Below are 57,671 nucleotides of genomic sequence, written 5' to 3' on the forward strand. Positions count from 1 at the left end.
GACGCGGGTCCATCTCATAGCGGATTACTCCTTTAATTGCTATACCATGCGGCACTACAATCTTATGCGGTATTAATCTTCCTTTCGAAAGGCTATTCCCCTCTATGAGGCAGGTTACCCACGTGTTACTCACCCGTCCGCCGCTAATCCGTTCCCGAAGGAACTTCATCGCTCGACTTGCATGTGTTAAGCACGCCGCCAGCGTTCGTCCTGAGCCAGGATCAAACTCTCAATAAAAAGTTTAATCTTAGCTTACTCAAATAAAAATTGCTGGTTTACTTAAATGTATTTATCATATTCTGTTCAATTTTCAAAGATCTCTCAGTCAATCTCGACTGCTTTATTATGATAACATCATTAGCTACTCTTGTCAATAATTTTTTTATTATTTTTTTATAATTATTTAAAGCATTTTAGCTAACTTTTCATCAGTTGCGCATGAATTACTCGTGACAACGAATATAATAATATCATGTTTTTTGCATAAAATCGCCACTATATTCCTTGTTATCAATAATTATCATCCATTATATACATTTTACTCATAAATGCTCTTTTTTTCACCAGAAGACACACGTGGTAGTGTTAATTACATTCTTTCAATTATTTTCTACAAACACCTATAAAAACATTTAGTAACGTCTTTACTGTTATAAGAATCTATTCTAATATTAATAGTATAGAACAAACTTAATTACTTATAATTAATAATTCTATTTATTAATTATTAATACTATTATATATGATTTTAGTTCAGGAGATTTTAATTATGAATAAAGGAATTTTATATTTGATTTTACCACTTGCTATGTTTTCTTTTATAGGCTGTTCAAGTAACACCGCTTCTCCATCGACTTCACAGACCTCCACCCCTACTAAGACATCGATACAAGTACAAAATGCTCAAGCAACTGAGGCAAGCGAACCAGCTTCATTTAATTTAACTGATAACTCATCATATTTTTGCCCATTCCTTTTTAATGGGAGCAATTTAATATTTCCAAACCCAGACGAGAATAATAGGATTTCAATTATTCCTGCCCCTTTGCCTAAGAATATTCTTGAAAGTAAAAACGTTACTGATTTCGCAAATTATTCTGCTGATAATATGGTTTTAATTAATCAAATGATTTATTTTTCAAATGGTTCAGATAACAATACTTTATCTTCCTTTAATATTTCTGATAAAACTTACACCAAATTAAATGATGATTCAATAAATAATTTAATAGTTTCTAATTCAGAATTATTCTACATAAATAAAAATAACGAGAATAAAGTTTATAAATACGATACATCAACCTCAGCGCATTCATTGGTATCTGCTGATAGTGTAGGTTCCTTTATAATTAACGGAGATTTTATTGTATATCAAAATTTAAGTGACAACTCAAAATTATATTCAATAAAAACAGATGGTACTAATAGACAAAAGCTTACTGATTATACAGCTAACAGCTTTATAGTTTTTGATGAACAGTTACTTTTTTTTAACTCCTCTGATAACAATAATCTATACTCACTAGATCCTTCTACATTAAGCTGTAAGAGACTGTCAATAATGAATGGATTTCAGTTAAAGATTATTGATAAATCTATGTATTTTATTAACGGAAATGACTCAAATAATTTGTACTCATTATCAGTAGACTTAAAAAATCCAACCGTAACCTCTAAACCGGAAATATCACAAGGCATAAATGAATATTATTTGACTACCTCAGGTATATTCTACAGTCCAAGTATAAATGTAAACAATGTATACTTCAAAGATTTTTCTTCTAAAAGTTAATACATAAATGGGAGATAAGTATTTATAATTAAACGCTTATCTCCCATTTATGTTATATATTTATAAACATTTCACTATCTCTTTGAACTTATTACCTCTTATCATAAAATTAGGATACATGTCAAATGATGCACATGCAGGTGATAGAGTAACAATATCACCCGAATTGGCTATGTCTTTAGCAAGTTTTACTGCCTCTTCCAAAGACTCAACCATATTTATATTAATCTTAATTCCTTTTTCCTTTTCTAATTCATCAAAAACATCTTTAATCTTGTATTTTGTTGCCCCAATAAGAATTAATTCTTTTATATATGGATATCCCTCATACGCCAGAGGTTCAAAAGGTATATGCTTATCGTACCCTCCTGCAATAACTATTACCTTTTCATCAAATGCTCTAAGTCCAGCTAGAGTTCGCGTAGGACTTGAAGCAATAGAATCATTATAATATCTAACTCCATCTACCTCTCTTACAAGCTCACACCTATGTTCAACTCCAGCAAAAGTTTCAGCAACTTTCTTCATTACTTCTATAGAAACATCATCCTTTGTTGCTAAAAATGCCGCAAGATAATTTTCAACATTATGAATTCCTTTAATTACTATGTCATCCTTTTTACAAACTTCCTTACCTTTAAGATAGAGTGCCCCATCCTTATAATATGCTCCATCTGCCATTTCTCTTTTTGAACTAAATTCTTTCACATTTCCTTTTGCTTCTTTTATAAATCCATGCGTAATTTCATTTTCTCTATTTACTACCAGAAGTCCATTTGAATTTTGATATATAAAGATATTCTTTTTCGCATCTATATATTCTTGCATACTTTTATGCATGTCTAGATGATTTGGTGATAAATTTGTGCATACTGCAACATCTATTTCTTGAGTCATTGTCATAAGCTGAAAACTAGATAACTCTAATACAACTTTATCTTCATCATGTATGTTTTCTATTTCCGAAAATAGTGGAGTTCCTATATTTCCTCCGACCCATGTTTTATACCCCTGGCCCTCTAGTAACTTAGAAATAATTGTTGTTGTTGTTGTCTTTCCATCGCTACCGGTTATTCCATATACTTTTCCCTTTGTGTATTTCACAAATTCCTCCATCTCAGAGGTAACATATGTTCCTTCTTCTCTAGCCTTTACTAATGATTCACTATCAATTCTCATTGATGGCGTTTTGAATATTACATCAAATCCTTTTAAGTTATCTAGATATTTCTCTCCAAGCTCTAGCTTAACTCCCTTTTTATTAAAATCATCTGCGACTTCTCCAAGTTCCTCCAAATCCTTCTTATCAAAAGCTGTAACACCAGCACCTAAATCTATTAAAAAATTGATTAATGGAATATTACTTACTCCAATTCCAACAACTCCAACTTTCTTACCTTCTATAAATTTTTTAAACTCATTAAAATCTTTCTTCATGATTATCCTCCAAATTCAAATCTCTATTTATCGTATAGATCATTGCCAAAATTTGTTCTTTATTATTTTAATTATAACACTTGCAACAAAAAAATAAACTGACCCAAGAAGAAATTATCTTGGGTCAGCTTTTATATAAGTGTATTTCTAAAATTCCAAGCTTGCTTGAATGTAATTTTCTATTTCGCTTATTTTAATTCTTTCTTGATCCATAGAATCTCTATTTCTAATTGTGACTGATTCGTCCTCTAATGTATCAAAATCAATTGTTATACAATAAGGCGTTCCAATTTCATCTTGTCTTCTGTATCTCTTACCTATACTTCCTGTTTCATCGAAATCAAGATTAAATTTCTTACTTAATTCTGCATAAATATCTAAAGCCTTTTCTGACAACTTTTTAGAAAGAGGTAATATCGCTGCCTTAAATGGAGCTAATGCTGGATGTAGATGCATTACAGTTCTGACATCTCCGCCTTCCAATTCCTCTTCATCATATGCCTCAATTAAAAATGCCAAAGCAACTCTATCTGCACCTAAAGATGGCTCTATAACATATGGCACATACTTCTCATTAGTAGTTTGATCTAAATAACTTAAATCTTGACCTGAATGTTCTTGATGCTTAGATAGATCATAATCAGTTCTATCTGCTATTCCCCAAAGTTCACCCCAGCCAAATGGGAATAAATATTCTATATCAGAAGTTGCATTCGAGTAGAAAGATAACTCTTCTTCTCCATGATCTCTCATTCTTAAATTTTCTGGCTTAACATTCAAATTTAATAAGAAGTTCCAGCAATAATCCTTCCAATACTTATGCCATTCCAAATCAGTTCCAGGCTTACAGAAGAATTCTAATTCCATTTGTTCAAATTCTCTTGTCCTGAAGGTAAAATTACCAGGTGTAATTTCATTTCTAAAGGATTTGCCTATTTGAGCTATACCAAATGGTACCTTTTTTCTTGATGTTCTTTGTACTGCTTTAAAATTAACAAAAATGCCTTGTGCTGTTTCTGGCCTTAAATACATTTCTGCTTTAGCATCCTCAGTAACTCCTTGGAAAGTTTTAAACATAAGATTAAATTTTCTTATATCTGTATAGTTCATCTTTCCACATTTAGGACAAATTATGTTATTTTTTTCAATATATTCTTTCAATTGTTCGTTAGTCCATCCATCAGCGGTAGCTACTTCTACTCCATTTTCTGTCATATGATCCTCGACTAACTTATCAGCTCTAAATCTTGCTTTACATTCCTTACAATCCATTAACGGATCTGAGAAACCTCCAACATGCCCTGATGCAACCCAAACTTCTCTATTCATTAAGATAGCAGAATCTAATCCAACATTATAAGGACTTTCTTGAACAAACTTTTTCCACCATGCTCTTTTTACATTATTTTTAAATTCCACTCCTAAAGGACCATAATCCCACGAATTAGCTAAGCCACCATATATATCTGATCCCGGAAATACAAATCCTCTATTTTTACAAAGAGCTACAATCTTATCCATTGTTTTTTCTACTGCCATTGTTTTATCCCTCCAAATATATTTTTATAAAATAAAAAAGGCTTTAAGCACAAAGGGACGAAATATAATTCCGCGGTTCCACCCTTCTTGGCTTAAGCCCATCTTTCTTCATCGATTTCCTCACACTCAAAAGCTCCATTCATTTATAACCAATAATGATTTCCACCAAACATCATCTCTCTTCAACTGACTTATAAATTACTTTTCTTTTTCAACATGTGTATTTAATTTATAAATTAATTTTAACAAAATCATTTTATATGTCAAGACTGAATATTTTCTAAAAAAATATAAAAAAATGGCTCCGCGAAGAGGACTCGAACCTCCAACCTATCGGTTAACAGCCGAGTGCTCCACCATTGAGCTATCGCGGAACGTCATTACTTAATCTATTATATCAGTTTTTTTAGATTATGCAACCCTTTTTTAATAAAATATCAATTTTATATTTCTACATTATCAAGTCATATTATTCTTTAGTGCTGACTCCTTTAAATACATTTATTTATCTTTATAAATTTTACAAAATAAAAAAGTTATAGCAACAATTTCAAAATATATGCTATAACTCATATTACTACTCTAAAAGATATAAAAAAATGGCTCCGCGAAGAGGACTCGAACCTCCAACCTATCGGTTAACAGCCGAGTGCTCCACCATTGAGCTATCGCGGAACGTCATTACTTAATCTATTATATCAGATTTCTAAAATTATGCAATCCCTTTTCCTAAAATACCACTTTTTATTTTCATATTATATAAACCATATTGGTCTTTAGATCTCATATACTTTAGATGTTTTCATTTATTTATATTTATAAATTTTACAAAATAAAAAAAGCTACAGCAATTCCTAAATCCCCGCTATAACTCACATTACTATGCTAAAAAATATAAAAAAATGGCTCCGCGAAGAGGACTCGAACCTCCAACCTATCGGTTAACAGCCGAGTGCTCCACCATTGAGCTATCGCGGAACGTCATTACTTAATCTATTATATCAGTTTTTTCTAATTATGCAAGCTTTTTTTGTATTTTATTTATCTTGGAATCTTCGAAAATCATCTATTATCTATCCTTATTCTATATAAGGTGGCAACAGCATATAAACATTACCTACGAAATAACAATTTTATTGCATCCATGCAGATAAAAAGGTTCATATATGCCTTGTATGCACATATGAACCTTTTTGTAACAATCAATAAAATATATTTATTTTAACTGTATTGAAATTATTTTTGTGGCCTCATTGTTGGGAATAATATAACATCTCTAATTGATGCTGAATCAGTTAAAAACATTATAAGTCTATCTATACCCATTCCCATTCCACCTGTTGGTGGCATACCTGTTTCAAGCGCACTCATAAATTGCTCATCTAACATATACGCTTCATCATCGCCAAGTTCTCTTTCCTTCGCTTGTTGTTCGAATCTTTGTCTTTGAACTATAGGATCGTTTAATTCTGAGTATGCATTACAAAGTTCTCTACCAAATACAAAACCTTCAAATCTTTCAGTGAATTCAGGATTTCCTCTCTTTTTCTTTGTAAGAGGTGAAATTTCTACTGGATAATCTGTAACAAATGTAGGCTGAATCATATTTACTTCTCCAAACTCTTCATATAAAGCATTTAAAACTTCGCCTTTTGTTACTGTATTTAATGGTTTAGCAAATTCTAAGTGTTTTTCCTTTGCTATAGTTTGAGCTTCGTCGTCAGATTTTATTTCATTGAAATCTACTCCAGCATATTCTTTTACAGCATCAACCATAGTGATTCTTCTCCATGGTGGCTTAAAGTCTATTTCTGTACCTTGATAAGCAACCTTAGTAGTTCCATTTACTTTTTCGCAAATATATGCAACCATATTTTCTGTAATTTCCATCATATCATTATAATCAGAATATGCTTCATATAATTCGATAGCTGTAAATTCAGGATTATGTCTTACTGACATACCTTCATTTCTAAAATTTCTTCCTATTTCATATACCTTTTCAAAACCAGCAACTATTAATCTCTTAAGATACAACTCTGTAGCTATTCTTAAATACATATCCATATCCAAAGTATTGTGATGCGTAATAAAAGGTTTTGCTGCTGCTCCACCAGCTATTGCTCCAAGAATTGGAGTTTCCACTTCTATAAAGCCTTTAGTATCTAGGAATTCTCTCATAGCTGAAATAATTTTACTTCTTTTAATAAAAGTATCCTTAACTTCTGTATTAGTAATTATATCAACTTCTCTTTGTCTATATCTTAAATCTGGATCTTTTAATCCATGCCACTTTTCTGGAAGCGGCTTTAAAGACTTACATGTTAATTCAAAATTATTTACGTTTACTGATACTTCACCTGTTTTAGTTGTAAACACTTCTCCAGTTGCGGCAATCCAATCACCCAAATCAAAAGTTTTATATTGTTTTAAGTTTTCTTCTCCAACCTTGTCAATCTTTAAGAATAGTTGTATCTTGCCATCTTTGTCATGTATATCTGAGAAAACAACTTTTCCTTGGCCTCTTTTAGACATTAACCTTCCTGCAACGGTTACTTCCTTACCTTCTAATGCATCGTAGTTTGCCTTAACTTCCTCTGATGTATGAGTTCTATTGACTTTATAAACATCAAAAGGATCCTTTCCAGCACCTTGTAGCTCTGCTAGTTTAGCTCTTCTCAATCCTTCCTGTTCATTATACTGAGACTCTAACTCTTGCATGCTCATTTCTTCTGTTGACATTATTGTACCTCCAATTAACTTCTACTTATTCCTAGTATTTCGAATTTATTAACTCCGTCTGGAACTGTTACCTCTACTACATCACCAACTTTTTTACCAACTAGTGCATTTCCAACCGGTGATTCGTTTGATATTTTAAAATTCATAGGATCTGCTTCAGCTGAACCTACTATTGAATACTCTACTTCTTCATCAAATTCATAATCCTTAACTTTTACCTTTGCCCCAACTGAAACAATATCACTTGGAATTTCTGATTCATCAACAACTACTGCATTCTTTAACATATTTTCTAACTGAATTATTCTTCCTTCTGTAAATGCTTGGTCGTTTTTAGCTTCATCATACTCAGAATTTTCACTCAAGTCACCGTATCCTAAAGCAATTTTTATCTTTTCAGTTATTTCTTTTCTTTTTACTGTTTTTAAATATTCTAGTTCGCTTTCTAATTTTTTAACACCTTCATAAGTCATAACATATTGTTTTGATTGGCTCATATACTTTAACTCCCCTTTAAAACCTTCTATATTATTTATTTTAGTTAGTGATTTTAATCTTTATTTTAATAAGTTATCCATTAAATAAATCATTCTAAGCAATCTCTTATTACATCGTTAACAGAGAACGCCTTTAAATTTATAATAATTTAAAATATATTTTAATCTGAAAATCATTTAACTTATTATAAATCAGCCTATTTCATATGTCAATGAATCCTAATTTGAAGCACCTTACCCTATTGAATGGTAATTTACTCAATACAACTTTACTGATAGCTATGCTTTCTGCATATCAAACATTAAATAAACTAAGTTGAAATATTAATATAAAAGTAAATTAGCAAAATATAAAATAAATTAAAATATAATATTCATCTAATGATTAATATTTATATATACTATATTTCTTATTCAGCTAAATTGCATTTTTCTAAATATTAATAATATGCTTAAAACACATAATTAATTCTAATTATTATTGCAAAGGTTATAATTCATCTTGATATTTTCTTAAAGCTTGAATAACTTTTCCACTCTCATCTATAGTATTAATCTGATTTTTAAGTTCTGTACATCTTGGAAGTCCTTTAATATACCAGGATGCGTGTTTTCTCATTTCCCTTATTGCTTTAAATTCTCCATCATATTTTATTGCTAATTCATAATGCCTAATGCACATTTCAATTTTTTCATTATTTGAAACTTCTTGAACTTCTTCGCCATTAAGTAAATTATTTATCTGTCTAAATATCCATGGATTTCCTTGACTTCCTCTTGCAATCATTATTCCATCACAGTCAGTCATTCTCTTCATTCTAATAGCATCTTCTGGAGAAAATACATCCCCATTTCCTATTACAGGAATCGAAACACTATCCTTAACTTTCTTTATTATATCCCAATCTGCTTTCCCTTGATACATTTGTCTCCTTGTTCGTCCATGAATAGCAATAGCATCCACTCCAGCTTGTTCCATACCTTTTGCAAATTCCACTGCATTAATATTATCCTCATCAAATCCCTTTCTAAATTTGACAGTAACAGGTTTTGTTGAAACTTTTTTTATAGCTCTAACGATATCGTATGCGAGTTCCGGTTCTTTCATCAATGCAGATCCTTCTCCATTTTTAACTATTTTGGGAGCTGGGCATCCCATATTAATATCAATAATACAAATATCTTCCCTGTTATTTAAATATTCTTCACAAATTCTAGCCATCACATCTGGTTCTCTACCAAATATTTGAGCTGCAACTGGTTTTTCTTCATCCGCTATTCTAAGTAAGGTTTGTGTATTCTCGCTCCCATAATATAATGCTTTAGCACTAACCATTTCGGTATAAACCAACCCGCATCCCATTTCCTTACATAATCCTCTAAATGATATGTCAGTTACTCCTGCCATAGGTGCTAGAAATATATTGTTTTCAAAGGTTAAATTCCCTATCTTCATTGTAGAATATACTCCTTACATTATTGTACAAATCTCAATTTCCATATAATTTATCTTTGGAAAATCTCCATGTCTTTATTTTTTTCATATAATATCTTTAATCCTTCTAGTGTTAAATCTGAATCAACTTTATCAATAACATCAGTCTCTTTAGCTATCAAATTTGCTAATCCACCTGTTGCTAATACAAAAGGCTCTTCTTTATACTTAGAATTTTTCATTTCTTGTTTCATTTTCTTCACTATATATTCAACTTGCCCAATATAACCAAATATAATACCAGATTGCATACTTGATACAGTATTTTTGCAAATCATATTTTTTGGCACTTCTAATTCTACTCTAGGAAGCTTAGCTGCTCTTTCAAATAAAGCATCTGCTGAAATTCTTATCCCTGGACATATGCATCCTCCAAGATAATCTCCATTCGCTCTTACTGCACAAAAAGTTGTAGCAGTTCCAAAGTCTATTATTATAACTGGTCTTTTGTAAATTTCATATGCAGCAACAGCATTTACTATTCTATCCGCTCCAACTTCTCTTGGATTATCATATTTAATATTTATTCCAGTTTTCACTCCTGGTCCAACTATTATAGGTTCGTGACAAAAACATTTTCTTAACATATTTTCTAAAGAATGCATTATATTAGGAACAACAGAAGAAACTATAACTCCAGTAATATTTTTAGGATCAATGTCACTTAAGTTAAATAGTTGCATAACTTGTATACCATACTCATCTGAAGTTTTATTTCCTTCACTTGAAATACGCCAACTAGCTATATACCTTTCTCCATTATGTACTCCCAAAACAATGTTAGTATTACCTGCATCAACAAGTAAAATCATAGAAAGCACCACCTTAATATAGTTAAATTAAAAGCAGCCCGAAGAGCTGCCTTAATTTAGAAATTGACTAAAAAATAACAATATAATTTTAACAATTATATTTAATTTGTCAAGAGTTTAAATGCGATTTTAGATTAATACCATTACTTTCTCGTTATTGTTGTTATTTCTAATATGTCCATATATGAAATCATTAGAACAATCCTATTATTTCTCCACTTTTTAATACATCCATCTTGTTTGCAGCTGGCACCTTTGGAAGTCCAGGCATAGTCATTATGTCACCCGTTTGAACTACTATGAATCCAGCACCGTTTGATACTCTAACCTCTTTAACTGTAATATCAAATCCTTCAGGTCTAGCTAAAAGACTAGGGTTATCTGACAAGGAATATTGTGTTTTTGCCATACATATAGGAAGTTTATCTAATTTAAACTTTTCTAATTCATCAATTTGTTTTTTTGCTGTTGGAGTATAATTAACTTTATCCGCACCATAAATTTCATTAGCAATTGTAAATATTTTATCCCTAATAGATTTTTCTTTGTCATAGATAGGTTCAAAATTTGATTCACTATTATGTAATGTATCTAAAACTATATTAGCAAGGTCAATTCCACCTTCACCACCTTTAGCCCATACATCGCATAAAGCTACCTTAACTCCAATTTTGTCGCAAAAATCTTTAATAAATTCTACTTCTTCAGAACTATCTGTAACAAATTTATTTATTGCAACAACTGGTGTAATTTTAAATTTCTTTATATTCTCTATCTGTTTCTCTAAATTAGCAATTCCACTTTTTAACGCTTCAACATTTGGGATATTTAATTCAGTTTTAGCTATTCCGCCATGATGTTTTAACGCTCTTATTGTTGCAACTATTACAACACATTCCGGTTCTAAATTTCCATATCTGCACTTAATATCAAAAAACTTTTCTGCACCTAAATCTGCTCCAAACCCAGCTTCTGTTACAACAACATCTCCTAACTTTAGGGCAAGTTTAGTTGCCATTATAGAATTACACCCATGAGCGATATTAGCAAATGGTCCTCCATGTATTAACGCTGGAGTATTTTCTAATGTCTGAACCAAATTAGGTTTAATAGCGTCTTTCATCAATAGTGCCATAGCGCCTTGTACTTCTAGTTCCTTAGCATAAACTGGATTTCCATCTAAATTATAAGCAACTACTATATTTCCCATTCTCTCCTTTAAGTCTTCTAGGTCGCTTGCTAAACATAATATAGCCATTATTTCAGACGCAACAGTTATATTGAATCCATCTTCTCTAACAAATCCGTTAACCTTTCCTCCCATTCCAACAACGATATGCCTTAATGCTCTATCATTCATATCAATTACTCTTTTAAATACAATCCTTCTAGAATCAATTCTTAAAACATTACCTTGGTGAATATGATTATCTATTGCTGCTGATAACAAATTATTAGCAGATGTAATAGCATGCATATCTCCAGTAAAATGAAGATTAATATCCTCCATTGGAACAACTTGAGCATATCCACCGCCAGCTGCTCCACCCTTGATGCCGAAAACCGGACCTAATGATGGCTCCCTCAACGCTATTACGGCTTTCCTACCAAGCCTGTTTAAAGCCTGACCAAGGCCTACTGTAACTGTTGACTTTCCTTCTCCCGCAGGAGTTGGATTTATAGCTGTTACTAAAACTAACTTTCCATCCTTATTATTTCTAACTTTATCATATACGTCTAAAGATATCTTGCACTTATATTTTCCATAGTACTCTATATCATCTTCACAAAGTCCTAATTTTTCAGCCACATTTTTTATTGGCTCCATCTTTGCCTCTTGAGCAATCTGAATATCACTTTTCATTTAAAATTCCTCCTAAATATAAACCCAAAATTATACTTAATATAACTTATTATATCATTTCACTATATATAATAAAAGTTTTTTCGAATAATAAGTATAAATGCAATCCGAACATTCGTATTCATATGAATAATATGCAATATTATTCATAAATATTAAAAGGCTATTTCAAACGCATTTTGTGTTTGAAATAGCCTGTATATTAATTATTTACAAAAATATCTTCAAATTCTTGTGCATCAAGTTTTTCTTTTTCAATCAAAGCTTTTGCAACAGCATGTAACTTATCTATATTTTCCTTTAAAAGTTTATTAGCTCTATCATAAGCCTCATCTATGAATTTCTTTATTTCTTTATCTATTTTAGAACCTATTTCTTCACTAAAGTTTCTTCCCTTACCTAAGTCTCTTCCAAGGAAAACTTCATCATGTCCTGAAGTATTAAATGATATAGTTCCAATCTCTTCACTCATACCATAATCCATAACCATGCTTCTAGCTATATGACTTGCTCTATCAATGTCATTTTTTGCGCCAGTACTAATATCTCCCATAATCAATTTTTCAGCAACTCTTCCGCCTAAAAGTCCAACCATCTCATCTTTTAACTTAGACTTAGATGTATATGAAGTATCTTCCTTTGGAAGATGCATAGTATATCCACCAGCTCTGCCTCTTGGGATTACACTTATTTCATGAACTGGATCACAATATGGGAGCAATCTCATAACAACTGCGTGGCCTGCTTCATGATAAGCCGTCAATTTTCTATCATGCTCAGTTATTACTCTACTCTTTTTTTCAGGCCCTGCAATTACTTTTGTTATTGCTTCTTCCATCTCAGACATAGAAATTTGTTTTTTCTCTTTCCTTACAGCAAGTAATGCTGCTTCATTTGTTAAGTTTTCCAAATCTGCTCCTGAAAAACCTGGTGTTCTTCTAGCAAGAACATCTAATTTTACATCCTCTTTTAATGGTTTCTTTCTAGTATGAACTTTAAGGATTTCCTCTCTTCCTTTTACATCTGGTGCTCCAACAATTATTTGTCTATCAAATCTTCCTGGTCTTAATAACGCCGGATCTAATATATCTGGTCTATTAGTCGCAGCTATCATAATTATACCTTCATTAGCTCCAAATCCGTCCATTTCAACAAGTAGTTGATTTAATGTCTGTTCTCTTTCGTCGTGTCCTCCACCTAAGCCTGCACCTCTTTGTCTTCCGACTGCATCAATTTCATCTATAAATACTATACAAGGTGAATTTTTCTTTGCCTCTTCAAATAGACTTCTAACTCTCGATGCACCAACACCAACAAACATTTCAACAAAATCTGATCCTGATATGCTAAAGAATGGCACTCCTGCCTCTCCTGCTATCGCTTTTGCAAGCAATGTCTTTCCAGTTCCAGGAGGTCCAACTAATAAGACTCCCTTAGGAATCCTCGCACCAATCTGTATATACTTTGATGGTAACTTTAAAAAGTCAACAATTTCTTCAAGTTCAGCTTTCTCTTCATCAGCACCTGCTATATCTTCAAATGTAACTGTTTGTGTATCTGGTGTTACCATTTTAGCCTTACTTTTGCCAAAATTCATAACCCCTCTTCCACCACTTCCACTTTGGGATTGTTGAGTAAATATAAACAAGAATATAAATATAAATACCGCCATTAATATGAATGGAAGTAATGTTGCTATCCATGTTGCGTTATTAGATGGCTTCTCAAAAACAACTTTAACATCTAATTTAGGCTGATTTACTATTAGTGAACTAACAAGTTCCCCTGGTGCAATAGTAACAAAACTTTTATTATCTGTAGTTTTCCCTTCTACAGTCATACTATCTTCCTTGACTAAGATGCTTTCTATTTCATTTGCATTCCACTTTTGTATAAATGCACTATAAGTTATCTCATTAGAACCTTTTCCTGTTTGCCACATAGTAACTGCTGCTAAAATCAGCATAACTGAGCATACAATCCATACAGCCGCACTTGAATATTTTTTCATTCAAGGCCCCCCTCTCTCATCATATTTAAAATTTTACCATAGGAATATTTTTATTACAATTAAAATTGAATTTTCTATTTTTCATATACTTCAGGCTTTAATATCCCTATAAAAGGTAAATTCCTGTATTTTTCAGCATAATCTATTCCATACCCTACTATGAATCCATCAGGAACCTCAAATCCAATATATTTAACATCTAGATTCGATTTACGCCTTGCTTGCTTATTTAGCAATGCAACTATTTCTATGCTATTTGCTTTTCTCGCTTTTAGGTATTTAAGTAAATATGTTAAGGTTACTCCTGTGTCAACAATATCTTCAACTACTAAAATATCTTTTCCTTCTATACTATTATCCAAATCCTTTAATATTCTTACAACACCAGATGTTTCTGTGGAACTTCCATAGCTTGACACTGCCATAAAATCTATTTCACATTTAATAGATATATTCTTTATTAGCTCAGCGGCAAATATTACTGATCCTTTTAAAATACCAACTACAAGTAATTCTCTTCCTTTGTAATCAGTACTTATTTCACTTGCAAGTTCTTTAATCCTTTTACTTAAGATTTCTTCTGAATATAGTATCTCTTGTATATCTTGTTTCATATTAATATTCCTTTCTTTTAACGACTACTTTTAATATATTTGTACTTTTGCTTGTAAGTTTATATTCTTCTGAAATTCTAATTCCAATAATCCATGCAATCCTTTCATCAAAACATAAAATAGGAATGCACTCTCTTTCCTCTTTAGGAATCTTCATATCAATAAAAATATCTTTTAATTTTTTACTCCCACTCATACCTAGCGGAACAATTTTATCTCCATTCTTTCTGTTTCTTATTGAAATATTATCATTAATTTTATCAAAATCAAAATACTTAACGAAATTGCCTTGCTTTAAGTTTATAGTATTTTCCTTATAATTATTAATTATCGAAAATTGAATAATATACTTATGAAACTCAACTGTATTTATATATATGTTATTTTTACTCAAAATTATTTCTTCTTTTTTACTATTTATATCAGATTTTTTTGTCTTTGTTTTTATGTATATATCCCCATAAACATTTTCAGCGCAAACTCCATTTGGGAGATGTACTAACTTTCCCGAGTACTTTTGAGCCAAACAAGATATTTCATATATATGTTTAACCTCAAAATCATAATTAGACTTTGAGTATCTTGTTAGTGCCTTCCTTAATACTCTATTAACCAAAGGTTCTTCCTCTTTAAATATTTCCTTTTTTATTATAAAATAATCATCACACTCTACACAATATTTATTGTATAGACCTACGGATAATTTTTCAAGAAATTCATTATCTTTTTGTAATAATGTGGACATCCTATTTAAAGTCTGTACTATATCCTCATTGAAATTTTCTTTCATATATGGCAATATATCTAATCTTATTTTATTTCTATTATAGATTTTTTCAAAGTTAGTTTTATCAATTCTAGGATTTAAATTTTTTAATTCTACGTAGTTCTCTACTTCCTCTCTACTTAAACATAAAATAGGCCTTATTATTTTATTATCTCTAGAGGCTCTGATCCCTCCCAGACCTTCAAGACCTGTTCCCCTCATAAGCCTAAATAAAATAGTCTCCGCTTGATCATTAGCATTATGTGCAGTGGCAATCTTATTAAAATCTTCTTTTTTCAAGATTTCGTCAAAAAAATCATATCTAGCACTTCTTCCAGCCATTTCGGAAGACAATTTATTTTCCTTAGAATAAGCATTAATATCTACACGTTTCACAAAGCATTTTATTCCCATCTCATTGCATGTACTAATAACATATTTCTCATCTTCAAATGCATCTTTACCTCTTAAAAGATGGTTTAGATGTGCAGCAGCTATACTTATATTTAACTTTTCTCTTAACTCAAATAAAACATTCAAAAGGCATATAGAATCTGGCCCTCCAGAAAGAGCAATTAAAATTTTATCATTAGGTTTAATAAGATTATTGTCTTTTATATAAGACAGTACTTTTTTATACAAAAATAACACTCCTATTTATTTATTATTGTGTCATATATCATTCCGCTTCTTATATTTTACGTATATATGTTTTAAATGTAAACATTATTGCTTTAATTTAGCATTGGAAAACTCATTTTATATAAATATAATATTACTTTTCTATAATAATCTCATTTATTTAACTAAATATTAAATAAACATAAATAGCTGTTTCAAAATTAGCTTATGACTTAAATTTTTGAAACAGCTATTTATAATATTTTAATAACTTATTGTACAATGATCTTAGCTATCTAAATAAACCTTTGAAACTACAACTGTCATATCATCTTTAATCGTTCCATTACTTAATTCTTTTGCTTTTTCTAGCACCTTTTCTGACAGTTCTCTAGGATCTGAATTAATCTTCTTTAAGTATTCCTCAATCCAAGTTGATTCTCCTGAGTTTGACTTATCTATATCTAAAATACCATCGCTAACATTAATTAAAATATCACCAGGTCTTAACACTTCTCTTATAACTTCCACGTCCACTTCATCTACAAGCCCAAAAGGCAAGTTCTTAGAATTAATAGGTATTACATCACGGCCTCTTTTAATAAAGCTAGGTGCCGCACCTATCTTAACAAATATTGCATTACCGTTATATAAGTCAATTCTATTTAAATCTAAAGTTGCATATTTTTCATCTTCAGAAAATCTCATTCCCATTATAGAATTGACTGTGTTGACTGTTATATCCTCATCGAATCCTGCTTCAATAAGCCTTTCTACCAAATCTACAGTCGCTTTGCTTTCCTCTCTAGCTTCCGGTCCAGAACCCATTCCATCACTTAGTATAGTCATATACGTTCCATTTCTCGTCCTTCCGAAACTATAACTATCACCTATTTGAGTTTCTCCGCCTTTCGGTTCCATTGCTCCATAAGATACCATATAGTACTTTGGTTTTTCTTCTATCGTTATAACGCATTCGTTTGTCTTCGGATTTAATTTACATCCATCATCTCCAATACATAATTTAATTCTCATAGCATTACTCAATAGAGAAACTATGGTTTTCTCATAATAATCAGCTCCTTCACAATTATTTACACTTAATCTAATTTTAACTCTACCATTCTTATCTATATAACAAAAAATATCATTATAATATATTGAATTTTTATTTAATATACGTTTAGTCAATCTCTCTAAATCAGTATCTATTCTAACTTCCTTTTTAAAATCATTAAGAAGGTTATCCAAAGTACATGATATATTAGATATATGAGATGATAATATATTTCTCCCTTCTGCTAATCTCTCCTTTATTGATTCATTTACATTATAATTAGTTACAATCCCCTCTGCATTTCTTAAAAGTGTAAAGTTCTTGATACATCTTTTTTGCAAATCCATAGGAATTGCTACCTTCCCTTGCTCTTGACTTTGAATTAACATCTGAAAAGAGTTAAAAGTTTGATGAAAGTCTCTTTCCCAGCATAAAGGTTTATTTTCACAGCTTGAGCAGCTTCTATCAGCTAAGTTTTCTACTAACGCACTTCCCTTCGATTTAATCAATAAATTTTCATTATCATTAGTCGTTAATAAACATTTCGATACATTTGTAAGTACACTTGTAAGTTCCTTTAATTTAAAAGTAAACTCCTCCTTTATTGCATTCAACTGAATTTCGCCTAAAGATGCTTTCTTTCTATATGGATTTATCTCAATTTCAATACTTGTAAATACAGGTTTTGGAACACATAAGAATAAAACAGAACTAGCAAGAACTTCCACTCCTAACTTCAACGTTACTGCATTAGAATATAAAGCTAATGCAGTATAAATTATTATACCTGATAGTATTGAAAATATTTTCCCTGTATCCTTAAATATGCCAACAATCAATCCTCCAACTCCAAAGAAGGCTACACTATACATCATATCATTCGATGCTACTCCAAGCATTATTCCCATAGAAACTCCAATCATAGTTCCGTATGTCGCCCCACCTACATATGCAATTGTCAGAACTAATGTCAATGCACATATATTCCTGATAGAATAGTTACTAATATTTATATTACCTATTCCTGCAACCAATAAGCACAAGAATATTCCAATGCTGACTATTTCCTCTGAAGAAAAGAAGTAATTAGTATTAATTTCTTCCAAAGAATTTAACGCATACTTTATAACATAATATATAGGCACTACAATCAATGTCTGTACTAAACATAAAGTTATATTTACACCAACCTCATATTTATTAACTATTAAACCATAACAAAAAAAACTGCTTAGAATTATTACAAAACCCACTAACTCCTTTTTTCTATTTTTAGCTTGTGCTATAAACACATAGTAAATTGTCACTAATGCTACAGCTATTAAATATACATAACCATCTGTCAATAAATTACTTATTGTCAGATATCCTATAGCAATTCCTATTGCCACAGTTAAACTATTTTTTCTATTTTCTTTTGTAACTACAGCTATCAAATACGCAATTCCAATTGGAGCTATTCCAAGACTATCTGATTGATTTAATAATAAATTTACCCTGCCGAGCAAAACTCCTGACATTAGAATAATTCCCAACTTAACTATAGATGTTTTCATCCATAACTTTTTTCTTAAGTTTTCCACTCTAGTTATTCCCTCATATTTGTTCAACCCTAACCCATACTGCACATCAGCTCGCCTCATTTCCAAATAATGTAATTTGATTATAGCATCATAACCTCACGATAAATGTCATAAGGTGTTTCGCATAGAAAACTTTCGTAGGACAACTTCATCTAAATTTCTCTAATATCTAATGATTTAATAGATTATTTTCTTTATTGGATATTATCTAATATTACACTTAGTTAAGGCAACTCAAGCTATTTAGCTAATTATTGAGTTTAAACTATTATAATTAATTTGTCGTTAATCTTATTTTATTAGAAATTTATATATAAAATATTTTTCATAAAATCATAAACCCTGAATACATTTTTTGATTACTCCTTAAAATAATATTTTTTACGATTATTCTTTAATTTTCTTAATTTTAGTGACCAAAATTTGCATTTAATAATCAATCTTATGACAAGTAACTTATAACACTCAAAATATTAAATACTAAAAAAAGTCTAACATAAATGTAATTATCTACATTCATATTAGACTTCTATCTATAACTAATTACCCCCCTGTTAGAAAAGTAATCTTTAAATACCTCATTCATAGCATTATAAATTAATACTAAAGCATTCTTCTCAATGGCTAGGTATTTATCTAGAAAAGTATATTATACTTTTACTTTATGCCTCACATAATAAATATCTTTGAAACAAAAAAAGGCTTAAGCAATTGCTTAAGTCTTTTGGTTGCGGGGACAGGACTTGAACCTATGACCTTCGGGTTATGAGCCCGACGAGCTACCAACTGCTCCACCCCGCGATATTATTTTTTTCATATATATGGTGCCGAAGACCGGAATCGAACCGGTACGGTGTTTAACTACCGCAGGATTTTAAGTCCTGTGCGTCTGCCAGTTCCGCCACTTCGGCACATATTGGTAGCGGAAATAGGACTTGAACCTACGACACCTCGGGTATGAACCGAGTGCTCTAGCCAGCTGAGCTATTCCGCCATATCAATGGTTGCGGGGACAGGACTTGAACCTATGACCTTCGGGTTATGAGCCCGACGAGCTACCAACTGCTCCACCCCGCGATATTATCTTTTTCATATATATGGTGCCGAAGACCGGAATCGAACCGGTACGGTGTTTAACCACCGCAGGATTTTAAGTCCTGTGCGTCTGCCAGTTCCGCCACTTCGGCATATCTTATAACTAAGTGCCAACGACAAAGCTAATTATAATACATATTCATTGCTGTGTCAACAACATTTTTTTATTAATATTATATATTAATATTTTAATTGTAATAATCAGTGAATTACAAGTTTTAATCACTGTAAATATCTATTTATAATCTTAATAATGCAGAACAAACTGTAAACAAATATAAAAATTTCTCTACAAATCTATTCTGCATTTGAAATTTATCAAGCAAATTTTATATTTATTTTCCCATAAAGATTAAAAGAACTCTTAGCAGCCTTTTTTTCCACCTTTACTTTTAAATTCTTGATGCTTCTTTACATCTTGCATTCTTTCTTCGCTATCCTTTAGAAACTTAGACATAATATCTTCGAAATTTCCTGAATTAGTAGTTTTCTTCTTATCAGGTGCCTTCCAGTCAATCTCTGCTGGTTTAACCGATTTTCTTTGAACATTTGCTTGCTTTATTGAAAGACTGATTTTACCATTATCATCAATTGAGATAACTTTCACTTTCACTTTATCTTGCTCACTAAGATGTTCTCTAATATCTTTTACGTAAGAATCTGCCACTTCTGAAATATGAACTAATCCAGTTTTGCCTTCAACTTCAATAAAAGCTCCAAAGTTTGTGATGTTTATCACTGTGCCCTCTACTATGTTTCCTGCCATTAAGGTCATGTTTAAAAGACTCCTCCTTAAATTTAAAAATATATAAATTTATAAGAACAAATCTGCTATGCAGATGTTCTTTAATTTAGAATACAAATTTAATTATTCAGCTACTATAATATTACCAGAGTTTTATAAGTTTTTCTATAAATTGAAAATTAATTTTGATTTGTTATCTCTCCATTAACAACTTTTTCACCAGGCTTAATCATTCCAAGTCTTTCTCTTGCTAATTTTTCAAGATAATCTGATGAATTTGAATTAATTTTATCAACTTCATCCTGAAGTCTTTCATTTTTTTGTTTAATTTCATTTAACTGAACTTGCTTACTATCAATTTCCTTTTGAATTCTATTCATTGTTATAGTTTGCCTAATGTAACTAAAGGTAAAGAAAATAATAAATCCAGTAATTATTGTCCGCTTTAATATTAACTTCGTTTTCATCTATAAGAACCTCTATTTTGCAAATTCTCTTAAGTCTATTGTAAACACTATATTAGTATTATTCAAGTAATTTTTTATCATTTCCTTTTATCTGTAATTTTATATGCAATTATTTTTAATGGATACAATAAATTCTTTAATAAAATTCTAATCAACTTATAAGATGATTTTGCGATTAACATCTCACTATTATAAAAATACTTACTGATAAATTTAAAGTATAACATAATAGCTGCAATTATAAAAATATATACGTAGGGAGTTAAAAATGCATAATTAGTATATAATAAAAAAGTAAACACAATTAAAGCAATAAGTACACAAAATAGCATATCTTCTATTATTGTCAATATTTTTATAGAGTTTAATCCTCTTATTCCTCTATATATATCAAATAATATTCCCGTTATAACACCTCCAATTAAGCTGCATACAACAAGATTAATCTGCATATTCAATCCTAAAGGCATACTATATTCCTACTTAAACAATCTACTTATTATACTTTCATTGCTCTTTTTAGATACTTTTCCATTATACACCATAGAGGCAATGCTTCCGGCAATTATAACATCACCATTTTGCACATCTAATTTATTCATTTTTAACTCTTCTCCCTTAATAGTTAAGTTCCCCAGACTAGTTGTTAAATCTATTTTTTGCTCATCAAAACTTATAACCTCTATAACACCGCTTAAAGTTAATTTTTTTCTATTCTCTAGAGATAAACTTGATTTATTATCTTCTACTTTATTTTCCACTCTCTTCTCCATTAAAAATTCCTCCATTCATTTTTCTTATACAATATATGCTTATATTTTGTATTTTAGAATTTAGAACCTTTAATAAGTTAAGTATAGTAGAATTTATTTTTTAACCATAACATGTTCTTATCCACTACGGCTTCACTTAACATAAAGTTTTTCCTAACAATACCCTATATATAGATAAAGAGTAGATAAACTATGTAGTTTCTACTCCTTATCTTCCTCACCCTCAAGGATAATATACATTTCTTTTGCCTCTTCTTTTCTCACATGTTCTACCACACTAGCAATTTCTGCCTTTAATACTTTATTAGCAAACGTTATTTCAATTATGTCCCCTTCTTTTATTTTTGTAGAAGGCTTTGCTACTTTACCATTTATTAATATACGTCCACTTTCACATATTTCTTTTGCTACAGTTCTTCTCTTTATAATTCGAGATACCTTTAAATATTTATCTAATCTCAAAATTTCTCCTCCATTCAAAAGAACCCGAGAAAACTCGGGTTCATATTTACTCTGTCTAACTTGTATTTTATTACTTGTTAACTTTATCTTTGAATTCCTTACCTGCTTTAAACACTGGAACTGTTGTTGCAGGAATGTTTATAACTTCTTTAGTTCTAGGATTTCTTCCTTCTCTAGCTGCTCTTTCTCTTGTTTCAAAAGTTCCAAAGCCAACTAATTGAACTTTTTCGCCTTTTTCTAGTGCTTCCTCAACACTTTCAATTAAAGCTTTTAATGCTAATTCCGCATCTTTTTTTGTTAATTTACTTTTTTCCGCCATACTAGTAATTAATTCTGCTTTATTCACAATAACATCCTCCTTAAAATCCAGTTACATATTTTCTAACTGTTTTCTTTATGTACTAAATTGCACTTCTTTATTATATAACCTCTTCAGCTACCCGTCTATAGAAAAACGCTTTCTTTTCCTATATATAACTAAATAATCCAATAAATCGTTACAAAGTAGTTCTTTTATAAATTATTATTCTTCATAAACTAGAGAATTCCTTTATTTAAATTATCCATTAACTTAAGTTTTTTTGAAATTTCCCATAGTTCATTCATTTCATCTAAAGTCATATTTGTTAATTCAATATTCTTATCTTTAGCTACTTTCTCAATATATTGAAATCTTTTTATAAACTTATCTATAGTATAATTTAACGCTATTTCCTCATCTACTTTCAAAAACCTTGCAACATTTACACATGAAAATATTAAATCTCCGACTTCTTCTTGTATTTTCTCCACATTTTCTGTATTATATACATCAATTACTTCTTTTAACTCCTCTTTTACCTTGCTTACAGCAAAATCTATATTTTCGAAGTCAAACCCAACCTTCTTTGCTTTTTCTTGAATCTTATGAGCTCTTAAAAGTGCAGGTAATCCCTTTGTTATTCCTCTCATTTCCTCCACAACACTATTATACCCTTTTTCTTTTTTCTTTAACTCATCCCACTTTATTATTACATCTTCCGATGAATTCAATCCATCATCATCCTTAAATACATGAGGATGCCTGCTTATCATTTTATTACAAATTCCTTCTATCACATCTCCTATGTCGAAATATCCATCTTCCTTTCCAATAGATGCATGAAAAACAACTTGTAGAAGTACATCTCCTAATTCTTCGATTAAAGAATCATCGTCTTCTTGATCTATCGCATCTATTACCTCATAACTTTCCTCTATCAACGCCTTCTTGAGCGACTTATGAGTTTGTTCTCTATCCCATGGACATCCACCTTCACCTCTCAACACTTCAATTATATCTAAAAAGTCATTGAAATCTTTTTTATTTTTAAGATCCTTTGGTATATAAATCGATGTTAAATAATCTATATCTTCCTGCATATCCAGTTCAAATAAAGGTATCTTTCTTATGCTCTCCTGACCGTATATTCCAGCTGCTCTTACATAATAAATCTCTGTCTCGTCATTATAGCATTCTAGCAATCTTAATTTAACTTCTGACGCTATCAATTGATTGTACACTTGCGTAACAATTGTCCCTATTCTTTTATCTAGAATTTGATTACTTATATCAAATGAATCTATAACCTTTAATCCCTCTATGGGATCAATCTTAAGGCTTTCAATCATTGCATCAATAAAACTTACTGCTGGTATAACTTTATATTCTATATCATTTTCTTTACATAATTCTATTAAGTTAAACACTGATTTTTCTGCCACCAATGGATGGCCTGGAACTGCATAAATCAAATCATTCATATTCTTATGTTTACTAATTAGATCTTTTGCAATATTCAGGTATACTTCGTCAAAACTGTCTATGCTATCATAAATATTATCATAAGTATCAAATACTATATTTTTTTCCTTTAGATAATCTACTGTTGGATGTTTTTCTGTCCTTAAAAATATATGTTTACTTTCTTCAAGTTCATTTATTGTTCCTATTGTCAATGCATCCTTGCTTCCTGGCCCTAATCCTACTATCTTAATCATTAGAATTTCTCTCCTTTTTATCTTCTTTTAAATCTATCCCTTATTTCCTCAATATTAAATACTTTAAATACAATTATCATTATAATATATACTATCATACCCAAAAATATAGATGTCAAGCAAGATATTCCATTACTAACTGTATTCTTATATAAAATATTATAACTTATTAACACAATTAACATCATAATACTCGATGCATAGCAAGGTTTTATTAATATTTCATATAAGTTAAGCTTTACTCTTAATGTAAATTTCATCATCACTATATTTAGAACGCTTACTGTTAAATAGGCTCCAAAGCTCGCTAAAACAGCACCATATATGTTGAATATTTCCATAGGAACTAATACCCAGGTTAATACAATCTTAATTAAACATCCAATTAAAAGGTTAATAACAGGTTTTATATAATGTCCTGTTCCTTGTAGTATTGCTGTTGTTGTTTGAGTAATTATTATAAAAGGAATTGTTAATGATAAATATTTTAATATCTCTATTCCTTCGAACCTGCCTGGAAATATGAACTTCATTACTGGTTCAGCTAAAAAGAATAATCCAAAAGTACACGGAATAGCAATTACTGATGCCATTTTCATAGATGCATCTATTTTACTTTTTAGTTCTTTCTGCTTCTTAAGTATAAAATTCTCGGCTATAATAGGAATTAGAGATGTACAGATAGCCATAGAAAGAGTTAAGGGAATATTTACAATTACAGAAGCCTTTCCTGTTAATTGTGCATATAATACAGTTGATTGTACATTTGTGAACCCTGCATCTAGCAGTTTTTGTGGCACCAAAATTGAATCTATTAAATTCATAATACTTGATACTGTAGTACCTAATGATATTGGTATTGCAATCTTTAATATAGTATTTAATATTTCTGGATTGCTTCGAACTCTTTTAATAGCGTAACGTTTCTTTACTCTTTTGTAATTGGAATATAAGTAAGCTCCCCCAAGAACAGCACCTGCCGTTGCTCCAAATGCCGCACCACCTGCAGAATATTCTATCCCCTTAGGTAATAAAAACACAGCAAGTCCCACGCCAAATATGACTCTACCAATCTGCTCTATTATCTGTGATATAGCAGATGGAGTCATATTCTGCAATCCTTGAAAGAACCCCCTAAATATAGTCACAAAAGATATTACAATTGGTGCAAATGATATTCCGATCAATGAATAATATGCTTTCGGATCCCACTTCAAAAATGATACTATCGGTCTCGCAAAAAAGAATAATGCTAATGTGGTGCCTGTCCCTATTATTGTCATTAAAATAGCAGACTCTTTCATTACTTCAAAGCTTCCATATACATCATTTGTTGCATTCTTTTCTGATATCATCTTAGAAATTGCAACAGGAACTCCAGAAGCCATAGCTATAAAAAACATATACAACGGATATGACATTTGATAATACCCTATTCCCTCATCTCCAATTAACATTATTAGTGGCCATCTAAAGAATAGGCCTAAAAATCTAGTTAATATTCCTGCAACTCCAAGAATTATGCTTCCCTTTATTAGGGATTGTTTTTTCATAAAACACCTCCAAACTTACATTTTACTAATTAATTATTATTGTAAGTTTGGAGGTATTATTCCTTTTATTTTCATAATGTAGCTATTTATAGATATTATTGCTCCATTTGTTTACCTAAGAATGCTGCTGCTGTCTCAACTAGTTTTGTTTCAACTTCACCAAGCTCTCCATCTTCTTTTGAAAGAATAATCACAGCTCCTATTTCATCACCTTCAGCTATGATTGGTGATATAACTTGACTAGTATACTCTGTTTCATCGTCATCATTATGTAATGGTATTACTGCGTTATCAGCTTTATTTAATAACACAGTTTTTCTTCCGTCCATTATCTTTTCTAACTCGCTGCTTACTTTTCTTTCTACGTAATCTTTTTTTGGTGCTCCACTTACTGAAACAAATGCATCTTTGTCAGCTATTAGTACTACATGACCTATAACTTGTTGCAAACTTTCGCAATATTCTTTTGAAAAGTTAGTAAGTTCTTCAATTGGTGAATATTTTTTTAGAATTACTCCACCGTCTCTATCAGTAAAAATTTCTAAAGGATCTCCCTCTCTTATTCTTAAAGTTCTCCTTATTTCTTTTGGTATTACTACTCTTCCTAAATCATCAATTCTTCTAACAATTCCTGTTGCCTTCATTGGTTATATAACCTCCTTTGAACTCTATTAATTGGTTGCACTATTATTATTTGAATTTCTAGAAATTTTATACACTTATAGACAAATTTTATATTAATTATTTTTTTATTAATATAAATGCTATTATTTTAATGAAATACATATAGTAGAAATAAAAAATAGGACTACTTTGAAATATCTCTAATCATTCAAAGTAGTCCTAACTTTTATGGTTAAATAGCTAATTTATTAATCGCTAACTAATACTGTTCTTAGTATTATAATTTTTCTTCATAAGTTTTAACTTTTAAATCTGTTTTCCATTCTGTAATCTTAGCACTTAATGCATCTTGTTGTTTTTGTTGCAATAATGACGATTTTATCTGATCTTTTACTTGTTCAAAAGGAGTTACTTGTGAGTCTTTTAATCCAGTAGCTTTAATTATATGATATCCGAACTGACTCTTTACTGGTGCTGAAATTTCTCCTTCTTTCAAATTCTTAAACCCATCCATAAATTCAGTAACTAATTGTGTTGAGTTATATGCTACAAATCCTAAACTACCACCATTATCCTTAGTTGCTGCATCTGTTGAGTTATCTTTAGCTAATTTTGCAAAATCAGCTCCAGAATCTAATTTGGATTTTATAGACTTGGCTTTTGTTAATGAAGCATCATAGTCTACTGATCCATCGCTAGCTTTTTCAGCTATTAAGATATGTGCTGCATTTGCTCCAGCTCCTTGTGTATATTTTGAATCCTTATTTTCGTTATAATATGTTTGAACATCATCATCAGTAACTTCTATATCTTTTACTATGTTTTGTTGGACAGCCTGCATTATAACATTATTTTTTATAACATCTCTAAGCTGATCTTCAGTCAATCCATTTTGCTCTAAAACACTTTCAAATTGTCCTTCTTCTGAATATTGTGACTTAATTTGAGCTATTTGATCATCAATTTGTTTATTCATATCATCGTCAGATGGTTTAAGGTTTAATTCATTAGCCTTTTGTAAAACTACTTTTTGAGTCACTAAGCTGTCTAATTCCTGCTTTTTTGCTTGCTGTAATTGATCTTTAACTTGAGCATTACTTTCATAATTTTCTCCATACTGCTGTTTTAGTTGTGCAGCATACTTTTCCATTTCTTTATCTAAATCACCTTTTGTTATTTTTTCATTTCCAACTGTTGCAAGAACTGTTTTCTGTATTGCTTCTGGTGTTTTCTCAATCATTTTGCACCCCATAGCTGATACTGCAATTGTCATAATAGCTACAGCTGCAACGAATTTCTTTAATTTTTTCAAAGTTTTCCCCTCGCTTATTCTAGATTTAAACCCACTAAAAATAACTTTCCAAATAAATATATCTAATTTAGACAATCTAAAATCACTTTTCAAATTCTAATTAAACAAAACTTCCTAGACTTATAGAACGAAATTTGAAAAGCTAAATTAATTTTTGTCGGACAATATTATTCTTTTAGGTTTCTTACTGTAAAAAGTCATAACATTAGTATATCAATATTGTTTTTATAATTCAAATTTTTTACACTATTTTATTTCTTCTACTTTTATTTTATATCATAGATTTGTTACAATATTATGTCATCAAAAACTTCCTTCAAAAACTCTAATTTATTTTCTTTCTTAATATATTTTAATTTAAATGCGAAATAAGGATTAGAACCAAACTTTAACACTACGCTACTCTTATATTTTTCCATCAATATTTTAAATATATTTTTATATTCACTTTCACCTTGCGCAAACTTGAATAGTAGTTCTTTAGGCGTTTCCTTTATTTCTTCAATAAATATAGATTTAGCTCTACTCTTTATATAAGCAATATCCATTAAATTATATACCGGTTCTGGTATCTTAGAGTATCTATCTTCTAATTCTTCTTTGATATCACTATAATCGTCTAATCCCTCAATTGCAGCAATTTTCTTATAAACTTCAATTTTTTGAATTTCATCTTCTATATAATTTTCTGATATGAACGCATCCACCTTTATATCTAAAGTTGTTTCTATAGGTTCTTTTTGAATTTCGCCTTTAAGCAGCTTAACAGTATCTTCAAGCATTCTGCAATATAAATCATATCCTATAGAGGCCATATGTCCATGTTGAGAAGATCCCATCATATTGCCCGCACCTCTAATTTCCAAATCTCTCATAGCTATTTTAAAACCTGATCCTAATTCAGTGAAATCCTTTAATGCTTTAAGCCTTTTTTCCGCAACTTCTGTTAATACTTTATCTTTAGTATGCAGTAAATACGCATATGCAATTCTATTTGATCTTCCAACTCTACCTCTAAGTTGATACAATTGAGAGAGTCCCATCTTATCTGCATCGTATATTATTATGGTATTTACATTTTGAATATCCATTCCAGTTTCTATTATAGTGGTGCAGACTAATACATTATACTCTTCTGACATAAAGTCAAACATTTCCTTCTCAAGTTGCCTTTCTGCCATTTGACCATGAGCAATTCCAACTTTGCTCTCTGGAACTAACGCTTGAACATACTTAGCCATTCTTTCAATATCTTCGACTCTATTGTATACGAAGTAAACTTGGCCGCCTCTACCTATTTCCCTAAGAATTGCGTCTCTTATAAGCTGATCATTTTGTTCAACAACATATGTTTGTACAGGATATCTTTCTTCCGGTGGTGTTTCTATAACTGAAATATCCCTAACTCCACTTAGCGACATATGCAGGGTTCTAGGAATTGGAGTTGCACTTAGAGTTAAAACATCAACATTTTTCTTAATTCCCTTGATTTTTTCTTTTTGCTTAACTCCAAATCTTTGCTCTTCGTCTACTATTAATAAACCTAGATCCTTAAATTGAATATCTTTAGATACCAATCTATGAGTACCTATTAAAATATCTAAATTACCTTCCTTCACCTTTTGAAGTATTTCCTTTTGCTGTTTCGCTGTCCTAAACCTGCTAACCGTGTCTATCTTTATCGGGAAATCTGAAAATCTATTTTTTATATTCTTATAATGTTGCTCTGCTAAAATAGTAGTTGGAACTAAAAGAGCAACTTGTTTTCCATCCATTACAGCTTTAAATGCAGCCCTTATAGCAACTTCTGTTTTACCATATCCAACATCTCCACATAAAAGTCTATCCATAGGCTTATCAGACTCCATATCTGCCTTTATTTCTTCTAGTGATGTTAATTGGTCTGGAGTTTCTTCAAATGGAAATTCATCTTCAAATTGTTTTTGCCATTCAGTGTCCTTGGAAAACTTATGTCCCTTTACAGTGCTTCTCATTGCATAAAGCTTAACTAAATCTTCAGCTATTTCATTGATTGATTTTCTAGCTTTTGCTTTTGCTTTTTGCCATTCAGCACTTCCAAGCTTATTAACTTTAGGTGACTTTCCTTCACTTCCAATATACTTTTGAATTAGATCCAGTTGATCTACCGGAACATATAATTTATCACCTTTATCATAAACAATGTCTAAATAATCTCTCTTATGGCCTCCAACATCTATTTGTTTAATTCCTTTGTATACTCCGATACCATGGTTTGCATGTACGACGTAATCCCCTGGCTTTAATTCTGCAAAGCTTTTTATTTTAGAAATTCCCTTTTTCTTTGCTTTACCACTTTTTAGTTTTCTCTTTGCCTCACCAAATACTTCTTTATCTGATATTATGCATACCTTATACTGAGGGTATTCAAATCCCTTCAACTGATTACCAAAAGTTATTGCAACTTCACCATACTCAATTTTATCAACAGTATCTTTATAGACACTTTCTATTCCTCTATCTCTTAATGTTCCTACTAAACGTTCCCCTCTAGCTCGAGTTCCTGATAAAATCAGTGTTTTATATCCTAAGCTCTTTTTATTTAATATTTCGTCAATTAATAAATCTAGCTGCCCTTGATAATTATTTAGTGTTATTTGAGCTAGATTAATTATTGATAGTGGCTTTAACCAGCCAGATATTTTTGTCAACGCCTCAATGAAAGCAACTTTTTGATCTTCGAATGATTCTAATATTTCTTCTTTATTAATTAATAAATTTCCTTGCCCGGGAAATATATCTCCTCTTTGAGAAAAGGCTGTAAAGTTTTCCTCAAACTCTAAATAAGTTGACTCTAATTTGCCTTTGCACCTTGGAACATTATCTACTATAAAGAAGTAATCTTTAAAATAATCAAAAAGACTTTCTGGCTCCCTTGTAAAGTACGGAAGATAGCTATCTATTGTCTCAAAAGATGAGGTCTCTTCAAGTAGTTCTAAGTTTTTATTTAACATTTTTCTTAGTTTCTCTACTCTTTCACTATCCTTATCACTTGAGGCAATTTTATTAAACTCTTCTTTAAGCTTATTTCTTCCAAACTCTAACATCTCTTCTGAAACTATTACTTCTTTTGCAGGGAAAATATCTATCTTTTTAACTTTCTCAATGCTTCGCTGAGATTCTGTATTAAAGGTTCTTATAGATTCTATTTCATCGCCAAAAAGTTCAACTCTATATGGATAAGTTGAACCTGTTGGAAATACGTCTAATATGCCTCCTCTTAGTGAAAACTGCCCCTTACCTTCGACCATTTCTACTCTTTCATAACCTGATTGAATTAGTCTCTTTGATATATCCGTAAGGTTAACTTCATCACCTTCTTTAAGTTTCATGCTATATTCTAAAAATAAATCATGCGGAGTATATTTTGCTGCAAAAGCTTCTATTGATGTCACTATTATTTTCTTCTTATTATTTAATATTTCATTTATTACTTTTAATCTTGCCCATCTCAAATCTCCAGAAATAGCATCAATATTATAAAAAACCATTTCCTTTACCGGAAAATAATATACTTCATTGGTATAGAATATCAAATCTTCGTAAAGATTTTTCGCCTCCATATCGCTTTGAGTCACAACCACAATTGATTTACTGGTATTTTCAAATATTCCACTTATAATGTATCCTCGACCCGATTCAGATGCACCATATATACCAATAGGGTATCTTTTACCTTCGATACCTTGTATTATGTTTTGAAATTCTAAACTACTTTCCAAGGGCTCTAATAACCCTTTTAATCTCATCCCATGCACCTTCCTTAAACTATTGTACTCGCTTTGAATCCATTGAACTGATTCATAGCTGTCTTAACATCACTTTTAATAATTTCTACTGCGGCATTTGTTGACGCTTCTATACTTTCGCCCAAAATAGCTGTTTCTTCTTTCGTAAATTTCCCCAATACGTGTTTCACCAAATCTCCATTGGGTTGTCCTACCCCTACTTTTATCCTTGAAAAAACTTCACTATTTAAATGTGCTATGATGCTCTTTATTCCGTTATGCCCTCCCGCACTTCCTTTTTCTCTTATTCTTAATTTTCCAACTTCTAGGCTAATATCATCATATATAACTAGTATCTCATCATTGTTAAGGTCATAAAAATCAACTACTTCTCTTACGCTTTCACCACTTAAGTTCATGTAAGTAGTTGGTTTTAAAAGCATAACCTTTTTTCCATTGATAAATCCTTCTCCATACATACCTTTAAATTTTTGCCTGTTTATCTCAATATTATACTCTTTTGCAATGTTATCGATGACTTTAAACCCAATATTATGTCTTGTATTCTCATATTCATTTCCTGGATTCCCAAGGCCTACTATTAAAAACATACTTGTTTCCTCCTTAGCGTTATTATCTATTTTTATTATTTTTATTATTTTTATATTTTGTAAGTGAAAATGTGAATGTAACTCCTATATTAGGATGATTCTTAACCCAGACTTCCTCACCTTGCTGCATAACTATCATTCTCACGATTGGCAATCCAAGTCCAGTGCTAACTTTATTTGTTCTAGACTTATCTGACTTGTAAAATCTATTCCATATATGCCTTATCTCTTCATCTGCAATTTTAGGTCCATTATTATATATTTCAACAAATACTTTAGATCCCTTGGAATACGTACTGATTCTTATAATTCCACTGTTTTCACAATACTTTATTGCATTATCTAATAAATTAGTTATGACTTGCATTGTTTTATCTTCATCAGCTTTTACATAGTAATTCTCATTTTTCAGATCTATTTTTAGCATTATCTGCTTTTCTCTTATCTTTTGTTCATTATTTATAATACATAATCTAATTAACTCATTTATATCAATCTTTCTCATATTGAATTTTAATTTACCTGATTCAATAGCTGATAAATCTAGCAGATCATTAATTAATCTTGTAAGCCTTTTTATCTCACCATATACTATATCTAAATAATATCCTTCTTTATCTCTTGGAATCACACCATCTATTATTCCTGCAATAAATCCCTTTATAGAGGTTATTGGTGATCTCAATTCATGAGAAACATTTGATATGAAGTCTCTTCTATTATTCTCAACCTTTTCTAATGACTCTGCCATTATATTAAATGAACTTGCCAACTCACCAATCTCATCACGCGATTCTATATAAACTCTCTTATTAACTTCTCCATTAGCAAACCTTTTGGCTGCCTTGTTTATTTCAGCTAAAGGATTAATCAATATTTTCTTTGAAACTAAGGATAAAACTACAGATGCAAATACCATTGCTCCTAATGCTGATATCCATACTATAAGATATATTCTATGCAGTTGTTTACCTATTATTGATAAAGGAGCTGTCATTACAATATATCCCTGAAATTGATCTTCTTCTAATACGGGATATATATAGGTATAATGGTCTCCAATATATTCTACTGATTTTCCATTCATTAAAGAATCTTTATTCTTATCTAAAACATCCGGTTTATTATTTATCTCAGTAGTATTTGCAGTTTTAGAATATATATATATATTATCAAATTTATCTGAAACAGTAATATCCGCATTTGCTCCAACACTTGACATATCTACTATGGCCTGTAACTTATCATATTCCAATGAATCTTTTTTAGAATTATATGTTTTTATAGACTCAGATATATACTCCCCATCCTTCTGAAATTGTACCTTCTTCTCAGCAAAATATGTTATTCTAAACCATATAGATAATAACCAAGCTAACGAAACCAAAACAATAGTCAAAATAACTATAAATGTTATTATAAGTTTTTGAAGTAAACTTCCATTATTCTTCATTTAATTTACCTCAAATTTATATCCCACACCCCATACTGTTTGAATTTCCCACTGCTCTCCACTACTTAATTTCTCTCTTAATCTTTTTATATGAACATCTACAGTTCTAGAATCTCCTGGATAATCATATCCCCAGACTTCACAAAGTAATTGTTCTCTTGTGAACACCTTGTTTTTATTATTAGCCAAATAATATAGTAATTCAAATTCCTTCGGTGGCATTTTTATTTCTTCTCCATTATATATGACTTTATATGAGGTTGAATCTATTGATAAATCACTTAATTTTATCACCTCGTTTTTAATATTTTCTGGGGAATATCTCCTTAATACAGCTTTTACTCTCGCTAACAATTCTTTAGGTTCAAAAGGTTTTACTATATAATCATCCGCGCCAATTTCTAGTGCTAAAACCTTATCAAAGGTGTCTCCCTTCGCTGTAATCATTATAACTGGCGTTTCCTTTTGCTTTCTTATCCATTTTAAAACATCGATTCCATCTATGTAAGGTATCATAACATCAAGCAAGACAATATCCGGATTATACTCTAAATAAATTTCTTGAGCCTCTTTTCCGTTTAATGCTATTCTTGTATTATAGCCAGAGCTTTTTAAATACATATCTATCACTTCACTAATGTTTTCATCATCGTCCACAATCAATACCTTAGTTGTAACTCCATCCACACTTCTTTCCTCCTTAATTTATTATTATTACGTAAACATTCATATCCTAATATAACATAAATATACTATTTATTATAGAAAACAAAATCATCCTTTAATTATAATAAATATTCTAAAAATATATAAGTATAATAATTATTTAATAGATTATAATCTAATTAAATCATAAAAGTTTTCTCGTTTACACTCCTAATATCAACTTAATAAAATAAATTTATTTAACTATAAAAAATAGAATATATATCTACTTTAATTGCTTAGAGTAAATATACATTCTTTTCAATATCTTATTTATTTAACAACTTTTTTAAATTATTAACTACTTTTGGCATTCAAATAATTTACTTATTGGCTGATCATCATAAATTCTCTTTATTGCTTCAGCAAATAAAGGAGCTACTGATATAGATCTAATTTTACTATTATCATTCTCTTCCTTTAACGGAATTGTATTTAATAGTACTACTTCTTCAATTGCTGAATCATTTATTCTATCCATTGCAGGACCAGATAATACTCCATGTGTACAGCAAGCATAAATATTCTTAGCTCCTAAATCCTTAAGTGCATTTGCCGCATTTGCAATAGTTCCTGCTGTATCTATCATATCATCAATTAATATACATCTTTTTCCTTCAATGTCACCAATAATATTCATTATTTCTGAAACATTCGCCTTTGGCCTTCTCTTGTCTATGATTGCTATTGGAGCATGTAAATTATCCGCAAATTTTCTTGCTCTAGTTACACTTCCTAAATCCGGTGAAACTACAACAACATCATCTTGATCTACTAATCCTTTTGATATAAAGTGCTCAGCAAGTATTGGTGCTCCAAGTAAATGATCTACAGGAATATTAAAGTATCCTTGAATTTGAGCTGCATGTAAATCCATAGTTAAAACCCTATGTGCTCCTGCTGCAGTTAATAAATCGGCAACTAACTTTGCAGTTATAGGATCTCTTGACTTAACTTTTCTATCCTGTCTTGCATATCCGTAGTATGGAATAACCGCTGTAATTCTACCTGCTGACGCTCTTTTAAATGCATCAATCATAATCAGTAATTCCATTAGATTGTTATTAACAGGTGAAGAAGTAGATTGTACTATGAACACATCATTCCCTCTAACAGTTTCATTAATATCAACAGATATTTCACCATCACTAAAAGTTGAAACCTTAGAATTTCCTACTGGAACTCCTAAAATATCTGCTATATCTTGAGCTAACTGTGAGTGCGAATTTCCAGTAAATACTTTTATATTTCTTCCATGAGTTATCATAATTGAGAAGACCTCCTTAAAATTTTGGCTGATTTATCATTAAAAACTTATTTTTTTAATCCTTTTTTATCTACCCATCCACTGATATTTCTTTGCTTAGCTCTTGCAACTGCAAGATCACCTTCTTTTACTTCAGATGTAATGGTTGATCCTGCCGCAATATAAGTATTATCGTGAATTGTGACAGGTGATACCAAATTGGTATTACAGCCTATAAAGCTATGATCTCCTATAATAGTCTTATGTTTATTCTTGCCATCATAATTTACAACTACTGTACCACATCCGAAATTGCATTCCGATCCCACTTCTGCATCTCCTATGTAGGTTAAGTGTGACACCTTAGTTCCATCTCCAATAGTAGATTTCTTTATTTCTACAAAATCCCCTATTCTTGCATGCTTGCCAATTGTGGTTTCAGGTCTTATATATGCAAATGGACCAACAGTAGTATTATCACCAATATTACTATTTAATATAACTGAAGCTTGAACCTCTACTTCATTACCAATATTACTATCAACAATTCTTGAATTTTGGTAAATTAAGCAGTTGTCACCTATTTTTGTATTTCCCTCTAAAATATTATTAGGATATATTATTGTATCTTTTCCTATTTCAACATCAATTCCTATATATGTTGTTCTCGGATCAATTAGAGTAACTCCATTTTCCATATGCATAAGATTTATTCTATTCTTAAGTATTTCTTCTGCCTCTGCTAATTGAACTCTTGAATTTACTCCAATGGTTTCTTCATATTCAGTTATAACTGCACCTATTTTTTTATCTTGAGATTTTAATATTCCTATAACATCTGTAAGATAATATTCGCCTTGTCCATTATTATTAGTTATCTTATTTAATGCATCTACCAGTAACTCAATATCAAAACAATATATTCCCGAATTCATCTCATTGATCTTAAGCTCTTCTTCAGTACAATCTTTATGCTCTACAATTTTTGATACTTCATCATTCAACCGTACAATTCTCCCGTAACCTGTAGGGTCATTAACTATTGCTGTTAATATAGTTGCTGAATTTTTTGCCTCTATATGCTCATTAAATAGTCTTTCAATTGTTGATTGCTTTATTAAAGGAGTATCACCAGTAAAAATTGCGACTACTCCTTTTTTATCATTTAAGAACTCTTCAGCACATTTGACAGCATGGCCAGTTCCTAATTGCTCAGATTGTAGTGAATAACTCACATTTCTATCTAATGTTTTCTCTTTTACAAGCTCAGCACCCTTTCCTATAATTACATCTATATCATCAATTCCAGAATTTCTTATCGAATCTATAACATGTTTTAGCATTTCTTTACCACATACTTTATGTAATACTTTAGGTAAATCAGACTTTATTCTTTTACCTTGACCTGCTGCTAAAACCAGTGCACATTTATACATTATATACCACACCTCATTTATAAATTTATATTAACACGATTATTTACTTACAATAATCAGTTAAATATTCATATCAATTTAATTATATTGGAAAGCCACCCTTATTTCAACCCATTAGTATATTTAATATTGGAATATAAAATCTTATTTAATGGCAAAACAAAAGGAAGTCATTAAAACTTCCTTTTGTTTTGCTAAAATCCTAGCCCTCTACAACTTCTTCTGAAACAGCTTTTTCATAAGCTTCTAAAATTGCAGTTTGTATTTTTTCTCTTGCTTCTGTATTTATTGGGTGAGCTATATCCTTAAATTCTCCATCTGGTGTCTTTCTACTAGGCATAGCAATAAATAAACCCATTTGTCCTTCTATAACTTTGATATCATGAACTACAAATTCATTATCAAATGTTACAGAAACTATTCCTTTCATTTTACCTTCTGATGCAATTTTTCTAATCCTAACATCTGTTATTTGCATTTTACTCCACCCCTCCCAGTTGCCTTAAAAATATTTAATACTATATAATTTCTCCACAAATTTCTAAATTCCTTTTTTATATTTGATAAATCCTTATAAAATTTATTTTTTTGTGTAATCTTATACAAATACTATATATCTAAGATTGTCCTACTTGAATTTCAGAACAATCCCTATTCATGACAACTTGAAGTAATAATAACTATTCATGATGAAACTTATAATTATTTGTAGAGTTCAACCACAAATTTAATATTTATTTATGTGAAATTAAAAGCATTCGAAATTAGGCATACTTTTTAGAATAAAATTCTCTATTAATTTTAAGAAAATGTTTTTGAAGGTTGTATTCCTATAATGGCTGATTTATCAACTGCCTTTAATTCTACAATAGAAACATATTCATCTACTAATTTCTTTTCAATTTGATTATTATCTACTAGTACACCTATTCCTACTAATTCACTATCAAACTCTTTAAGTAAATCCTTAATACCTACTGCGGTTCCTCCACCTTTCATGAAATCATCAATAAATATACATTTACTTGATGGTTTCATTGACTTTTTTGATAGTGACATTTGTTGCAACCTTCCATTGCTTCCAGATACATAGTTTATAGTAACTGTTGGTCCTTCTGTTACTTGACTATCTCTTCTAGCAATAACTAATTGCACTCCTAAATTTCTAGCAACTTCATAAGCTAAAGGAATACCTTTAGTCTCTACTGTTATTACATAATCAGTTTCTTTTCCCTGAAAACACGATGAAAGCATAACTCCTGCTTTATTTATTATCTTAGGGTCATACATTAAATCCGTCATATATATTATATTTCCTGGTATAACTCTTCCATCATCACTTAGCTGTTTACATAATTCTAATGCAAAAGCTTTCTTTTCTTCTTCGCCACTTTGAGGAATGTATTTTATTCCGCCTGCTACTCCTGCAATTGTTTCAACTTTACCCATCTCAAGTCTTTCTAGAATTTCTCTAACAACAACAATATCTTCACTTATAGTAGATTTTGCCGCATTTAGTAATTCTGAAAATTTATTTAATCCTAATATTTTATTCGGGTTTTCTAATAATATTTTTGTTATGGCAACTACCCTATTATTTCTTGTAAACTTCTCCATAAAATCACCCACACGAATTATTTTTATATTAAATCGCTTTAATATTCATATTTTATGCTAAATTCAAGTTAATATCAATATTTTTAGTTATAAAGTTAATTTATATTTATAACTTGTTCACAAAGTCGCTAAATATGCATAAAATATTGTGTATTTATTTTTTCCTATGGTTGATTTTTCGAAAAATGTATATAATTATAGTTAAGGTATGAAACTAAAAATTCTATACTCAAATTTTAAAGCTTATAATAATGTTTAGTTTTATTAATTAAAAAGGAGTTGATCATTTGTCTTTCAATTTTATAAAAGATAAAGATAAAAAAATTCATTTCATTGGTATTGGTGGAATCAGTATGAGCGGGCTTGCTGCTGTTTTATTAAATAGCGGGTACAGTGTATCGGGCTCTGACTTTAAAGATTCTCCAATCATTGATAAATTAAGATTTTCAGGTGCTGAAATTTACATAGGTCATAGAAGAGAAAATATTAAAAATGTAGATTTAGTAGTTTATACCGCTGCAATTCCATCTGACAATCCTGAACTTCTAGAGGCTAAGGAAAAAAATATTAAATTAATGGACAGAGCTGAATTCTTAGGACAAATTATGAAGGGGCATAAATACAGTGTTGGAATATCAGGAACCCATGGAAAAACCACATGTACATCCATGCTTTCTCATATAACACTTGCTGGTAATTTAGATCCAACTATCTTAGTTGGTGGTGAATTGGATGCAATAGGAGGAAACTTTAGGATTGGTAATAGTGAATATTTCTTAACTGAAGCTTGTGAATATAAACGTTCATTTTTAAAATTCCCACCTTACGTTGGAATAATTCTAAATATTGATTCAGATCATCTTGATTATTATAAAGATATAGATGAAATTGCTGATACATTTTTACAATTCTCAAGACTTATCCCAGAAGATGGATATCTTGTTGGATATGCTGATGATCAAAGGGTAAATGAAATTTTATCTAAGGCAAATTGTAATACTCTAAGTTATGGATTTAGTGATAATGCTAACTTAACTGCTAAAAACATCTACTTTAATAAAAATGGATGTGCAACTTTTGATGTGTATAGGGACAATAAAAACTTATTCAATATTACTTTAAATGTACCAGGTAGGCATAATATATTAAATGCCCTTGCTTCAATTTGTGTTTCTATTATATTCAATATTTCTGATAATTCCATTATTGAAGGTTTATCAAGCTGCAAAGGAGCACATAAAAGATTTGAATATAAGGGAGAATTAAATGGTGTAACTGTAATAGATGACTATGCTCATCATCCTACAGAGATTAAGGCTACATTGAGTACTGCAAAACAAATGAATCATCATAAAACTTATTGTATTTTTCAACCTCACACTTATACTCGAACAAAAGCCCTATTTGATGAATTTACAGAATGTTTCAACGATGCAGATGAGCTTATATTAATGGACATCTATGCAGCTAGAGAAAAAAATACCGGACTTGTATCTTCTGACGAACTTGGTGATGCCTTAAGAAATAAAGGCTTGAAATGCATTAATGTTCACTCACATGATGAAGCACTTAATTATGTAAAATCAAAACTAGTCTCTGGTGACTTACTACTAACAGTAGGCGCTGGTGATGTAGTTATTGTTGGAGAAAAATATCTAGAATCTTAAATATTTACACTTAATTACTTTGCTAAGCAACTTAGGAGGAATGCTTATGAAAATAGCAATAATTTCAGATATTCATGCTAATGTCTATGCTCTTATTAATCTTTTAGAAGATATTGATATTGAGAAAGTTGACACGATTATTTGCCTTGGCGATTTGGTTGGCTATGGTCCTCATCCTAATGAAGTAATTTCCATGATTAGGAGACGACATATTCTTTGCATAAAAGGAAATTATGATAGTTCTGTAGTTGATAATGAATATTCATATATAAGAGAAACTCCTATTAATGCCTTTTCTCTCCCTTGGACTGCTAAGGAATTGCGAGAAGAAAATAGACTCTTTCTTGCAAATTTACCTACAAATTTAACATTAAATATTGCTAATAGAAGTCTCTTATTTGTTCATGGAAGTCCAGATAAAATAAACGAATATCTTTTAAAAGATGGAGATAATACTTCAGAAGTTATGAGCTCTATTGCTCATGATGTGTTAATTTGTGCACATACACATATACCTGGAATGAAGGAATATAAAAATAAGGTCTATATAAACTCTGGTAGCGTTGGTAAGCCTAAAATTGGCAGACCAAATAGCACTTATTGCATTTTAAATATTAGTAAGGAATATGGAATGAAAGTTCAAATAAAAGAAATTCCTTACGCATATAAAAGAATTATTAAAGATATGACAATGTTAAACTTTCCGAAAGAACTAATCCAAAGTTTTGAAAGTGGCTTAGAGTAGACAAGCGTGCTAAATAAATACTTTTACTATAAAAAAAGCTTTATTTTTTATAATTTTACTATAAAAAGTAAAGCCTTTTTATAGTAAAGTCACCTGTATTTATAAATTATATATTTATTTTATATAATATTTATAATCGTGCTGCCTAAAGCACTAATTTATTATGTATTTCAGGACAGGTACTAAGTTGCATTCACAAAAAAAGTATTGTAAAATCTATTTATTATCAAGGGTAGTAGGTTAAATAAATGATATCTTAATATAATGAAAAAATTTTTTCATTAAGAATATGTTTTAATCACAAGATTAATTATAAAATGGAGGTCATGCAATATGGCAAAATCAATTTTAATTAGAAGTCTTTACAGAAATACTGATGATTTCTTATCAAATGAAATAACAATATCAGGTTGGATAAGAACTTTAAGATCATCTAACGCCTTTGGCTTTATAGAGGTTAATGATGGTTCTTTCTTTAAAAATATTCAAGTGGTTTTTGATGATAAATTAAGCAACTTCAAAGAAATATCTAAATTACCTATAAGTTCATCAATTTCAGTTATCGGTACATTAGTTGCTACTCCTGAAGCAAAACAACCTTTTGAAATTCAGGCTAAGAATATTATCATCGAAGGTATGTCAAACTCTGATTATCCACTTCAAAAAAAGAGACACACCTTTGAATACTTAAGATCAATAGCTCATTTGAGACCTAGAAGTAATGCATTCGCTGCAACTTTTAGAGTTCGTTCTGTTGCTGCCTACGCAATACATAAGTTTTTTCAAGATCAAAACTTCGTGTATACTCATACACCAATAATAACTGGTAGCGATTGTGAAGGTGCTGGAGAAATGTTTAGGGTAACAACTCTTGATCCTAAAACTCCAGAATTAAGCAAAAATGGAAATGTAGATTTTAGCAAAGATTTCTTTGGTAAAGAAACTAACCTTACTGTATCTGGTCAGTTAAATGCGGAGTGTTTTGCCTTAGCATTTAGAAATATCTATACATTTGGACCAACATTCAGAGCAGAGAATTCTAATACTACAAGACATGCTGCTGAATTCTGGATGATTGAACCTGAAATTGCATTTGCAGATTTACAAGACGATATGGAACTTGCTGAAAATATGCTTAAATATGTTATAAAATATGTTATGGATGAATGTCCTGAAGAATTAGAATTCTTTAATCAATTTGTTGACAAAGGTTTATTGGAAAGATTAAACCACGTAGTTTCATCAGATTTTGCTAAGGTTACATATACAGAAGCTGTTGAAATACTAGAAAAGTGTGGAAAGAAATTTGATTACGATGTATCATGGGGTATTGATTTACAAACAGAACATGAAAGATATCTTACTGAAGAGCACTTTAAAAAGCCTCTATTTGTAACAGACTATCCTAAAGATATTAAAGCTTTCTATATGAGATTAAATGATGATGAAAAAACAGTAGCAGCTACTGACCTTTTAGTACCAGGAATCGGAGAAATTATAGGTGGCAGCCAAAGAGAAGAAAGACTAGATGTCCTAAAAAATAGAATGGCCGAATTAAACTTATCTGAAGATGATTACTGGTGGTATTTAGAATTAAGGAAATATGGAGAAACTAAACACGCTGGTTTTGGTTTAGGCTTCGAAAGATTAATTATGTATATAACAGGAATGACTAACATTAGAGATGTAGTTCCATTCCCTAGGACTCCAGGAACTAGCGAATTTTAATTGCTTCATTGTTAATTTTATATTATTTCATAATCTTCAATCCAAAAAGGGCATATCGATTAATACGATAGCCCCTTTTTTTGATTTTCTATTACTATTAACTTAATATATATGCTTCAATAATAAATTTACATTTAAAACTTTAATAAACTAGGCAACAAAATTAGAATGTACGAACTGACTTAAAGCACTATTTATATTAAAGTTTTCTACTTTGTATTCCGCTTGAATATCTTTATATGGTGATTATACCTATATATATGTATATGCACTTTATTTTATCTGTAATCTATGCCTGAATATTCATATGTATGTCTTTTATATGGCAATTAATACAATATTAACTTATAAAAACATTATACGTACTAATAATACTTAAAATTGTATATATTGTATTGCTTATCTATACAATACACGTATTATAATTCATGTATTCGTATAATTTTATTTATAAAATTAATTAAGGAGATAACCAAAATCTGATTATCCCCTTAAATCTAATTCATTTTTATACTATTACTTATTATCTTCTTCAAATTTTCTCATGAATTCTACTAAATCCTTAACACCTTCAATTGGCATAGCATTATATATGCTTGCTCTCATGCCACCAACTGTTCTATGTCCTTTTAGGTTTTCAAAACCTGCTGCTTTAGCTTCTTTTACAAATTTAGCATCTAGTTCATCTGAACCAGTTACAAATGGCACATTCATTAGAGAACGATCTTTCTTTACAACAGTTCCTTTAAACATACTACTTGAATCAAGAAAATCATATAGAATAGAAGCCTTTTCTTCATTAATTTTCCTCATAGCTTCTAATCCGCCCTTGTTTTTAATCCAGTTAAATACTTTTCCACAGATATATATTCCATATGCTGGCGGTGTGTTATATAGTGAATTATTATCTGCGTGGATTTTATATTTCAACATTGTTGGAGTACCTGGTAATACATCATCTGTAATTAAATCTTCACGAATTATTACTACAACAACCCCAGCTGGTCCTGCATTCTTTTGTACTCCTGCGAATATTAGTCCATATTTTGATACATCTACTGGCTCAGATAAGAAATCTGATGACATATCTGCCACTAGGATTTTATCTCCAACGTTTGGTAATTCTTTATACGTAGTTCCATAGATTGTATTGTTATGACATATGTAAACATAGTCTGCATCATCTGAAACCTTTAAACCTTTTAAATCTGGTATATATGAAAAAGTTTTATCCTCTGAAGATGCTAATATATTAACTTTTCCAAATATTTTTGCTTCTGATGCTGCTTTTTTTGCCCATTGCCCTGTAATAATATGATCCACAACTCTATTTTTCATTAGATTCATCGGAATCATTGCAAATTGTTGTGACGCCCCACCTTGAAGGAATAATACCTTATAGTTATCCGGAATATTCATTAATTCTCTTAATGTCTTTTCAGCATCTGTGATGATTCCCTCGAATGCTTTAGAACGATGACTCATCTCCATAACTGACATGCCTGTCCCCTTATAGTCTAACATTTCCTCCGCTGCTTCTCTTAGAACTGCCTCCGGTAATACAGCTGGTCCTGCTGAAAAATTATAAACTCTTGACATTAAAAAAGCCCCCTTTGATATTTTTATTTGTAATCTATAATATTATAACACAATTTAAATATCAAGTAACAAAATTATCATTTATTGATATAAAAAGTTAATGCAATTATATACACTCAAATCTGCTAAAATGCTGACTTTATTATTAATATTAGTTTAGTATTATATATTAAATCTATTGTATAAAAATCCACTTATCAGACTTACTTTCTAAATTAATAGTTAGTTCTATTTTTTAATAGATGTTAAGCAAAATAATATTTTTTTCTTATAATACTATAAATACATTAATTTTACTGATATACTACTATTATGTTTAATATTTAACTGAGAATTATGTTGTAAATTGTACTATAAGCAAACATTTGAGGAGAAGGTAATATGAGATTAATTCCAATTGAATGTGTAAAACCAAATACAGTTATTGGTAAGACATTATATGATTCTGATGGTAGAGTATTAGTAAGAGCTGGGATGGCCTTAAGCGAAAGAATTATTTTCAAAATAAAGGATTTGAATATTTTATCAATATATATAATTGATGAATTTAGTTCTGATGAAATTGAAGATATTATTAAGCCTGAATTAAGACAAAAAGCAATTTTAACAATAAAGGAAGCTTTTTCAAATATAAACAGACTTACTGTTGCTGACAAGTTTTCAAAAAAAGAGTCAATATATTTTAATAGCATTGAGTCTATGGCTGAAGATTTGATTGAGAATGTTCTAAATAATAAAAGTGTATTGCTTTCACTAATAGATATAAGAAGCATGGATAACTATATTTACTCCCATTCTGTGAACGTTGCTGTAATATCACTCGTTCTTGGAATTGCATTAAAGCTTCCAAAAAGACAACTTCAATATCTTTCTATTGGAGCCTTACTTCATGATGTTGGGAAAACATTTATTCCAAAAGAAATTCTTATGAAAGAAGAAGAACTAACGGATGAAGAAAATACCATATTAGACCAACATCCTATCATCGGATATAAATATTTATCAGAATCTTATAATCTGAGCGCTAATAGCAAAATAATAACACTACAACATCATGAAAGACCTGATGGATTAGGTTACCCTAGTAAGCTAAATAATAATGAGATAAATACCTTAAGTAAAATTGTAAGTATTGCTAACGCATATGACTCTTTATCAACCGGAAGACCTAATAAAAAAGCAATGTTTCCGAGTGATGTTCTTGAATATTTAATGTCTAATGCAGGCAAAAAGTTTGACTATGAAATTGTTAATATATTCTGCAAAATTGTAATTCCTTTCTCAAAAGGAACTTTAGTTGACCTAAGTAATGGTGAAATAGCTGTTGTGCAAGAAACTATACCTAACTTCCCACTAAGGCCTATTGTAAAAATTCTTAAAAGTTCTAAACCTGATAGAGTTAACACTGAAATTAATTTGATAAGTGAAACTTCAGTAGTTATATCAAATATAAGATATGAATTATAAAATAATCAATATTAAGATTTTAATTGAATAATATTGTTAAGTTATTTGGTTATACTAATCATTGGAGGCGATTTTATGAAAGATATACTATATCTTGTAATTCCCTGCTACAATGAAGAAGAGGTTTTACATGAAACCGGTAAAAGGTTGCTAGTAAAAATTAACACCATGATTTCAAATAACTTAATATCTAATAAGAGCAAAATACTTTTTGTTAATGATGGTTCAAAAGATAAAACTTGGAGCATAATTAATGATCTTCATTCTAAAAACAATATATTTTCAGGCATTAATCTTTCAAGAAATAGAGGCCACCAGAATGCTTTACTTGCTGGACTCATGGTTGCTAAAGATTATTCAGATATGACTATATCATTAGATGCAGATTTACAAGATGATATAGATGTCATAGATAAATTTGTAGAAAAATATTATGATGGGTGCGATATTGTTTATGGCGTAAGATCCGCTAGAGAAACTGATACTTTTTTTAAGAGAACAACTGCCTTAGGTTTTTATAAATTAATGCGTATTCTCGGTGTAGATATGATCTATAATCATGCAGATTATAGACTTATGAGCAAACGTGTTGTAGAAGGGCTAAGTCAATATAAAGAAGTCAATTTATTTCTTCGTGGAATGATCCCATTAATAGGTTATAAATATTCAGTTGTTGAATATGAACGTCATGAGAGATTTGCTGGTGAATCTAAATATCCTCTTAAAAAGATGATTGCTTTTGCCTTAGACGGAATTACATCCTTTAGCATAAAGCCTATAAGGTTAATAACGCTCCTTGGCTTTACTATATTTTTTGCTGGAGGCATAGCATTAATTTATACTCTTATAGTTAAAATTTTAGGGCGTACAGTTACTGGATGGACTTCATTAACCCTTTCCATTTGGGTACTTGGCGGAGTGCAACTCTTATCTCTTGGCGTAATAGGAGAATATATCGGAAAAATATATAATGAAGCTAAACAAAGACCTCGATATATTATTTCAGATAAATTAATCAATACAGATAAAGAAAATAAATAATATAAAGATGACAATACATAATTTAATTAATCTATGTACTGTCATCTCTATATTATTATTTTTTTATAGACTTGGATATATTAATATTAAGATCTGATACTGATATAATTCCCTTTTTTCTAAGCATCTGCACGTTCTCAAGTATTTCATTAAACGATATAATATTTTCTTTAGTAACTTTTATTTTTAAAGATGCTTTTCTCTTTTTATATTTATACGTACTAAAATTTCTATTAATTACTCTAGTAATCATAAATCTATCTCCTATAAAAAAATATCTCATGATAGATTTATCGTATTAAATATATTACTCTTTATTTCTTTTTAGTAAAAATTTGTATTAAAATTAAATGCTGAATAGGACTTACATTGAAAGTTTGTTACTTTTTCGATATGTATTTATTTCCCTCTATATAAAATCTCCATGGAAAATCTATTGCTTCTTCTGCATAATCTATTCCGATTCTTTTCGTTTCCACTATTTTAAACGTATCTTTTTCTCCTTCTTCTATATAAAAATCGCCTTCCTCGTATAACCTTTTATAGTTTTCCGATTTATCTATTGAAAATGCAATGCACAGTTTTGATGGCCCATTTGTAATTGCCTTTTTCTTTGTTTCTGAAAGTTCATCATAATTTTGATTAAACCTTTTTTTTGCAAGATAATCAAATTCATTTAACGGTTCCAATGCTCTTATTAGAACTCCCTCTCCCTTATCCTCTATTCCACTTATAACATTAAAACAATAGTATTTTCCATAAATAAAATAAACATAAGAAATGCCACCTTCTCTAAATAAAGGTTCAGTTCTTTCAGTCCTCCTTCCATTATAAGCATGCGATGCCTTATCTATTTCTCCTATATACGCTTCTGTTTCAACAATTTTAGCTCTTAGGATTACTCCATCAACTTTTCTTATAATAATTTTTCCCAAAAGCTCTTTTGCTAAAATTAATGCACCTTGTTTATAAAATTCTTTATTTAAAATCAAGCTTCATTCACCTAACTTTCACTATAAGTAATATAACTTATGTTGTGATATATTGGCTTATTTTATTACTCTAAAATTTATCCACATAGTTCAAATAATAATCCACAACTTTTTTAATTATACCCACACATTTGTGGATATTTTTAAAAACATCTTCTGTTAATATTACAATTCTATAGTAACAATTTGATCTCTTTTTATACTTTCTTTAACATCTATTATTCTTTGATTAGTTGAACCTCTAAACTTAAGTCCATCTGACATCTTACATTCTTCGAATCTTCCATCTACAAGAACATCAATATTGTTTAATAAATCTCTCCAGCCTAATCTAGAATCCTTATTTTCTAAAATATATTCATAAGTATATCCTGTATAGCTCCAAATATTTAAACCTTTTTTTCTAAATTCCTTTGCCATATATGCAAATTTATCTGCCTGTTCCCACGGATCTCCTCCACTAAATGTTACTCCCTTTATAATTTCATTATTTAATGTATCACTAACTAATTCATCTATATCTCTTTGCTCTCCGCCATAAAAATCATGAGTATCAGGATTAAAACAACTTTTACAGTTATGCTTACAACCTTGTGAAAAAAATACTCTCCTTATACCGGGCCCATTAACTAAACTCTCATATGCTATTCCTGCTAATCTTATAGTCTTTTCCATTAAACTTACACTTCTTTCTCATCAATCTATTTATATACATTCTATTGGATAATTAATTATAACGTAAGTATAATCACATTTACAAATCACCTGCATATTACACCTATCTTGAATTTGAATTATATACCTTAAGCATTTACATGCTTATTTGTATAAAAAAATGCAGAGTCTTAAAGACCCTGCATTTTCACTCTTTATATTATAATTAACTATTTGCTTTAACGTAATTAAGTCTTCCGCCTTCTTTAATAACAGCAATTTCTTTCTCTGTTAAATCAACTGTAGCGTCAAACTCAGTTCCCTTAGTTAAGTTCTTAACTTTAACTATTCCTGATTCTAAAGCTGCTTGAATGTCTTCCATCTTCAAGTCATCAGTTAACTCAATCTTGTCATAATCAGCTTCATTCTTAAAATCCATAGGAACTATTCCATTGTTTATTAAGTTAGCTTTATGAATTCTTGCAAATGATTTAGCTATAACCGCCTTAACTCCTAAGTATAATGGTGCAAGTGCTGCATGTTCTCTACTTGAACCTTGTCCGTAATTTCCTCCAGCGATTATAAATCCACCATTAAATTCCTTAGCTCTCTTAGGGAATTCTGTGTCAACTGTGTTGAAGCAGTATTCTGCAAGGTAAGGTATATTTGATCTAAATGGCAATAACTTAGAATTCGAAGGCATAATATGGTCAGTTGTAATATTATCTTCAACCTTTATTAATACTTTACCATCTAATTCTTCAGCTAATGGTTTGCTTACTGGGAATGGTTTAATATTTGGTCCTCTAACAACTTCAACTTCAGCATTTGTTGGTGCTGGCGCTAAAATCATAGAATCATCTATTAAAAATTCCTTAGGCATATCTATTGTTAAATCTACATCCACTTCAGTTGGATCAGTTAAAACTCCATTTATAGCTGAAACCGCTGCAGTTTCAGGACTTACTATATATACTTGTGCTGATAATGTTCCACTTCTACCATAGAAATTTCTATTTACTGTTCTAAGTGAAACTTCATCACTTCCCGGTGATTGTCCCATACCAATACATGGTCCACAACCATTTTCAAGTATTCTTGCTCCCGCACTGATTATATCTGCTAATGCCCCATTTCTAGCTATCATTTCCATAACCTGTCTTGATCCTGGCCCAATTACTAAGCTAACATCTGGATGTACTTTTTTACCTTTTAATATCTTAGCAACCTTCATTAAATCTTCATAAGAAGAGTTAGTACAGCTTCCTATAACTACTTGGTTAACTTTAATCTTGCCAACTTCGCTAACCTTAGCTACATTATCAGGGCTGTGTGGCTTAGCAGTAAGTGGTGTTAATTCATTTAAATTAATTGTTACTACTTCATCATATACAGCATCTGCATCTGGCTTAAATTCTATAAAGTCTTCTTCTCTTCCTTGTGCCTTAAAGAATTCTAAAGTTCTTTCGTCACTTGGGAAAATCGAAGTTGTAGCTCCAAGTTCTGCTCCCATATTAGTTATAGTTGCTCTTTCAGGAACTGAAAGTGTTTTAACTCCTTCACCAGCGTATTCAAATACCTTCCCTACTCCACCTTTAACAGTTAATACTCTTAGGACTTCTAATATAACGTCTTTAGCTGCTACCATTTTATTCAATTTTCCAGTAAGCTCAATCTTAACTACCTTAGGAGTATTAATATTATAAGCTCCGCCTCCCATAGCAAGAGCAACGTCTAATCCACCAGCTCCCATAGCAAGCATACCAACACCACCTGCTGTTGGTGTATGGCTATCAGAACCTATTAATGTATCTCCTGGAGTTGAAAATCTTTCTAAGAATATTTGATGGCATATTCCGTTACCTGGTTTTGAGAAATATACTCCATACTTAGATGCAACTGTTTGAATGAACTTATGATCGTCTGCATTTTCAAAACCTTGTTGTAACATATTATGATCTATAAATGCTACTGATTTCTTTGTCTTAACTCTATCTATTCCCATAGCTTCTAATTGAAGATATGCCATTGTTCCTGTTGAATCTTGAGTCAACGTTTGATCAATCTTTAATGCTATAGGCTCTCCTGCTTTTAATTCACCTTCAACAATGTGGCTTTTTAAAATCTTATAAACTAAATTATCTCCCACGTCTAATCCCCCTGTTATTGCTTATTTTTTTCTTCTAATTGTCTATGATACTCTTTATATAATTGAACTACTTCTTTATCAAATAAAGTTCTCTTTAATCTAACTGATGTAGCTCTTACAAGTTCAAGTATTCCTTTTGCTTCATCCTCTGTTAGTTCTCTATTATATTCTCTAAATTTATTTATTATTGAAGCTCTTCCTGAATGCTTTCCTATAACAATTTGTCTTTCAAGTCCAACTATATCTGGATCAAATGCTTCATAATTCTTAGGATCTTTTATTGCTCCATCTGCATGAATTCCCGATTCATGTGCAAACATATTAGTTCCAACGATAGCTTTCCAGATTGGAAGTTCTCTTCCTGATGCCCTTGATACATATTGTGATACTTCTCTAAACATTTGCGTATTTATTGCTTCACCATTATATCCGTAAACAAGCATTAATGCCATTATAACTTCTTCTAATGCTGCATTACCCGCTCTTTCTCCAAGACCATTTACAGTTACTCCAACATGGGTTGCTCCACCTTTAATACCTGCTACAGCATTAGCTGTTGCCATTCCAAAATCATCATGAGTATGCATTTCTATATCAAAGCCTGTTTTATCATATATATATTTAATATCATCTCTAATTTTAAATGGCTCCATAATTCCTACAGTATCACAATATCTAAATCTATCTGCACCTGCTTGTTTAGCTGCATTAATATATTCAACTAAAAAGTCCTTATCTGCTCTAGATGCATCTTCCCCGTTAACAGATACATAAAGACCATTTTTCTTTGCAAATTCTACAGATTTAACCATGCTTTCTAATACCCATTCTCTAGATGTTTTAAGTTTATGTTGAATGTGTATATCTGATACTGATATTGATATAGCAACTGCATCAACTCCGCAATCTATTGATTGTTCTATATCGCTAACTACAGCTCTATTCCATGCCATAATACTAGATTTTAAATTTCTTTTTACAATTTCTTTTATAGCCTTCTTTTCGTCCCCACCCATTGTAGGAATTCCTACTTCTAGTTGGTCAACACCTAAGTCACTTAACATTTCTGCTATTACTATTTTTTCCTCATTAGCAAAAACTACCCCTGCTGTTTGCTCACCATCTCTAAGAGTAGTATCTACTATAGAAACTTTTTTGTTAGTTTTTAAATTACTAACTGTCATTGCAATCCCCCCATTTATATAATTTTCTTATTACTTAAAGCATATTTTTAATAAATTAACATTTTTACTGTATATTTATAATATCATATATTAATAAATCTATACAAGATTTATTTTATTTTTTTGCAACGAAACAGCCACTCTCCTTCATGTATTTTCAAATTTTAATTGTTTTTAACGAAAATACTCTGAATTATTGCAAGTTTTTTTTTCGATGTTGCAATACATTGATAAATTAACAGTTCATTTTCTTTAACAAAATTACCCACCACATTTAGTACTTATACCAAATAGTTACATCATATTCGCCTTTAATTTCATTAATATATTAAAGTTTACTTTTTATGTATCTATTTTTTAATAATTCTTATAGAAAATATGTTTTTTCAATACTTCCTTAATATATATTTCGATAATAAATTTACATTTAAAACCTAGTAGCAAAGTAATCAATTAATACTATAATGTAGAAACCTGATTAAAACATATATTTTTTTAAATAAAAAAGAAGATGAAATTAATAAATTCATCCTCTTTTTTATATATTATAATTTATAGATTAAGAAACTATTACCTATACATTGTATTTTTTAGTAATGGTGCACATGTCTCTCAGTATGTGATATTCTATCTTCTCTTTCATGATACTTTCCAGCACCAAATCTTTCATCTAAACTTAAATAGCCTGTAACTCTTGATATTCCTTGAATATTCTGACTACCACATTTCGGACACTTGTTTTCATTGTTTTGAAGATAAGTACCACATTCTCTACAATATCTTATATGAAAATTAATTCCCATATAACTAATATTAGTATTTTTATATGCATAATTTATTATATCCATTATTGTTTCTGCATCTGGTGTGTCATCTACTTCAATATAACTTATATGCCCACCATTGCAAAGTTTATGATACGGTGCTTCAATATCAATCTTATCTTTAATAGATATTGGATAAGAAACTGGTATATGATAACTATTTGTATAATACTCCTTATCAGTTACTCCTTTTATTAATCCAAATATCTTTTGATCTTGCTTTATAAACTTGCCTGAAAGGCCTTCTGCCGGAGTAGCGTAACAACTCCAATTTAATTTATATTCTTCTGTAAGCCTATCGCAATATTGCCTTATATGTTCAACAATCCTTATTCCCAATTTTCTTGCTTCTTCATCTTCACCATGATGCTTTCCAATTAAAGCTAATAAGGTTTCCGCAACACCTATGAATCCTATTCCCCAAGTTCCTTGCTTTAATATTGGCTCTATAGAATCATCAGGTTTTAATCCTTCTGATCCTTTCATAAGTCCTTGGCCTGCAACAAAAGGTAAATCTTTAACTCTTAGATTCTTTAAAATCTCATATCTATGCATTAAAGAATCTTTTGCTAATTCTAATCTTGCATCTAATATATTGAAAAACTTATTTATATCACTTTTGGCCTGTAGCGCTATTCTTGGAAGATTGAGAGTTGTAGGTGCTATATTTCCTCTTCCTTTACAACCAGGTTCACCATTTATATTTTTCATAAGATAAGTTCTACATCCCATTGTAGCCGGAACATAGCCTTTATCATAATATTCCTTATTAAAATCTGCATCGATATTCATGAAAGTTGGATTCATCCTCTTTGCAGCCACTCTACATGCTAGTTTATATAAATAAAAGTATTGATCGCTCTCTTCTCTATTAACGCCTGATTTAACTCTAAAAATTATGTTAGGAAAAATTGGTTGTTCACCCTTACCTAACCCCTTTTCATATTCTAGAAGAAAAACTTCACATACTAATGCCGCATCTAAACTTGTAGGTAAGCCAATATTAATTGAACTAAATGGTACTTGAGATCCTGCTCTAGAATGCATTGTATTAAGATTATAAACTACACCTTGCATTGCTTGTTGTACTTTTTTTCTTACTCTCTTTTCTACCATAGCTTCTAGCTTTTCTTCTGATACACCTAGTTCCAATAATTCTTCTCTAATTTCATCTCTAGTTGGCTCTACAAATATAGCCATATCATTATCAAAGTCTGGATGAGATTGACCACCAAACATATCATTTTGAGTTGATTGTAATAATATACATGACAATTCAGCCGCAGTTTCAATTCTCTTAGGAGCATTGATTGTTCCATATCCAGTATTAAATCCATTTTCTAATATCTCTTTTGTTGGTATATGCAAGCAGTTTACAGTTAAATTATAGCTATCTAAGTCATGATAATATAAATCACCATTCTCATGAGCCTTTGCTAAGTTCTTTGGCATAGTAGCTAGTGTATTCCACTTATTTGATTCAGATGCTATTCTTAATAACTTAGAACTGAAATTATTTCCTACATTTGCGTTATCCCTATCAGTCTCAACTCCAATTTGTCTTATAGCCTTCATTAAGTCTGACTTTATATCTCTAACCTTAGTTCTTTCACTTCTGTATGCTGAATAAGCGACTGCTATATCCTTGTGTCCCTCATCTCTTAATGCCTTCTCCACAAAATTTTGTATTTGTTCTACAGTTATAGTCTTTTTATACTCTTCTTCTATATAAGTAATCACCTTATGTACAGTATCTAGAACTTGACTTTCTTTCAAATTTAAACCGATTTCACTAGCTGATCCTTTAATTGCTTGAGCTATTTTATCTGAATTAAATTCTACTTCTCTTCCATCGCGTTTCACAACATATAGCATTATTATTCCCTCCATGGCACAATATATAGTATTTTTACTACCGTACTATTATACTGTATTAGGTATTCATTAGCAATACTTCTAATTTTTTATTTTTAAACCACTAGATTTTAATTATCTTAATTTACATCCTATTATCTTTCGATTTATCTAATTTTTAAGACTTTTTATATTTGACTTATTATAGATAATCTTTATTGTTGTAATTTACTATGATTTCAAGTATTTTTTCATAATAACCTATAATAAAATTATTATATATATGTTTTAAAAAGTTCAATTTATCAAATTTTATTGTAAAGTATCATTTTATACAAGCCAAATAATTTTATAAAGAAATAATTTATTTTTTTGATTTATATTATATAAATTATCTCTTTAGTAATTAATAGGAAATGTAATTTTTACAAATAGTGTTATAATTAAACTAAGACTATACATTTCTAGGAGGAAATAAGATGGATAAAATAGCATTAATAACTGATAGTGCTTCTGATTTGGATACAAATTTCGTAATAGAAAATAATATTAAGATAGTCCCGTTTAAAATTATATTCTCTGACAGAGAATATATTGATGGAATAGATATAACTCCCCAAATTCTATATGAATATTTACCAAAGGAAATTCCTAAAACTTCCTTACCTAGTGTAGATAATTTTACATCTGCTTTAAAACAAGTGAAAAATCAAGGATATACACATGCAATTATTATAACAATATCAAGTGGTCTTTCTGGTGCTTATAACTCTGCAAGACTTGCATCTGAGAATATCCCTGAAGTAAAGACTTTTGTATTTGATTCTATGACTTTAACTATGTCAGAAGGAGCTATGGTTGTTGAAACACTAAACCTAATAAAGCAAGGAAAATCTTTTGAAGAAATAGTAAAAACTTTACCTAGTTTTAGAAATAAGATTGACGTGTTTTTTACAATAGATACACTAGAATACCTAATAAAAGGAGGTAGAATTGGTAAAGTTGCTGGAACTATAGCAGGTGTACTTAATCTTAAACCTATTATTACTGTTGGTGATGATGGCATATATCATACGGTTTGTAAAATCAGAGGCATAAATCAGTGTATATCTAAATTAACAAATATATTAATAAATTATCTAGAAAACCATAAATGTAAAGTTTGGATCTTAGATGGGAATGCTCCCGAAAAATCCAAAATGCTTTACGATTCTATAAAAGACCTTCCTAATTTAATCGAATGTACCTTAGGAGGATCAATAGGACCTGCTCTTGGAGTTCATACCGGACCTGGTCTTGTTGGATTTATAGTTGAAAGATTAGATTAATCCAGAAACATCTATATTAACTATTTTATTTGCAATCAAAGAGCTAAGTATTAAAACTTATATTTTTTTATTTAGCTCTAAAATCTTTTATAAGTATACTTCCTTTCCTACTTGTAAATAATATTAACAAAGAAATCTTCACTGAAGGGACTGTTTTGTTATTATGAAAGATTTTATATTAGATTCAACCTATAAAGATGCTACTATTGTTAATAGAAATGATGATATCTTTACCATTTCATCAAGTAGATTACCAAATAGTACAATCCCGCATCACTCTATAAATTTGATTAATACTAGATCAAATTCTCATTCCAATTTAAGCAATAATAACAAATTTAATACATATAATCTAATTGACTATCTATAATAATAGGTATAAAATAGTATAAGTGTAATATATTTATAATGTGCTAGGGGAGCCGAGAGGCTGAGATTTGATATTCATAAACCCTTAAAACCTGATCTAGTTAATTCTAGCGTAGGGAATGCAACCTCTTAAAAATTTAAAACTATTTATTGGGTTGATAATCTCCGAGCACAATTAAGGAGGTTTTTTTTATGTCAATTTTTAATGATTGGATTGAACAATTTTCTAAACTCTTTCAGAATTTCTCACAAAACATTCAAGATATCCTTGCAAGTCCAATGTCCATTATAACTTTGTTAGGATGCATTTTACTACTTATAGTACTAGCTAAGGCAAGAAAGATAAAATTCACTCCAGAACTAATTGCTAGAATTGGTATAGCATTAGCGTTAGCCACTATATTAAAAATGCTAAGATTATATCATTTCCCTCAAGGTGGCAGCATAACTCTAGGGAGCATGATACCAGTATTACTTATCGCATTTATATATGGCCCTGAAGTTGGATGTTTAACAGGATTTCTTTATGGCGTCATAACCCTAATACTGGATCCATATATACTACATCCTGTTCAAGTTTTATTTGACTATCCGTTACCCTTTACGGCATTAGGTCTTGCTGGATTCTTCAAGCAAAAAAAGTTAGTTGGAGTAAGTATTGCAGTACTGGTCAGATTTTTGTGTCATCTTATTTCTGGTATAGTTTTCTTTGGATCATTTGCCCCAGAAGGAATGTCTCCGGTGGTTTATTCCTTACTTGTTAATGGTCCGATGGTTGGAATAGAAGGAATCATATGCCTAGTAATCCTAGCCGTTCTTCCTATAGAAAGAATTTTTCATGCATCATCAGTAAATACCATTTCAAATTAGCTACTATATAAAACAATTTATATATATTGCAATTAAGTTTCTACATTTTAGTAGTAATTAAGCATTTGACTTATTAGGGTTTAAATTTATTACTGTAAGATATATAGAATAAAAATAGGATTAATTTTGTTTTATAAAACAAAATTAATCCTATTTTTGATCAAATAATATACACTATTATTTATAAGTGATTCATTTTAGACGTTTTAGTTGTATCTGCAATTAAATTTTATTCTTCTATTTCAATTGCATTTACCGGACAGCTTTCTTCTGCTTCTTTTGCCTCATCTACGCAACCTTCTGGAACTTCATCAACTATAGCTCCTGCTTTTCCATCATCCTGCATATCAAAGCACTCTGGGCATATGGATGGACATAAGCCGCAAGCTATACAAGTATCTTTATCTACTTTTGGTTTCATAGTTTATTTCATCTCCTCTAATATCAAATTACAAACTTATTATTTCCTAAGAAATATTAAGTTA

The 57,671-nt window shown here is 30.3% G+C and carries 45 protein-coding genes, 8 tRNA genes, 1 rRNA gene, 1 riboswitch and 1 other annotated feature; of the genes, 8 read left to right on the forward strand and 46 right to left on the reverse strand.

Going from position 1 to position 57,671, the window contains the following annotated elements; all coding sequences use genetic code 11:
* A 16S ribosomal RNA gene (locus T483_RS0127070) occupies positions 1–237 on the reverse strand; the annotation flags it as partial.
* 532 nt (positions 238–769) lie between these two features.
* Between T483_RS0127070 and T483_RS0127075 the strand changes: the two genes are divergently transcribed.
* Positions 770–1,792 carry a DUF5050 domain-containing protein gene (locus tag T483_RS0127075; protein ID WP_026889645.1) on the forward strand — a complete coding sequence of 341 codons (1,023 nt, stop codon included), beginning with the start codon at positions 770–772 and terminating at the stop codon, positions 1,790–1,792.
* Between the two features lie 60 nt (positions 1,793–1,852).
* Here the strand turns inward: T483_RS0127075 and murD are convergent, their stop codons facing one another.
* The 37 genes from murD to purR all read right to left on the reverse strand — a co-directional run bounded on the left by murD (position 1,853) and on the right by purR (position 38,715).
* A complete protein-coding gene (gene murD, locus T483_RS0127080) occupies positions 1,853–3,229 on the reverse strand; it encodes a UDP-N-acetylmuramoyl-L-alanine--D-glutamate ligase (RefSeq protein ID WP_026889646.1) in 1,377 nt (458 codons plus the stop codon).
* Positions 3,230–3,376: 147 nt separating this feature from the next.
* Positions 3,377–4,768: a glycine--tRNA ligase gene (locus T483_RS0127085; RefSeq protein ID WP_026889647.1), complete on the reverse strand. Its 1,392-nt coding sequence runs from the start codon at positions 4,766–4,768 to the stop codon at positions 3,377–3,379.
* 50 nt (positions 4,769–4,818) lie between these two features.
* Positions 4,819–4,992, reverse strand: a binding site (T-box leader).
* Positions 4,993–5,067: 75 nt separating this feature from the next.
* Positions 5,068–5,142, reverse strand: a tRNA-Asn gene (locus tag T483_RS0127090).
* Positions 5,143–5,368: 226 nt separating this feature from the next.
* Positions 5,369–5,443: transfer RNA gene (locus T483_RS0127095), tRNA-Asn, on the reverse strand.
* A gap of 228 nt (positions 5,444–5,671) precedes the next feature.
* Positions 5,672–5,746, reverse strand: a tRNA-Asn gene (locus tag T483_RS0127100).
* 258 nt (positions 5,747–6,004) lie between these two features.
* Complete coding sequence (lysS, locus tag T483_RS0127105; protein ID WP_026889648.1) at positions 6,005–7,510, reverse strand: lysine--tRNA ligase; 1,506 nt, start codon at positions 7,508–7,510, stop codon at positions 6,005–6,007.
* Positions 7,511–7,524: 14 nt separating this feature from the next.
* A complete protein-coding gene (greA, locus tag T483_RS0127110; RefSeq protein WP_026889649.1) occupies positions 7,525–8,007 on the reverse strand; it encodes a transcription elongation factor GreA in 483 nt (160 codons plus the stop codon).
* 490 nt (positions 8,008–8,497) lie between these two features.
* Positions 8,498–9,463 (reverse strand): tRNA dihydrouridine synthase DusB, encoded by a 966-nt coding sequence (dusB, locus tag T483_RS0127115; protein ID WP_026889650.1) that lies wholly within the window; start codon positions 9,461–9,463, stop codon positions 8,498–8,500.
* A gap of 50 nt (positions 9,464–9,513) precedes the next feature.
* Positions 9,514–10,314, reverse strand: coding sequence for a type III pantothenate kinase (locus T483_RS0127120; protein ID WP_026889651.1), 801 nt, complete (start codon positions 10,312–10,314; stop codon positions 9,514–9,516).
* Positions 10,315–10,507: 193 nt separating this feature from the next.
* Positions 10,508–12,178, reverse strand: a complete 1,671-nt coding sequence (locus tag T483_RS0127125) for a formate--tetrahydrofolate ligase (RefSeq protein ID WP_026889652.1) — start codon at positions 12,176–12,178, stop codon at positions 10,508–10,510.
* Between the two features lie 202 nt (positions 12,179–12,380).
* On the reverse strand, positions 12,381–14,189 hold the full coding sequence (gene ftsH / locus T483_RS0127130) for an ATP-dependent zinc metalloprotease FtsH (RefSeq protein WP_026889653.1): 1,809 nt from the start codon (positions 14,187–14,189) through the stop codon (positions 12,381–12,383).
* A gap of 74 nt (positions 14,190–14,263) precedes the next feature.
* Positions 14,264–14,803, reverse strand: a complete 540-nt coding sequence (gene hpt / locus T483_RS0127135; RefSeq protein WP_026889654.1) for a hypoxanthine phosphoribosyltransferase — start codon at positions 14,801–14,803, stop codon at positions 14,264–14,266.
* A 1-nt stretch (position 14,804) separates the two neighbouring features.
* On the reverse strand, positions 14,805–16,211 hold the full coding sequence (gene tilS / locus T483_RS0127140) for a tRNA lysidine(34) synthetase TilS (RefSeq protein ID WP_026889655.1): 1,407 nt from the start codon (positions 16,209–16,211) through the stop codon (positions 14,805–14,807).
* 267 nt (positions 16,212–16,478) lie between these two features.
* Positions 16,479–18,890, reverse strand: a complete 2,412-nt coding sequence (gene spoIIE / locus T483_RS0127145) for a stage II sporulation protein E (protein ID WP_080697189.1) — start codon at positions 18,888–18,890, stop codon at positions 16,479–16,481.
* A 665-nt stretch (positions 18,891–19,555) separates the two neighbouring features.
* Positions 19,556–19,631, reverse strand: a tRNA-Met gene (locus tag T483_RS0127150).
* Between the two features lie 21 nt (positions 19,632–19,652).
* Positions 19,653–19,741 (reverse strand) — tRNA-Leu (locus T483_RS0127155).
* Between the two features lie 6 nt (positions 19,742–19,747).
* Positions 19,748–19,824, reverse strand: a tRNA-Met gene (locus T483_RS0127160).
* Between the two features lie 7 nt (positions 19,825–19,831).
* Positions 19,832–19,907, reverse strand: a tRNA-Met gene (locus T483_RS0127165).
* A 21-nt stretch (positions 19,908–19,928) separates the two neighbouring features.
* Positions 19,929–20,017, reverse strand: a tRNA-Leu gene (locus tag T483_RS0127170).
* Between the two features lie 272 nt (positions 20,018–20,289).
* On the reverse strand, positions 20,290–20,700 hold the full coding sequence (locus tag T483_RS0127175) for a S1 domain-containing RNA-binding protein (RefSeq protein ID WP_011967460.1): 411 nt from the start codon (positions 20,698–20,700) through the stop codon (positions 20,290–20,292).
* A 149-nt stretch (positions 20,701–20,849) separates the two neighbouring features.
* Entirely contained in the window at positions 20,850–21,137 is a 288-nt protein-coding gene (locus T483_RS0127180) for an FtsB family cell division protein (protein ID WP_026889657.1), read from the reverse strand.
* A gap of 77 nt (positions 21,138–21,214) precedes the next feature.
* Positions 21,215–21,607 carry a spore cortex biosynthesis protein YabQ gene (gene yabQ, locus T483_RS0127185; protein WP_026889658.1) on the reverse strand — a complete coding sequence of 131 codons (393 nt, stop codon included), beginning with the start codon at positions 21,605–21,607 and terminating at the stop codon, positions 21,215–21,217.
* A gap of 9 nt (positions 21,608–21,616) precedes the next feature.
* A complete protein-coding gene (yabP, locus tag T483_RS0127190) occupies positions 21,617–21,910 on the reverse strand; it encodes a sporulation protein YabP (protein WP_026889659.1) in 294 nt (97 codons plus the stop codon).
* A 201-nt stretch (positions 21,911–22,111) separates the two neighbouring features.
* Positions 22,112–22,372, reverse strand: coding sequence for an RNA-binding S4 domain-containing protein (locus T483_RS0127195; protein ID WP_011967456.1), 261 nt, complete (start codon positions 22,370–22,372; stop codon positions 22,112–22,114).
* 70 nt (positions 22,373–22,442) lie between these two features.
* Positions 22,443–22,718, reverse strand: coding sequence for an HU family DNA-binding protein (locus T483_RS0127200; RefSeq protein WP_008422747.1), 276 nt, complete (start codon positions 22,716–22,718; stop codon positions 22,443–22,445).
* A 191-nt stretch (positions 22,719–22,909) separates the two neighbouring features.
* The gene (gene mazG, locus T483_RS0127205; protein ID WP_026889660.1) at positions 22,910–24,391 is read right to left on the reverse strand and encodes a nucleoside triphosphate pyrophosphohydrolase; all 1,482 of its coding nucleotides are present in this window, start codon (positions 24,389–24,391) and stop codon (positions 22,910–22,912) included.
* A gap of 17 nt (positions 24,392–24,408) precedes the next feature.
* Positions 24,409–25,944: a putative polysaccharide biosynthesis protein gene (locus T483_RS0127210; protein ID WP_026889661.1), complete on the reverse strand. Its 1,536-nt coding sequence runs from the start codon at positions 25,942–25,944 to the stop codon at positions 24,409–24,411.
* 95 nt (positions 25,945–26,039) lie between these two features.
* Entirely contained in the window at positions 26,040–26,588 is a 549-nt protein-coding gene (gene spoVT, locus T483_RS0127215) for a stage V sporulation protein T (RefSeq protein WP_026889662.1), read from the reverse strand.
* A 257-nt stretch (positions 26,589–26,845) separates the two neighbouring features.
* The gene (locus tag T483_RS0127220) at positions 26,846–27,880 is read right to left on the reverse strand and encodes a peptidylprolyl isomerase (protein WP_026889663.1); all 1,035 of its coding nucleotides are present in this window, start codon (positions 27,878–27,880) and stop codon (positions 26,846–26,848) included.
* Between the two features lie 287 nt (positions 27,881–28,167).
* Positions 28,168–31,668 (reverse strand): transcription-repair coupling factor, encoded by a 3,501-nt coding sequence (gene mfd, locus T483_RS0127225; RefSeq protein ID WP_026889664.1) that lies wholly within the window; start codon positions 31,666–31,668, stop codon positions 28,168–28,170.
* Between the two features lie 14 nt (positions 31,669–31,682).
* On the reverse strand, positions 31,683–32,258 hold the full coding sequence (gene pth, locus T483_RS0127230) for an aminoacyl-tRNA hydrolase (protein ID WP_026889665.1): 576 nt from the start codon (positions 32,256–32,258) through the stop codon (positions 31,683–31,685).
* Between the two features lie 22 nt (positions 32,259–32,280).
* Positions 32,281–33,711, reverse strand: a complete 1,431-nt coding sequence (locus tag T483_RS0127235; protein WP_026889666.1) for a sensor histidine kinase — start codon at positions 33,709–33,711, stop codon at positions 32,281–32,283.
* Positions 33,712–34,398 carry a response regulator transcription factor gene (locus T483_RS0127240; protein ID WP_026889667.1) on the reverse strand — a complete coding sequence of 229 codons (687 nt, stop codon included), beginning with the start codon at positions 34,396–34,398 and terminating at the stop codon, positions 33,712–33,714.
* A 319-nt stretch (positions 34,399–34,717) separates the two neighbouring features.
* Positions 34,718–35,683, reverse strand: coding sequence for a ribose-phosphate diphosphokinase (locus T483_RS0127245; protein ID WP_026889668.1), 966 nt, complete (start codon positions 35,681–35,683; stop codon positions 34,718–34,720).
* Positions 35,684–35,730: 47 nt separating this feature from the next.
* On the reverse strand, positions 35,731–37,098 hold the full coding sequence (gene glmU, locus T483_RS0127250; protein WP_026889669.1) for a bifunctional UDP-N-acetylglucosamine diphosphorylase/glucosamine-1-phosphate N-acetyltransferase GlmU: 1,368 nt from the start codon (positions 37,096–37,098) through the stop codon (positions 35,731–35,733).
* Positions 37,099–37,300: 202 nt separating this feature from the next.
* Positions 37,301–37,576: a septation regulator SpoVG gene (spoVG, locus tag T483_RS0127255; protein ID WP_011967445.1), complete on the reverse strand. Its 276-nt coding sequence runs from the start codon at positions 37,574–37,576 to the stop codon at positions 37,301–37,303.
* A 323-nt stretch (positions 37,577–37,899) separates the two neighbouring features.
* Positions 37,900–38,715, reverse strand: a complete 816-nt coding sequence (purR, locus tag T483_RS0127260) for a pur operon repressor (protein ID WP_026889670.1) — start codon at positions 38,713–38,715, stop codon at positions 37,900–37,902.
* Positions 38,716–39,002: 287 nt separating this feature from the next.
* Here purR and murC point away from each other — a divergent pair, with 287 nt between their 5' ends.
* From murC to asnS, 3 genes are all read left to right on the forward strand, one after another.
* Positions 39,003–40,382, forward strand: coding sequence for a UDP-N-acetylmuramate--L-alanine ligase (gene murC / locus T483_RS0127265; protein ID WP_026889671.1), 1,380 nt, complete (start codon positions 39,003–39,005; stop codon positions 40,380–40,382).
* A 46-nt stretch (positions 40,383–40,428) separates the two neighbouring features.
* Complete coding sequence (locus T483_RS0127270) at positions 40,429–41,127, forward strand: metallophosphoesterase family protein (protein ID WP_026889672.1); 699 nt, start codon at positions 40,429–40,431, stop codon at positions 41,125–41,127.
* A gap of 333 nt (positions 41,128–41,460) precedes the next feature.
* On the forward strand, positions 41,461–42,855 hold the full coding sequence (gene asnS / locus T483_RS0127275) for an asparagine--tRNA ligase (protein WP_026889673.1): 1,395 nt from the start codon (positions 41,461–41,463) through the stop codon (positions 42,853–42,855).
* 516 nt (positions 42,856–43,371) lie between these two features.
* On the opposite strand, the gene serC is transcribed toward asnS, so the two are convergent.
* Entirely contained in the window at positions 43,372–44,454 is a 1,083-nt protein-coding gene (gene serC, locus T483_RS0127280) for a 3-phosphoserine/phosphohydroxythreonine transaminase (RefSeq protein ID WP_026889674.1), read from the reverse strand.
* A gap of 381 nt (positions 44,455–44,835) precedes the next feature.
* Between serC and T483_RS0127285 the strand changes: the two genes are divergently transcribed.
* Positions 44,836–45,921, forward strand: coding sequence for an HD-GYP domain-containing protein (locus T483_RS0127285; RefSeq protein ID WP_026889675.1), 1,086 nt, complete (start codon positions 44,836–44,838; stop codon positions 45,919–45,921).
* Between the two features lie 75 nt (positions 45,922–45,996).
* Entirely contained in the window at positions 45,997–46,962 is a 966-nt protein-coding gene (locus T483_RS0127290; RefSeq protein WP_026889676.1) for a glycosyltransferase family 2 protein, read from the forward strand.
* Between the two features lie 55 nt (positions 46,963–47,017).
* Here T483_RS0127290 and T483_RS0127295 read toward each other — a convergent pair whose 3' ends face one another.
* The 6 genes from T483_RS0127295 to T483_RS0127320 form a co-directional block, all read right to left on the reverse strand.
* Positions 47,018–47,215 carry a hypothetical protein gene (locus T483_RS0127295; protein WP_026889677.1) on the reverse strand — a complete coding sequence of 66 codons (198 nt, stop codon included), beginning with the start codon at positions 47,213–47,215 and terminating at the stop codon, positions 47,018–47,020.
* A 127-nt stretch (positions 47,216–47,342) separates the two neighbouring features.
* Complete coding sequence (locus T483_RS0127300; RefSeq protein ID WP_026889678.1) at positions 47,343–47,954, reverse strand: DNA-3-methyladenine glycosylase; 612 nt, start codon at positions 47,952–47,954, stop codon at positions 47,343–47,345.
* 165 nt (positions 47,955–48,119) lie between these two features.
* Entirely contained in the window at positions 48,120–48,629 is a 510-nt protein-coding gene (gene nrdG / locus T483_RS0127305; protein ID WP_026889679.1) for an anaerobic ribonucleoside-triphosphate reductase activating protein, read from the reverse strand.
* 205 nt (positions 48,630–48,834) lie between these two features.
* On the reverse strand, positions 48,835–50,757 hold the full coding sequence (locus T483_RS0127310) for an aconitate hydratase (protein ID WP_026889680.1): 1,923 nt from the start codon (positions 50,755–50,757) through the stop codon (positions 48,835–48,837).
* 14 nt (positions 50,758–50,771) lie between these two features.
* Positions 50,772–51,941 carry a homocitrate synthase gene (gene nifV / locus T483_RS0127315; RefSeq protein WP_026889681.1) on the reverse strand — a complete coding sequence of 390 codons (1,170 nt, stop codon included), beginning with the start codon at positions 51,939–51,941 and terminating at the stop codon, positions 50,772–50,774.
* Between the two features lie 590 nt (positions 51,942–52,531).
* Complete coding sequence (locus T483_RS0127320; RefSeq protein ID WP_026889682.1) at positions 52,532–54,640, reverse strand: anaerobic ribonucleoside triphosphate reductase; 2,109 nt, start codon at positions 54,638–54,640, stop codon at positions 52,532–52,534.
* Positions 54,641–55,098: 458 nt separating this feature from the next.
* Between T483_RS0127320 and T483_RS0127325 the strand changes: the two genes are divergently transcribed.
* Entirely contained in the window at positions 55,099–55,947 is an 849-nt protein-coding gene (locus tag T483_RS0127325) for a DegV family protein (protein ID WP_026889683.1), read from the forward strand.
* A 405-nt stretch (positions 55,948–56,352) separates the two neighbouring features.
* Positions 56,353–56,453, forward strand: a riboswitch (TPP riboswitch).
* A gap of 55 nt (positions 56,454–56,508) precedes the next feature.
* Positions 56,509–57,186 carry an energy-coupled thiamine transporter ThiT gene (gene thiT, locus T483_RS0127330; protein WP_026889684.1) on the forward strand — a complete coding sequence of 226 codons (678 nt, stop codon included), beginning with the start codon at positions 56,509–56,511 and terminating at the stop codon, positions 57,184–57,186.
* A 229-nt stretch (positions 57,187–57,415) separates the two neighbouring features.
* Here thiT and T483_RS0127335 read toward each other — a convergent pair whose 3' ends face one another.
* A complete protein-coding gene (locus tag T483_RS0127335) occupies positions 57,416–57,607 on the reverse strand; it encodes a ferredoxin (protein ID WP_011967430.1) in 192 nt (63 codons plus the stop codon).
* Positions 57,608–57,671: the final 64 nt, after the last annotated feature.

The sequence above is a fragment of the Clostridium beijerinckii HUN142 genome (genome assembly GCF_000621745.1).
Classification (GTDB): domain Bacteria; phylum Bacillota; class Clostridia; order Clostridiales; family Clostridiaceae; genus Clostridium; species Clostridium beijerinckii_A.

What these genes read in the sequence shown, in the direction of transcription:
- T483_RS0127245 (WP_026889668.1), bottom strand. Translation starts at nt 35,683, where the DNA reads ATGATAACTCATGGAAGAAATATAAAAGTATTTACTGGAAATTCGCAC.
- asnS (WP_026889673.1), top strand. Translation starts at nt 41,461, where the DNA reads ATGGCAAAATCAATTTTAATTAGAAGTCTTTACAGAAATACTGATGAT.
- serC (WP_026889674.1), bottom strand. Translation starts at nt 44,454, where the DNA reads ATGTCAAGAGTTTATAATTTTTCAGCAGGACCAGCTGTATTACCGGAG.
- T483_RS0127285 (WP_026889675.1), top strand. Translation starts at nt 44,836, where the DNA reads ATGAGATTAATTCCAATTGAATGTGTAAAACCAAATACAGTTATTGGT.
- T483_RS0127290 (WP_026889676.1), top strand. Translation starts at nt 45,997, where the DNA reads ATGAAAGATATACTATATCTTGTAATTCCCTGCTACAATGAAGAAGAG.
- thiT (WP_026889684.1), top strand. Translation starts at nt 56,509, where the DNA reads ATGTCAATTTTTAATGATTGGATTGAACAATTTTCTAAACTCTTTCAG.
- T483_RS0127120 (WP_026889651.1), bottom strand. Translation starts at nt 10,314, where the DNA reads ATGATTTTACTTGTTGATGCAGGTAATACTAACATTGTTTTGGGAGTA.
- dusB (WP_026889650.1), bottom strand. Translation starts at nt 9,463, where the DNA reads ATGAAGATAGGGAATTTAACCTTTGAAAACAATATATTTCTAGCACCT.
- T483_RS0127320 (WP_026889682.1), bottom strand. Translation starts at nt 54,640, where the DNA reads ATGCTATATGTTGTGAAACGCGATGGAAGAGAAGTAGAATTTAATTCA.
- murD (WP_026889646.1), bottom strand. Translation starts at nt 3,229, where the DNA reads ATGAAGAAAGATTTTAATGAGTTTAAAAAATTTATAGAAGGTAAGAAA.
- T483_RS0127335 (WP_011967430.1), bottom strand. Translation starts at nt 57,607, where the DNA reads ATGAAACCAAAAGTAGATAAAGATACTTGTATAGCTTGCGGCTTATGT.
- T483_RS0127085 (WP_026889647.1), bottom strand. Translation starts at nt 4,768, where the DNA reads ATGGCAGTAGAAAAAACAATGGATAAGATTGTAGCTCTTTGTAAAAAT.
- pth (WP_026889665.1), bottom strand. Translation starts at nt 32,258, where the DNA reads ATGTTTTTAATAGTAGGCCTTGGGAATCCAGGAAATGAATATGAGAAT.
- mfd (WP_026889664.1), bottom strand. Translation starts at nt 31,668, where the DNA reads ATGAGATTAAAAGGGTTATTAGAGCCCTTGGAAAGTAGTTTAGAATTT.
- purR (WP_026889670.1), bottom strand. Translation starts at nt 38,715, where the DNA reads ATGGAGAAGTTTACAAGAAATAATAGGGTAGTTGCCATAACAAAAATA.
- yabP (WP_026889659.1), bottom strand. Translation starts at nt 21,910, where the DNA reads ATGGAGAAGAGAGTGGAAAATAAAGTAGAAGATAATAAATCAAGTTTA.
- T483_RS0127270 (WP_026889672.1), top strand. Translation starts at nt 40,429, where the DNA reads ATGAAAATAGCAATAATTTCAGATATTCATGCTAATGTCTATGCTCTT.
- mazG (WP_026889660.1), bottom strand. Translation starts at nt 24,391, where the DNA reads ATGATTAAGATAGTAGGATTAGGGCCAGGAAGCAAGGATGCATTGACA.
- T483_RS0127175 (WP_011967460.1), bottom strand. Translation starts at nt 20,700, where the DNA reads ATGACCTTAATGGCAGGAAACATAGTAGAGGGCACAGTGATAAACATC.
- T483_RS0127295 (WP_026889677.1), bottom strand. Translation starts at nt 47,215, where the DNA reads ATGATTACTAGAGTAATTAATAGAAATTTTAGTACGTATAAATATAAA.
- greA (WP_026889649.1), bottom strand. Translation starts at nt 8,007, where the DNA reads ATGAGCCAATCAAAACAATATGTTATGACTTATGAAGGTGTTAAAAAA.
- spoIIE (WP_080697189.1), bottom strand. Translation starts at nt 18,890, where the DNA reads ATGAGGCGAGCTGATGTGCAGTATGGGTTAGGGTTGAACAAATATGAG.
- spoVT (WP_026889662.1), bottom strand. Translation starts at nt 26,588, where the DNA reads ATGAAGGCAACAGGAATTGTTAGAAGAATTGATGATTTAGGAAGAGTA.
- T483_RS0127125 (WP_026889652.1), bottom strand. Translation starts at nt 12,178, where the DNA reads ATGAAAAGTGATATTCAGATTGCTCAAGAGGCAAAGATGGAGCCAATA.
- hpt (WP_026889654.1), bottom strand. Translation starts at nt 14,803, where the DNA reads ATGAAACAAGATATACAAGAGATACTATATTCAGAAGAAATCTTAAGT.
- spoVG (WP_011967445.1), bottom strand. Translation starts at nt 37,576, where the DNA reads ATGCAAATAACAGATGTTAGGATTAGAAAAATTGCATCAGAAGGTAAA.
- glmU (WP_026889669.1), bottom strand. Translation starts at nt 37,098, where the DNA reads ATGTATAAATGTGCACTGGTTTTAGCAGCAGGTCAAGGTAAAAGAATA.
- nrdG (WP_026889679.1), bottom strand. Translation starts at nt 48,629, where the DNA reads ATGGAAAAGACTATAAGATTAGCAGGAATAGCATATGAGAGTTTAGTT.
- nifV (WP_026889681.1), bottom strand. Translation starts at nt 51,941, where the DNA reads ATGACAGTTAGTAATTTAAAAACTAACAAAAAAGTTTCTATAGTAGAT.
- lysS (WP_026889648.1), bottom strand. Translation starts at nt 7,510, where the DNA reads ATGTCAACAGAAGAAATGAGCATGCAAGAGTTAGAGTCTCAGTATAAT.
- T483_RS0127210 (WP_026889661.1), bottom strand. Translation starts at nt 25,944, where the DNA reads ATGAAAAAACAATCCCTAATAAAGGGAAGCATAATTCTTGGAGTTGCA.
- yabQ (WP_026889658.1), bottom strand. Translation starts at nt 21,607, where the DNA reads ATGCCTTTAGGATTGAATATGCAGATTAATCTTGTTGTATGCAGCTTA.
- T483_RS0127235 (WP_026889666.1), bottom strand. Translation starts at nt 33,711, where the DNA reads ATGAAGAATAATGGAAGTTTACTTCAAAAACTTATAATAACATTTATA.
- T483_RS0127075 (WP_026889645.1), top strand. Translation starts at nt 770, where the DNA reads ATGAATAAAGGAATTTTATATTTGATTTTACCACTTGCTATGTTTTCT.
- T483_RS0127180 (WP_026889657.1), bottom strand. Translation starts at nt 21,137, where the DNA reads ATGAAAACGAAGTTAATATTAAAGCGGACAATAATTACTGGATTTATT.
- ftsH (WP_026889653.1), bottom strand. Translation starts at nt 14,189, where the DNA reads ATGAAAAAATATTCAAGTGCGGCTGTATGGATTGTATGCTCAGTTATG.
- T483_RS0127325 (WP_026889683.1), top strand. Translation starts at nt 55,099, where the DNA reads ATGGATAAAATAGCATTAATAACTGATAGTGCTTCTGATTTGGATACA.